The following is a 55,817-nucleotide window of genomic DNA, read 5'->3' as shown; positions in this document are numbered from 1 at the left end:
CGGGTCAGGCGACGATCAGGTAGATCCCGTACGCGACCGCCGCCACGCACAGCGCGAAGCAGAGGTACGCACCGGCGCGGAGCGGCGTGAACGCGCCGCCGGAGCCGCCGGCCCGAGCCGTCGAGGTCTGCGCCGACGCCTGCTTGGAGAGGCCGACGATGCCGAGCGTGAAGAGGCCGACCAGCGCCACGGTGACCACGAGGCTGACACCGAAGACGGAGGCGAGAGCTGCCCAGTCGATGTTCATGGGGATCTGTCCTTACACCGTGGCCGGCCGCGCCGGGTCGGCGGGCGTTCCGGCCGGAGCCGAGATGGTGGTCTTGAGGTCCGTGGCCGTGGTGCCGATGGGCGGCGGGCTGACGGCGGCCATGGCCGTGGTGACGACTCCCGCGGGCTCGTCCTGCGCACCGCCGCCGGTGACGTTGGTGTGGTCGACCGGCTTGCGGCGCGACAGCAGCCAGATGGCACCGGAGCCCGCGACGAGCAGGACGGCGACGACCGCGACGCCCCAGCCGCCCTGCTTGGTCAGGAACTCCGCGCCCGCGCCGACCAGGCCCGCGGCCGGCAGGGTCAGGCCCCAGGCGACGAACATCCGGGTGGCGGTGGACCAGCGGACCACGCCCCCCTGACGGCCGAGGCCCGCGCCCATCACGGCGCCGGAGCAGGACTGGGTGGTGGAGAGCGAGAAACCGAGGTGCGAGGAGGCCAGGATGACCGTGGCCGCACTGGTCTGGGCGGCGAAGCCCTGCGGCGGCTTGAGGTCGGTCAGGCCGCTGCCCATGGTGCGGATGATGCGCCAGCCGCCGAGGTAGGTACCCAGGGCGATGGCGACACCCGCGGAGACGATGACCCAGACCGGCGGGTTGGAACCGGGGGACAGGACGCCACCGGTGACCAGGGCCAGGGTGATGATGCCCATCGTCTTCTGCGCGTCGTTGGTGCCGTGGGCGAGCGAGACGAGACCGGCCGAGGCGATCTGGCCGGCCCGGTAGCCCTTGGCGGTCGACTTCAGCTGCGTCTCGTCGGTGACCTTGCGGCTGAGACGGTACGTCAGCCTGGTGGCCAGCAGGGCGGCGAGACCGGCGACGAGCGGGGCGGCGATCGCGGGCAGCAGCACCTTGGTGACGACGGTGCCGCCGTTGATCGAGGACCAGCCCGCCGACATGACGGCGGCGCCGATGAGGCCGCCGAACAGGGCGTGGGAGGAACTGGAGGGCAGGCCGACCAGCCAGGTCAGCAGATTCCACAGGATGGCGCCGACGAGCGCCGCGAAGATGACCTCGGTTCTGAGGCCGTCCTCGTTGACGATCCCGCCGGAGATCGTCTTGGCGACCTCCACCGACAGGAACGCGCCGATCAGGTTGAGAACGGCGGACATGGCCACCGCTGTCTTGGGCTTCAGGGCGCCGGTCGAGATGGTGGTGGCCATCGCGTTGGCGGTGTCGTGGAAACCGTTCGTGAAATCGAACACGAGAGCTGTCACGATCACAATCGCGAGCAGCAGCGTGATGTGTTCCATTTACCCAGGCAATCGTTCGACGTCAGTGGCTCGTGGACCGTAGGCAACCTGAGTGAACGGAAGATGAACTAGGCGGGGCGCTGTGGTGACCCCAAACGGATTGGGCTCCCTCCGCTTGTGTACGCGAGGGGCGTGGCCACGCCCCTGAGGCGGTGCGAGGACTGCCCTTTGCCGCCGCTTGGCGAAGATTTTGGGCCGCGGATCTGTCACTCGTAAGAGATTCCGGTCACCCGGGTTCGCGGGGGGTCCCCGCCGCCGGGACGCCGCCCTAGGATCCCCGCATGAGCGATACCCGCACGAGCGTGAGCGACCGGTCCCGGGACGCGATCGAACAGGCATGGCGGAGCGTGGTCGACACGGCCCGCCGGTCCGCCGCGGACGGCCTGGTCGTGGGTACGTCGGGCAATGTCTCGGCACGCGTCGGCGGGACCGTTCTGGTCACCCCCAGCGGGGTGCCCTACGACCGGCTCCGGCCAAAGGACGCGGTCGGTGTCGACCTCGAAGGGCGCCAGATCCTCGGCGAGCTGGCCCCGACCAGCGAACTTCCCCTCCATCTGGCGGTGTACCGCAACACTTCCGCCGCCGCCGTCGTGCACACCCACGCGGTGCACGCCACCGCCGTCTCCACCCTGGTCACCGAGGTTCCCCCGGTGCACTACGCGGCCGCCCTGCTGGGCGGTCCCGTCCGGACGGCCGCGTACGCGCGCTACGGAACGCCGGAGCTGGCCGACAACATGCTCACCGCCCTGCGCGACCGCACCGGCTGCCTCCTCCAGAACCACGGCACCGTCACCTACGGCGGCACCCTCGACGAGGCGTACGACCGCACCGCCCAGCTCGAATGGCTGTGCAGGCTCTGGCTCACCGCGAGTTCCGTACCGGGCCACCGCCCGACCCTGCTCTCCCCGGCCCAGCTGCGCGAGGTCACCGACGCCCTGAAGGGGTACGGCCAGCCCGGCCGGCCCGGCTGATCCCCGTGGCCCTCCCGGTGCGGGCCCGGCACCGGACGGCCCCCGTCCGCTGGCACCGCGCACCGCACGCCACGACACTGAAGCCGTGCGCCCGGCAACAGCGACGGCAGCGGCCGTCACCACGATCCTCGGCGCCGGCGCGGCAGCGGTCGCGGCCGGCCGGTACGCCAGCGACGCCGCCCTCAAGGTGCCGTCCGGACGTCCCCTCCCCGCCGACCGCAGAGTCACCGTGCATGCCACGGCGGCCGGGCAGGTCACCCTGACCCGCTCGTTCGCCGCGCTCCGGCCCGGCACGTACGGGCTGGTGGGACCCGGTGTGCACGCCGTCGTCGGGCCGGTGACCGAACAGGCACCGCATGCCCCGGACACCGTCGTCCGCAGACTGGAACGGGTGAGCCACGGGACCCTCAAGGCGGGCACCAAGGTCCGCCTCACCCCCGAGCTGTACAGCGGCGACCCCGGCACCGCCCTCGGTCTCGACCACAAGGAGGTCGAGATCCCCGGCGAACTCGGCATCCTGCCCGCGTGGTTCGTGCCCGGCGCCCGGGACACCTGGGTGATCACCGTGCACGGCCTCGGCACCACCCGGGAACACCCCATGAACCTGATGGGATTCCTGCACGGCCAACGGCTCCCCGTGCTCGACCTCGCCTACCGAGGCGACGCCGGAGCCCCCCGCTCCGCCGACGGCCTCGGCCACCTCGGCGCCTCCGAGTGGCGCGACCTGGACGCCGCCATCCGCTACGCCCTGCGCTACGGCGCCGAGAGCGTCGTCCTGCACGGCTGGTCGACCGGCGCCTCGATGGCACTGCACGCCGCGGTCAACTCCGCGCTCCGGGACCGCATCAGCGGCCTCGTCCTGGACTCCCCGGTCATGGACTGGCAGGTCACCCTGCGCGCCCTCGCCGCGGCCCGCCACGTCCCCTCCGCCCTGCTGCCGCTCGCCGTGCGCGCCGCCCAGGGCCGGACAGGACTGAGCACGGCCCCGCTGCTGGACACCGGCCTGCCGTCCGCCCTGCACGCCCCGACGCTGATCTTCCACGGCCCGGACGACTCCCTGGCCCCCTGGCAGCCGTCCCGCGAGCTCGCCGCCCGGCGTCCCGACCTGGTCAGCCTCCACCCCGTACCGCAGGCTCCGCATGCGGCGATGTGGAACGCCGACCCGGCACGGTACGAAGAGACGCTGCGGCGCTTCCTCACGCCCCTGATGTGAGCCGATACGGGGGGACAGGACCGGGCGGTACCAGGCCGAACACCCCCTCCACGGACCGGTGAACCAGCTTCCGTTTGGGCTTTCGGGCCGTCAGAGGCAAGACTGCTCCCCGTGACGTCCCGTACCCCGCGCGACTCCAGGCTGCGACTTGTCCGCCCGCGACCCCTTGCCACCGCCCGCAAGGCCGTGACCACCCGGCGCACCAGGCCGGCCCCCCGGCCTCCCGAGGGCACCCCGCCCCGGACGGAACTGGCCCGGCAGGCCAGGGCGGTCCTCGCCGATGCCGTACGGATCGCCCACTGGGCCGCCGACGGCCCCAGCCCCGGCACCGCACCCCCGGCCGCCCATGCCCTGGAACGGGCCGCGGCGGCACTGGAACTCTCCCCGGCCCAGGCACGCGCGGGCTGGGACCGCGCCAGGCTGGCCGGCCTCGTGGAACTGCACGGCGACACCGCACGACCCGGCTGGCGGCTGCGCGCCTGGGACCGTGACGACTCCGCCGTGCTCCGCGGCTGGGTGGCGCTGTTCGACGCCTGGTCGCTCGTCCACGCCGCACCCGAGGGCATCGAGGCCACCGCCGTCGCCGAGGCCGTCGAGGCCGTACCCCAGGTGCTCTCCCTCCTCCAGCTCTCCGCGGGCCCGGTCACCGTGCCCGCCCTCCTCGACCTCCTCGGCCAGCGCGTCGCGGAACTCCACGAGGAGCGGTGCGAGGTGCCGTACGGCCCCGAGCAGCAGCCCGCGCCGAGCACCCCGGCCGTCGAGCACACCGACGCGGCAGGGGACGCCGAGCTCAACGCCCTCCTGCTCGACTGGGCCCTGGAGGGCCTGGCCGCGGTCGGCGCCCTCACCCTCGGCGCGGGTCACGCCACCCTCACCCCGCTCGGCAACTGGGCGGTCTGGGTCAAGCTGGAACAGATCTGCGTCGCGGCCCAGAGCCCCGCCGGAAACATCGAGCAGTCCGCCGCCGACATGCTGCTCGGCTGCGCACGCCTCACCCCGGGACCGGCCCGCGACGAATACCGGGCCTGGCTCGCCGCCCGGCCCGTCGGCAGCGCCGTCACGGAACTGCTCGCCGTCGCCCGCGGCGAGGACGCCCTGCTGCGCGGCCTGGCCTTCGAGGCGCTCCGGGTGGTCGGCGCCCCGGCCGAACCCGTGGTGCGCTCCGTGGCCACCGACCAGACGCTGCGGCCCTACGCCCTGCTCTGGCTCGCCGAGTACGAGGGGACCGACCCGGACGACGCCCAGGAGGTCCTGAGCCGCGAGGAAGCCACCTGGCTCTGGGTCGACACCGCCGCCGCCGTCGCCGACCACGGCGAGACCGGACTGCTGGTCCGCCACCTCGACTCCGCCGTCCAGGGCACGGTCCCCGCCCTGCTCGACGAGGTCAGGGCCGTCGGCCACCCGCGTACCGTCCAGGTCCTGGTCGCCCTGGCCGCCGCACACCCGGACCCGGCCCTGGCCAAGGCGGTGCGCCGCGCCGCCTTCCAGGTCCACACGGGCGGCGCGTAGCGGACCGGTGCGTCCCCGGCCGTCCGGCGTCCGTCCACCGGGCGTCCGGGCAGCGGACCCTACGGCGTCCGGTCCACCGAGGCGCCCGGTGGACCGGCGCGGGGGGCTTCGGTGCCCGGGTTCCGGGGATGCGGGCCCGTCACCCCGGGGTCAGCCCGCCGACCCCGGGGCGTACGTCCCGAAGCTCCACACGTTGCCCTCCGCGTCGCGCGCCATGTAGTCCCGTGAGCCGTAGTCCTGGTCCGTGGGCGGCATCAGGATCTCCACGCCGTGCTCCACCGCCCGCGCGTGGTGCTCGTCCACCTCGTCCACGACCACGTACACGCCCACCGGGCCCGAGCCCGCCATCGCCCTGGCGAAGACGCCCTCACGGCCCCTGGAGCCGAGCATCACCCGGCCGTTGCCGCAGGACAGCTCGGCGTGCAGCACGCTGCCGTCCTCGCCCTCGTACACCGCTTCCTCGGTGAAGCCGAGGGCCTGCGTCAGCGTCCTGATCGCGGCCTTCGCGTCGTCGTACAGGATCGTCGGGAAGACCGTCGGTACGCCGTCCGCCGCACCAGCCATCACGCTCACCCTCTTCTGCCGTTCGCCCCGCCGTGTGGTGATCTGCGTCTCAGTCTTCCACCGGCCGCCGACAATGCCCTCCCGGACGCCCTCCACGCACGTCGGCCGGGAGCGCGGGGCCGCGCCGAGTATCGGCCGGTTCGTCCCGGCGCACGCGCGGAAAAGCAGTTGCACACCGCCAGTAGAATGGGCTGTATGGCCATTCTCCTTGTGCATTAGCGGCGTCGAGAGACCTCCGCCCCTCGTCCCTCCGCCGTCCATCACTGCCCTGGAGTTTTTCCGTGATCACCGCTTCCGGCATCGAGCTGCGTGCCGGCGCCCGCATCCTGATCGAGTCCGCTTCCTTCCGGGTCGCCAAGGGCGACCGCATCGGCCTCGTCGGCCGCAACGGTGCGGGCAAGACCACCCTCACCAAGTGCCTCGCGGGCGAGGGCACCCCCGCGGGCGGCACCATCACCCGGTCCGGCGAGGTCGGCTACCTCCCGCAGGACCCGCGCACCGGCGACCTCGACATCCTGGCCCGGGACCGCATCCTCTCCGCCCGCGGCCTCGACGCGATCCTGCGCAGGATGCGCGAGAACGAGGACCGGATGGCGAACGGCCAGGGCGCCACCCGCGAGAAGGCGATGAAGAAGTACGAGCGCCTGGAGACGGAGTTCCTCACCAAGGGCGGATACGCCGCCGAGGCCGAGGCCGCCACCATCGCCGCCGCGCTCAGCCTGCCCGACCGGGTGCTCGGCCAGCCCCTCCACACCCTCTCCGGTGGTCAGCGCCGACGCGTCGAGCTGGCCCGCATCCTCTTCTCGGACGCCGACACCCTGCTCCTCGACGAGCCCACCAACCACCTCGACGCGGACTCGATCGTCTGGCTGCGCGACTACCTCAAGAACTACCGCGGCGGCTTCATCGTGATCTCCCACGATGTCGACCTCGTCGAGACCGTCGTCAACAAGGTCTTCTACCTCGACGCCAACCGTGCGCAGATCGACGTCTACAACATGGGCTGGAAGCTCTACCAGCAGCAGCGCGAGGCCGACGAGAAGCGCCGCAAGCGCGAGCGCCAGAACGCCGAGAAGAAGGCCGCGACCCTCAACGCACAGGCCGACAAGATGCGCGCCAAGGCCACCAAGACGGTCGCCGCCCAGAACATGGCCAAACGCGCCGACCGGCTGCTGTCCGGCCTGGAGGCCGTCCGGGTCTCCGACAAGGTCGCCAAGCTGCGCTTCCCCGACCCCTCGCCGTGCGGCAAGACCCCGCTGATGGCGGAGGGCCTGTCCAAGTCCTACGGCTCGCTCGAAATCTTCACCGACGTCGACCTCGCCATCGACAAGGGCTCCCGCGTCGTCATCCTCGGCCTCAACGGTGCGGGCAAGACCACACTGCTGCGCCTCCTCGGCGGTGCCGAGAAGCCGGACACCGGCGAGATCATCGAGGGCCACGGCCTCAAGCTCGGCTACTACGCCCAGGAACACGAGACCCTGGACCCGGAACGCACCGTCCTGGAGAACATGCGCTCCGCCGCGCCCGACCTCGACCTGGTCGAGGTCCGCAAGACACTCGGCTCGTTCCTCTTCTCCGGCGACGACGTCGACAAGCCCGCCGGAGTGCTCTCCGGCGGCGAGAAGACCCGCCTCGCGCTCGCGACCCTGGTCGTCTCCTCGGCCAACGTCCTGCTCCTCGACGAGCCCACGAACAACCTCGACCCGGCCAGCCGCGAGGAAATCCTCGGCGCGCTGCGCACGTACAAGGGCGCCGTCGTCCTCGTCACCCACGACGAAGGCGCGGTCGAGGCACTCCAGCCGGAGCGGATCATCCTGCTCCCCGACGGCGTCGAGGACCTGTGGGGTGCGGACTACCGGGACCTCGTCGCCCTGGCCTGATCCACCGGGGATAGATCATTCGGCCTACGCGTGATCCATCATCTGAGTGAGTGCGTCTCATACCTCGGCGTGGCGCCCGGTAGATAGCTGCCGGGCGCACCCATTTCGCTCCGTTCACCCCGCACGGCCCTGACCTGGCAGTTCTTTCGGGCGCTCGTCCCGAGAGCCTCCGGATCCCTCCGGAATGTGCGATTCCGGTCGTGTTGGCCGCCTCTCCGGCCGCGAATCCGGTCGTACGTACCTTGCCGAATGGCTGGCCATGAAGCTCATGAGGGGTGATCATGAGAGTCCAGAGCGCACTTCCCATGAGGAGGCACGGGTGGCCGAGACTCTGAAGAAGGGCAGCCGGGTAACCGGCGCCGCGCGCGACAAGCTCGCGGCAGACCTGAAGAAGAAGTACGACTCCGGTGCGAGCATCCGGGCGTTGGCCGAAGAGACCGGCCGCTCCTACGGATTCGTCCACCGGATGCTCAGCGAGTCCGGAGTGACGCTGCGGGGACGTGGCGGAGCTACGCGCGGCAAGAAGGCCGCTGCGGCCTGAGGGCCGACAGCGGTCGGGGCAGCCGTGGGGCAGGCTCCGGGGCTCACCGGAACATGTGGTGGCCACCCGGCCGGTCATGCGGTCGTCCGGGTGGTTACTGTTCAGTCACTTAATTTTTGAGTGCTGACTGCACCCGATCCGGAGGCGCCCCATGACCTCGCTCGACTCTGTGCTCGACAAGGACGGCGTACGGCTCACCGTCGAAGACGCGGTTGCCACGGTGACACTCACCAACCCGGCCAGGCGCAACGCTCAGTCTCCCGCTCTGTGGCGGGCGTTGACAGAGGCCGGACGGGTGCTCCCCGGCAACGTGCGGGTCGTTGTGCTCCGCGGCGAAGGCAAGTCCTTCTCCGCGGGCCTCGACCGGCAGGCGTTCACCCCCGAGGGGTTCGACGGTGAGCCGTCCTTCCTCGACATGGCGCGCGGCCCGGAGGCCGAACTCGACGCGACCATCGCCGAGTACCAGGAGGCGTTCACCTGGTGGCGCCGCAACGACATCGTGTCGATCGCGGTCGTCCAGGGGCATGCCATCGGTGCCGGATTCCAGCTCGCCCTCGCCTGTGATCTGCGGATCGCCGCCGAGGACGTGCAGTTCGCCATGCGCGAGACCAGTCTCGGTCTCGTCCCGGACCTCACGGGCACCCACCCCCTGGTGAACCTCGTGGGGTACGCCCGCGCGCTCGAAATCTGCGCCACCGGACGCTTCGTGTACGCCGAGGAGGCCGAGCGCACCGGCCTCGCCAACCTCGTCGTCCCGGCCGACCAGCTCGACGCGGCCGCCCACGATCTGTCCGCCGCCCTGCTGGCCTCCCCCCGCGACGCCGTCATCGAGACCAAGGCCCTGCTCAGCGGCGCGGCCTCCCGCGGCTACGAGGAGCAGCGCGCCGCCGAGCGCGCCGCTCAGGGCCGCAGGCTGCGCGACCTGGCCGGTCTCACCGACTGACCCGGGGCGATCCGACCGTCCCACCGAATGCCCTGGAGCGATCCGGCCGGGCTCACCGAATGCCCCGGAACGATCCGGCCGGGCTCACCGACCGACCCGGTGCACCGGGTCGGCGGGGTCCCGCAGGGCGGACCGGCCCCGACGACCGCACAGGCCGGTGCGCACCCGTCAGTCCCGCTCCACCACGGCGGTGACCAGTACGGCGACCGGTGGGTGGCCCTCCACGGCCGCCGCCACCGCCGTGCGCACCGCCCGCGCCACATCGAGGGCCCGGTGGTCCCCGGCCGTCGCCACCTCGACCCGCAGATGATCCGCGCCGGTGTGCACGGCACTTCCCAGGACCTGGGTCAGCGCGACGACACCGGGCACCCCGGCGGCGGCGGCCCCCGCCGCCCCGCCGCTGTCCTTCGCGGCCCGTACCTCGTCCTTTGCCGGTGCCGTCACCCGGTCGGGCGTGTCGTCCTCCAGCAGCCCCGTCACCCTCAGGTCCACCTCGGTGACCAGCAGGCCGAGCCGGGCGGAGGCCGCGGTCATCAGCGCGGTGCGCAGCGCCTCGGCGGCATCCGGCAGCGGCCGGTCGGCCGTGGCCGCGAATTCCGCCTCGATCCGCAGCGGCCCGGACGGCAGGGCGCTCGGCGGCGCCGGAACCCCCGCGTCCCCGTCCGCCCCGTCCACACCCAGGACCGTTCCGTCCGCTTCCATGGCCACCCCGATTCTGAGCCTGCCGAGTACCGCGCCGGGTCCGGCCGCCGCGCTCCGCAGCACCGAGGCCGCCGCCCGCTCCGCGATCCAGACGCCGTCGGCCGGACCGCCCAGCGGGAGCAGACGGCCGAGGCCGAGCCGTTGACGTACCGCCGCCGTCCATCCGTCGGCCTGCTGTGGGCCGTGCGCCGTTGTCATTGCTCCACCCTGCCGCATCCACGGCGCGAGACGGGGCAAGCGCACCTAATGTGGGCAGGGAAGTCCATACCTGTCCCGAAGGGAAGAACGGCGATGACTGACACCCCACAGCGGAACCGGCCCGAGAACCTCGGCAAGGACACGGGCGACGACCGGGGCAAGAGCCCGCTCGGCAAGCGTGGCGGGGGAGACCCCGCCACCCGTGGCCGTACCACGATCGCCGACGGCGTGGTCGAGAAGATCGCCGGAATGGCCGCACGTGATGTCGTCGGTGTCCACGCGATGGGCAGCGGCCTCTCCCGGACCTTCGGGGCGGTGCGCGACCGGGTCCCCGGCGGCGGCAAGTCCGTCACCCGCGGGGTCAAGGCCGAGGTCGGCGAATCGCAGACCGCACTGGACCTGGAGATCGTCGTCGACTACGGCGTGTCCATCGCCGATGTCGCCCGCGATGTACGGGAGAACGTTGTCGCGGCGGTCGAGCGCATGACCGGTCTCGAAGTCGTCGAGGTCAACATCGCGGTGAGCGACGTCAAGCTGCCCGATGAGGACGACGACGAGGACGAGCCCGAACCACGCCTCCAGTAGGTCTCCGCCGAAAGGCAGTTGAGGAGTCACGATGAGCATGGCTGTGGTCGGCCTGTTGGCCGGCATGGCGCTGGGATTCGCCGGGTACTTCGGCGGGTTCGGTGCCTTCCTGCTGGTGGCCGCGCTGGGCGCGGTCGGCTTCATCGCCGGCCGTTTCCTGGACGGTGACCTGGAGCCCGGCGACTTCTTCCGGAGTCGCGCGCGCGGCGACCGGCGACGGTGACGGCGGTGACCGGCCGGGTCGCCGCCGCCGGACGCGGACAGACCCGGATCGCCGACCGGGTCGTCGCGAAGATCGCCGCGCAGGCGGCGAAGGAAGCGGTCGACGAGCCGCCCGAGGAGGGCTCGTCGCCGCGCGCCACGGTCACCGTTCACCGGGACTCCGCCCGGGTACGGGTCAGTCTGGAGCTCGGCTACCCCAGCGACCTCGGCCGCCAGTGCGGTGCGGTGCGTCGCCGTGTCATCGAGCGGGTGAAGACCTTGGCGGGGATGGAGGTGCCCGAGGTGACGGTGCAGATCGAGCGACTGCACCCCGCCGGATCGAGCGCCGCGGCACAGGGGAGGATCCGATGACCGAACCTCATGAGCCGACGGGCAGCACCCAGCGGCTGCCCGCGACCGGCCGGCAGAGCGACACGGACGTGCGCGAACCGGACGGGGGCGCGGGGGCGTCCGCCGCCCACGACCCGGTACCCGCACCGGAGAAGGGCGGAGGCAGAGCGGGCCGGTTCTGGTCGGCGCGCCGGATTCCGGCGGCCCTGCTCGCCCTGGTGGTCCTGGGCGGCGCCGGTCTGCTGCTCTACGACATCGCCGCGGTACGGGCGGACCGCCCGGCGATGCAATGGCGGCGCTCGCTCGCCGACGATCTGGCGGAACGGCCGCTGGACAATGTCTGGGTGCTGGTCGGGGCCGGTGTCGCGGCCGCACTCGGCCTCTGGCTGATCCTGCTCGCCCTCACCCCCGGACTGCGCGATCTGCTGCCGATGCGCCGTGACCGTGCCGGTGTACGGGCCGCACTCGACCGGACCGCGGCCGCCCTGGTCCTGCGCGACCGGGCCGTGGAGGTGTCCGGGGTGCAGTCCGTACGGGTCCGGATGGGGCGCGGCAAGGCGGCCGTGCGCGCGGTGTCCCACTTCCGGGAACTCGACGACGTACGGACGGACCTGGACGCCGCGTTGGGGGCGGGAATCAAGGAACTGGGCCTGGCCAGGCAGCCGAGTCTGTCCGTCCAGGTCCGCCGTCCGACGAAGAAGGGGTGAACGGCGTGCTCAGGACCGTCAACCGGGTACTGCTGGGCCTTGCCGGGCTCCTGCTGATCATCGTGGGCGGCGCCGTGCTCGCCGTCGGCCTCGGTGCGTCGCTGCCGTCCTGGTGGCCGTGGGACGGAAAGCACGACGTGCTGCTCAGCGAGGCCGACCGGGACCGCTGGCGCGACGACGGCTGGTGGTGGCCCACCGTCATCGCGGTCCTCGCCGTCCTGGTCGTCCTCGCCCTGTGGTGGCTGCTCGCCCAGCTGCGGCGCGCCCGCCTCTCGGAGGTGCTGGTCGACAGCGGCGACGGCGAGGGCGCGGTGCTGCGGGGCCGGGCGCTGGAGGGCGTGCTCTCCGATGAGGCGGGAGCCCTGGACGGGGTGGCCCGCGCCCAGGTCGCGCTGCTGGGCCGGCGCACCGCGCCCCGGACCAGGGTCCGGCTGCTGATGGAGCCGCACGCGGCCCCGGAACAGACGCTGCGGGTCCTCTCCGACGAGGCGCTGGCCCACGCCAGGGAATCGGCAGGGCTGGCCGAACTGCCCGCCGAGGTACGGCTGAAGGCCGTCAAGCACCGTGCGGAACGGGTGACCTGACGGCCCCTCGCGGGGGCCCTCCGCCCCCGGCACGAACTCCTTCGGGCGGGGGCGGGACCGGTCTCAGAACCCGTGCCGTGAGCCGCCGTCGACCGGCACCATGATGCCCGTGAGATAGGACGCGGCGGGGGAGAGCAGGAAGGCCGCGGTCTTCCCGAACTCCTCCGGCGTCCCGTAGCGGCGCAGCGGGATGCGTGCCTCCTTGGCCGTACGGGCAGCCTCCGCGTCGCCGGACAGCGCGTCCAGTTCGCGTACCCGGTCCGTGTCGATCAGCGCGGGCAGCACCCCGATGACGCGGATGCCGCGCGGGCCGAGTTCGTCGGCCAGGGACTTGGCGAAGCCCGCCAGGCCGGGGCGCAGCCCGTTGGAGATGGTCAGCCCGGCGATCGGCTCATGGACCGAGCCGGAGAGCACGAAGCCGATGACCCCGCCCTCGCCGAGGGCGGCGGCCGTCGTCCGGGCGAGCCGCACGGCGCCCAGGAACACCGACTCGAAGGCCGTCTGCCACTGGTCGTCCGTGTTGTCCGCGAGGAAGCCGGGCGCCGGACCGCCGACGCTGATGAGGATGCCGTCCAGGCGGCCGAACCGTTCCGTCGCCGTGTCCACCAGACGCTGCGCCGCGCTCGGGTCGGCGTTGTCCGCGGCGACCCCCACGGCGTCCGGCCCCAGTTCGGCGGCGGCCTCCGCGGCCCCCTTCTCGTCCCGGCCACTGATGATCACCTTCGCCCCGTCGGCGGCCAGGGCACGCGCCGTGGCGTTGCCCAGCCCACGGGTGGCGCCGGTGACGATGTAGACACGGTCCTTCAGTCCAAGATCCATGGCCCTATCCTGCCGCGTCGTCGGCGGTGAGGGCGACAGCGCTGTTCACCAGTCCGATGTGGCTGAAGGCCTGCGGGAAGTTGCCCAGCTGGCGCCGCGCGACCGGGTCGTACTCCTCGGCCAGCAGCCCCACGTCGTTGCGGAGCTCCAGCAGCCGCTCGAACAGCTCCTCGGCCTCGGCCGCCCGCCCGATCCCGCGCAGCGCGTCGGCCAGCCAGAACGAGCAGACGATGAAGGCCCCTTCGTCGCCCGGCAGCCCGTCGCCGGAGGTGCCGTCGGTGCTGTAGCGGCGTACCAGGCCGTCGCGGCCCAGCTCCTTGCGTACCGCGTCGACGGTGCCGACGACCCGGGGATCGTCCGGCGGCAGGAAACCGGTCCGGACGATCAGGAGGGTCGAGGCGTCCAGCTCGCGCGAACCGTAGGACTGGGTGAAGGTGTTGCGTTCGGGGTCGTACCCCTTGGCGCAGACCTCGGCGTGCACGGCGGACCGCATCGCCCGCCACCGCTCGGCGTCGCCCGGCAGGCCGGGGTTCTCCTCCAGGGTGCGCACCGCGCGGTCGGCGGCGACCCAGGCCATCACCTTGGAGTGCACGAAGTGACGGCGTTCCCCGCGGATCTCCCACAGCCCCTCGTCCGGCTCGCGCCAGGTGGACTCCAGGAAGCCCAGGAGGCTGAGCTGAAGATTCCAGGCGTGCGGCTTGTCGGCGATTCCGGCCTCCCTGGCCAGCCGGAGCGAGTCGATGACCTCGCCGTACACATCGAGCTGCCGCTGCCGGACCGCCGCGTTGCCGGTGCGGACCGGCCGGGAGTTCTCGTACCCGGCCAGCCACGGCAACTCCGTCTCCGGGAGCCTGCGCTCGCCCGCCAGGCCGTACATGATCTGGAGATCGGCCGGGTCCCCGGCGACGGCCCGCAGCAGCCAGTCCCGCCAGTCCGACGCCTCCTCCACATAGCCGGCGGACACCAGGGCGCCGAGGGTCAGCGTGGCGTCCCGCAGCCAGCAGAAGCGGTAGTCCCAGTTCCGTACGCCACCGATCTCCTCCGGCAGCGAGGTGGTCGGGGCCGCCACGATGCCGCCGGTCGGTCCGTAGGTGAGGGCCTTCAGAGTGATCAGCGAGCGGAGCACGGCATCGCGGTACTTGCCCTGGTACGTGCATTTCGCCGACCACTTCGCCCAGTCGGCCAGGGAGTGCTTCAGCGCCTTGTGCGGGTCGATCAGTTTCGGGCGCGGCGAGTGCGAGGGGTGCCAGGTGAGGACGAAGGACACCGACTCGCCCTCGGCGACCGTGAACGAGGAGCAGGTGCTGAACTGCTGCCCCCACGTCTTGACCGGGGGCTCGCTGCGCAGCCAGACGGAGTCGGGACCCGCGACCGCCACCCGGTGGCCGTGCGAGCGGCGCATCCAGGGCACGACCGAACCGAAGTCGAAGCGCAGCCGCAGGACGGAGTGCATGTCGACACTGCCGCTCACCCCTTCGATGATCCGGATGACGTCGGGCGCCTTGTCGCGCTGCGGCATGAAGTCGATGACCCTGACCGTGCCGGTCCGGGTCTCCCAGTACGTCTCCAGCACGAGCGAGTCACCCAGATAGCTGCGCCGGGTGCAGGTGTCCGTGCTGTCCGTGCCCTTGGGGGCGATGCGCCAGTGGCCGTTGTCCTCATCGCCGAGCAGGGCTGCGAAACAGGCGCCGGAGTCGAAGCGGGGCAGGCAGAGCCAGTCGACGGAACCGTTCCTGCCGACCAGGGCCGCGGTCTGGAGATCGCCGATGAGGGCGTAGTCCTCGATACGTGGAGTCACGCTCTGGCGTGTTCCCTGACCTGCGCCCGGCTAAGCAGACCGGTAGGCGCGCGAGGTGGTTTCCGCGGTCTTCTAGGCGGTCGCGGGCTCGGGCTGCTCGGCCGCTTCGTCCTGCGCGGCGGCCTGCTTCGCGGCCTCCAGACGGTCGCGCTTCTCCCGGCGTACGAGAATCACCCAGCCGACCGGGACCCCGGCGGCGAACAGCCACCACTGGACCGCGTACGCCATGTGCGGGCCGATGGAGCTGTCGTCGGGGGAGGCGATCGGCTCGGGCGTGCCGTCGGCCGGCTCGGGCGAGGTCTGCTCGATGTACCCGCCGAGCACCGGCCGGGAGAGCAGCTGGGACTGCTGGGAGCTGTTGATCAGCATCACCTGGCGGTCCGGCAGGCCGGCCAGGTCCTTGATGCCGCTGCTGCCCGTCGTCTCGTCGGCCTTGAGCCGGCCGGCGACGGTCACCTCGCCCCTGGGCGCGGCCGGGACCTTGGGGAACGCCTGCTGGCTCGCGGCGGTGGGGATCCAGCCGCGGTTGACCAGGACGGTGCCGCCGCCCTTGAGGTCCAGCGGGGTCAGGACGTGGAAGCCGATCCGGTCGTCGTCCGAGGTGCGGCGCCGTACGACGACCTCGTGCGCGGTGTCGAACGTCCCCGTGGCGGTGACCGCGCGCCAGTAGTCGGCGCGCGGAACGGTGTGTCCCGGAGAGGTGATCCGGGCGACCGGGACCGGATCCGCCTTGAGGTTCTGCGAGATCAGGGAGTTCTGCGCGACCCGGTGCTGGTGCCGGTGCAGCTGCCAGAAACCCAGCTCGACCATGGTGGGAATCAGGACGAGCGTGAGGAGGGTGAGAATCACCCACTGCCGGGTCAACAGGAAGCGGTACACCCCATGACCGTACAACCGGGGTCATGGGGTGCGGCACTCAGGGGTGGGGCCGGAGCGGCCCCGGAGAGGAACGTTCCGTCATGCTTTGTCCACGATGCCCGCCTTCCCCTCGGCGCGGGCGCAGTGACCGCCGCAGTACCAGTGACCGTCGACCTCCACGCCCTGGCCGATGACCTGGACCCGGCAGTGCTCACAGATGGGCGCCATGCGGTGAATGGCGCACGAGAAGCAGTCGAAGACATGCACCGCGCCCTGCGCGTGCACCTCGAAGGACATCCCGTAATCGTTTCCGCAGACCTCACAACGTGCCATGCGCCACAGGGTGGGACGCGGGGCGACGGCGGGCGAGCGGATGCCGGGCGAGTCGCGCCCGGTTCACTCCGATGACGGTGCGGGCGCGGGCGCCGTCGCACCCGGAGAAGCGGGCGGGGGAACGGACGGGGAGGCGGGCGCGTCGGCGGGGGCGACATCGCGCAGCAGATGGGTGAAGGCGCTCTCCTCCAGCACCGGTGTGCCGAACGACTTCGCCTTCAGCGTCTTGGACGTCGCCGCGTCGGGGTCGTTGGTGACCAGCAGGCTGGTCAGCCGCGACACACTGGTCGCCACATGCAGCCCGGCCTCCACGACGCGGTCCTCCAGCAGCTCACGGTCGATCGAGGTGTCCCCGGAGAACGCCACCCGCATGCCCTGCCTGAGCGGCTTGTCCTTCTCGTACCGCCCCGGATTGGGATACGGGCAGGCCGGCCTCTTGCGCGAGGGCCGCCAGCTGTTCTGCTGGTACGAAGCCTGGTACCCGACGCGCGGGGTGACCGGGGAATCGGACCACTCGGTCAGCGGGCGGCACTCCAGCAACGGCAGCCGCACCCCGCCACGGGCGGCGGCGTGCAGACTCGGCCGGAACGCCTCGGCCAGCACCCGGGCGTCGTCCAGGGCGTGGTGGGCGTGCTGCTGCACGACGCCGAAGTGGGCGGCGAGCGAGGACAGCTTGTGGTTGGGCAGCGGCAGCCGCAGCTCCTTGGCGAGCGCGATCGTGCACAGCCGCTGCTCGACGGGCGCGACGACCGCGGCGCGGGCGTACTCCCGGGCGAGCATCGACCAGTCGAAGGCCGCGTTGTGCGCGACGAGCACCCGGTCCGCGAGCCGTTCGGAGAGCGCGGCCGCGACCTCCGGGAAGAGCGGCGCGCCCTCCAGCACCTCGCTGGTCAGACCGTGGATCCAGACGGGACCCGGGTCCCGCTCCGGATTGACCAGGGTGTACCAGTGGTCCTCGACGTTGCCCTGGGCGTCGAGACGGTAGACAGCGGCGGACACTATCCGGTCGTCTCGGGCGAGTCCGGTCGTCTCCACGTCGACGACCGCGTACCCCTGTGGGTAGGCGGTCGGCCACGGCGCTGCAATCTGGCGGTCGTCGAGCATGGTCACAGAGAATACGGGCCGCGACTGACAGTCCCCTATTCGGCCGTCTCCGCGACCGGTGGCCCCGGGCGGGTCGGACCGGGGCCGGAGCCCGTGAATGAGACCCTCCCCGGGTGACGGACGGACAGGTTCACGACGAACCCCACAACAACGTACGCGGCTCCCGGCTGAACTGGCTCCGGGCCGCGGTCCTCGGCGCCAACGACGGTGTGGTCTCCACCGCGGGACTCGTCGTCGGCGTCGCCGGAGCCACCGGCGACCGCGGCGCGCTCCTCACCGCGGGCCTGGCCGGACTGCTGGCCGGGTCCATGTCCATGGCGGCGGGCGAGTACGTCTCGGTCTCCACCCAGCGCGACTCGGAGAAGGCGGCGCTGGCCACCGAGAAGCAGGAGCTCCAGGAGGCCCCCGAGGCCGAACTCGTCGAGCTCACGGGCCTGTTGCAGGGCAAGGGGCTGAGCGAGGAGGTCGCCCGCGAGGCCGCGGTCCAGCTCACCGAGCGCGACGCGCTGCGCGCCCACGCGGAGGTCGAGCTGGGCATCGACCCGGACGACCTGACGAACCCCTGGCACGCGGCGGGCGCGAGCTTCCTGGCGTTCACCGTGGGCGCTCTGCTGCCCCTGCTGGCGATGGTGCTGCCGCCCTCCTCGCTCCGGCTCCCAGTCACGGTGGCGTCCGTGCTGGTGGCGCTCGCCCTGACCGGCTGGTGGAGCGCCCGCCTCGGCGACGCGGCCCCCGGCCCGGCGGTGCTGCGCAACATGTGCGGGGGAGCGGTGGCCATGGGAGTGACGTACGGGGCGGGGGCGTTGCTGGGGGCGGTGGGGGCCTGAGGGCTGTCCGGGCCGTGCTCAGGGGAGGTGGACGATGCGCTCCTGCGTGAAGAGCTCCGTGCCGAGGACCGGGACGCCGCGGCCGGTTCTGATCGTGAGCCCGTCGAGACTCACGAGCGGGCCGAGGTCGATGGGGGCATGCGAGGGGTCCACATAGAGGTGCAGCTCCGTCAGCGCGGTGAGGTCACGCAGCGGTGCCAGCCCGGACGAGGACAGCGAACAGCCTCTGAGCGTCAGGGTTTCCAGTGAGGACAGCTCGGCGAGTTCCGCCAGATCCAGTGGGTCCTGGAAGTGGATGTCGAGCCGGGTGAGCCGTCGCCCCAGGGCGGCGCGGCCGAGTTCCGGACAGTGCACCCGGCTGTAGAGACCGAGCTCGTCGAGGTCGGGCCACCGGTCCAGGCCGTCCAGGCTCATGCCGTCCGTTTCCTTGCCCAAGGACAAGGACCGCAGGTGAGGGCCGAGAGGAAGTTCGCCGACACCGGCGACCGGGAACCGGTGGTCGAGATGCAGCCGGCGGATCTCGGCGAGCGGCTCCAGCTGGGCCGTCGGCACGTCCGGGTGCAGTCCGACCAGCGAGAGCCAGCTCAGCGGAAGGGCGGCCAAGGGGCTCAGGTCGCGCACCGCGGGGCACAGGCTCAGGCCCAGCTCGGTGAGCGAACGCATCGAGGCGAGCGGGCCGAGGTCGGTGAGCGTCTCGTTGGCGTAGACGAAGAGCCGATGCAGTCCCTGCCGGGAGAGGAGCGGTGACAGGTCTTCGTGGTCGCCCTGGAGCCGCATGTTCCGGGCCTCGGGGACGTACCGCAGGGCGGCCGTCATCTGCTCGTCGGTCGCCACGGGGAGATCGACCTCGTCCCAGGTGCGCGCCGCCAGTACCTCCCGGGCGTAGGTCTCGGTGTCGAAGGCGCTCCAGCCGTCGCCCAGCTCCTGCGCGACCCACTCCCGCGTGTCGTCCCGGTACCGCTTCACCACGCCGTACGCCGCGTCGCCCCCGATCAGGGCCGCCGTCCGCACCACGAACCCCGCCGCGTACTGGTCCTCCACCTCCTCCGGCCCCGGCAGCAGTTCGAGGACCAGCTCGCCGACCTTCGCCAGCTCCTCCGGCTCCCGCGGAGTCCGGGGCGGCAGCAGCTCCGCCGTCCTGCGCTCGACCTCCGCCCGTACCGCCGGGTCCAGCTCCGGCGCGTGCGCCAGGCTCGCCGCCGCCAGCAGCACCAGCCGGTGGCGGTGCCTGCGGACCTGGTCGGACCGCTTCAGCAACTGCCGCAGCAGCCGCCCCCGTTCCTCCACCCGCGCGTGCCCCACCGCCATCTGCACCACGTCGTCCCACTGGTCGTCGTGCGCGTGGCGCACCAGCACCCCGAAGTCCCGCGCCTCGACCGCCGCCTTCGCGCCCAGGTAGTCCTGGAACGTCCGGTGGACGAACCCCACCGCGCCCGGCGCGGGTTCGCGGAGCAGACCGCTGCGGATCAGCAGATGCGCGAACACCTGCTCCGGCGTGCCCCGTACCTGGGACATGGACGCCATCCACTCCGCGAGCATCGTCACGACCTCGTCGTGCTCCGCCTCCGCCAGCCCGTTGCGGATCAGCCAGTACGCCAGCCGCTGGAGCAGTGCCGTCTGCTCCTCCCGGGTCAGGTCCACGCCCTCGACGCCGATGATCTCGCGCTCCGAGTCGCGGCGTACGAGCAGCATGTCCAGCGCCGCGTCGTACAGCTCCTTGCGGGCCCTCGGAAGCTGCATCCGGCGGTCGCGGTTCAGGGCACAGAGCAGGGCGCACATCAGCGGGTTCGTCGCGAGCCGGCCCAGGTCGCGCCGGGTCCCCACGGCATGCCGCAGCGAGCTCTCGTACGTGTCGAGCTCCTCGCGCTCCTCCGGCGACCGGCACTCCGAACGGGCGGCCCGGTGCCAGTGTCCGACGAAGGCGCGGATGTCGTCCCGCTCCATCGCCAGCAGCGTGTGCGCCTCGAAACCGGCTCCGGACAGCCATCCTTCGGGCACCGCCGACGGCCTGGTCGTGACCACGTAGCGGGCCCGCGGATAGGCGGCGATGAGGTCCTTGAGCCAGCGCTCCGTACGGTTGCGCAGCCGCTGCGGAACCTCGTCGACCCCGTCCACCAGGACCAGCGCACGGCCGTCCGTCAGCAGCCGGTCCACCCAGCCGGCCGGGGCCGCTCCGTGCAGCGGGATGCCCGCCGCGCGCAGGAAGTCCTCCGGAGCGGGCAGCGTCTCCTGCGCGGTGAAGGCGCGCAGCCGCAGCACGAACGGCACACAGCGGTTCCACCCGGCGAGTTCGTCGCCGAACGTGCGGCGAGCGGCGTTCAGGGCCAGCCACTGCACCAGCGTGCTCTTGCCCGAACCCGCCGGACCGCGCAGCAGCAGCCGGTCCGTCCGCCCCAGCGCCTGCTCGATCCTGACCGTCACCCGCTCCGGATGTTCCGGGCCGACGCCGCCGGCCCCGCCGAGCGCGGCACCGTAACCGCTCACCGCCAGACTGAGATAGGCCGTCTCCAGCGGCCATTCGCCCGCCGACCGCCCGAGCGTCAGGCCGAACAGTCCCATCCGGCTGTTGGCCGTCGCCACGAAGTCCGCGTAGCGCCGCTCGAAGTCCATCGCCGCCGCGTCGGGGCGCGGGCCGACCCGGGAGCGTACGTCCTCCATCAGCTCCCGCGTCCGTCCGGCCTCGCGGACCTGCTCCACCGCCGCCCGTGCCGCGAAGGAGGGGTGCGCGGTCAGCTGTTCCACGGCATGGGCGCAGCACCGGCCGAGCAGCTCCTCGTACAGTTCGGCCGCACGCGAGGAGAGCCCGGCGGCGGGGGCCGACAGCTCCGCACAGAGTCGGCCGGGATCCAGCTCCAGGGCGAACAGCCGCTCCGCGCCCAGCTCACCCGCCGACGCGAAGGTGTCCTGTACGGAGGCGAGGGCGGCCAGGCGCTCGTGCTCGGGCAGATCGGCGTACGACTCCGCCAGACGCCTGCCGAGAACCTTCGCCAGCCGGTCGGGCTTCGCCGGGCGGGGGAGCGGGCGGACCGGATCGGTGACCAGCCCCGCGCCCGGCCTGGGGGTCAGCAACGCCCTGGCCACCGACCCGAGGACCGTGGTGGCCAGCCGAATCAGGGCAACTTCCGTACCGGACACGTGCGTTCCTCCCCGTTTCGACGCGCGTGCCGGAAATCCTACGACGGGACGATTGGCGGAAGGTGCCAAATACTGCTGACGCCATGTCTCGCATACTTGTCGGTAACAACGTCTAGCCCTGGCAGACCGGCGGCTCTACGGTGCTGGGATGGAGCCGAACCTGCCCGATGTCGTGCTGTGGTCGATACCGGCCTTCGTCCTGCTCACCGTGATCGAGATGGTGAGCTACCGGTTCCATCCGGACGACGAGGCCGCCGGATACGACACCAAGGACGCCGCCACGAGCGTCACCATGGGGCTCGGCAGCATCGGCTTCGACCTGCTGTGGAAGCTGCCCGTCGTCGCGATCTACATGGCCCTGTACGAACTGACCCCGCTGCGCGTGCCCGTCCTGTGGTGGACGATCCCGCTGATGCTGCTGGCCCAGGACTTCTTCTACTACTGGTCCCACCGAGGCCACCACGTCATCCGGATCCTCTGGGCCTGTCATGTGGTCCACCACTCCAGCCGGAAGTTCAACCTCACCACCGCGCTGCGCCAGCCCTGGACCTCCGCGACCGTCTGGCCGTTCTACCTCCCCCTGATCGCCTGCGGGGTGCACCCGGCGGCGCTCGCCTTCTGCCAGTCGGCCAACCTCGTCTACCAGTTCTGGGTGCACACCGAGCGCATCGACAGGCTGCCCCGGCCCTTCGAGTACATCCTCAACACGCCCTCCCACCACCGGGTGCACCACGCGTCGCAGGGCAGCTATCTGGACCGCAACTTCGGCGGCATCCTGATCGTCTGGGACCGGCTCTTCAAGTCATTCACCGCCGAGACGGAGCGACCCGTCTTCGGGCTCACCAAGAACATCGCCACCCACAACCCCCTGCGCGTCGCGACCCATGAGTACGCGGCCATCGCCCGCGACGTACGGGCGGCGGAGAGCTGGGGCGAGCGGGCCGGGCGGATCTTCCGCGGCCCGGGATGGCAGCCCGCGGCCGTCGCCGGCGCCACACCCGCCCCCCTGCCGGCCCCCGGCACTCTCCCCGCCGTCACTCAAGGCACCACGTCCGCCTCCGCCTCCGTGCCCGCCCCGAAGCGCGCCGCCGCCCCCGAGGCCACCCGATGACCGCCGAGGCCCCCGGACGCGGGCAGCGGTTCGCCCGCCCCCTGCTCATCGCCTTCCTCGTCGCCGCGGCCGTCGACCTCGCCGGACTGCTGGCCGACGCGGGGACCGTCCACCTCGTCGCCAAGCCCCTGCTGATGCCGCTGCTCGCCGCGTACGCCGCGGCCCGCGGCGGCCCCGGGCCGCTCATCGCCGCCCTGCTCTTCGGCTGGGGCGGCGACACCCTGCTGCTGCCCGACCACGACCTCGCCTTCCTCGCCGGCATGGGCTCCTTCGCCGCGGGCCACGTCTGCTACCTGTGGCTGTTCGGCCGCGCCCGCGCCCCGCTGCCGATAGCCCTCGGATACGCGGTCGTCCTCGCCGTCTTCCTCGTACTGATCTGGCCCGATCTGCCGGCCGAACTGCGCGTTCCGCTGACCGGCTACAGCCTGCTGCTCACCGCCATGGCCTGGCGGGCGGGCGCGCGGGGCCGCCGGGCCGCGCTCGGCGGCGCGCTCTTCCTGCTCTCCGACGCGCTCATCGCCACCGGCATCGCCCACTGGCCGCAGCTGCCCGTGCCCGACTTCTGGGTCATGCTCACCTACATCGCGGCCCAGCTCCTGCTCACCGTCGGGATCCTGGCATCGGGGGCGAAAGCGACCGATGCCGGACCCGGGGCGTACCGTGAGCGAAGTATCAGCAGATGAGATGAACAAGGACCCCCACGCATGCGCGCCACCGTGATCCACGCCCCCCACGACATCCGGGTGCAGGAGGTGCCGGACCCGACGATCCAGCAGCCCACCGACGTGGTGCTGCGGGTCCTGCGGGCCTGCATCTGCGGCAGCGACCTGTGGGCCTACCGCGGTGAGTCCGCCCGGCAGCCCGGCCAGCGCATCGGCCATGAATTCCTCGGCGTCGTCGAGGAGGCGGGCTCCGGGGTCAACGGCTTCGCCGTCGGCGACCTCGTCGTCGCCCCGTTCGTCTGGTCCGACGGCACCTGCGCCTACTGCGCGCAGGGCCTCACCACCTCCTGCCCGCAGGGCGGCTTCTGGGGCTCCGTGGGCTCCGACGGCGGGCAGGGCGAGGCCGTGCGCGTGCCGTTCGCCGACGGCACCCTGGTCAAGCTCCCGGCCGCCGCCGCGTCCGACGACCGGCTCCTCACCGCCCTGCTCGCCCTCTCCGACGTGCTGGGCACCGGCCACCACGCCGCCGTCGGCGCGGAGGTACGCCCCGGCAGCACCGTCGCGGTCGTCGGTGACGGCGCGGTCGGCCTGTGCGGGGTCATGGCCGCCAAGCGGCTCGGCGCCGAGCGGATCATCGCGCTGGGCCGGCACCCGGCCCGCACCGACATCGCGCGCGCCTTCGGTGCCACCGACGTGGTCGCCGAGCGCGGGGACGCGGCCCTCGCGGCCGTACGGGAGCTGACCCGCGGCGAGGGCGCCCACTGCGTGATCGAGGCAGTCGGAACCGAGCAGTCGATGCGCACCGCCATCGGCATCGTCCGCGACGGCGGCTCCATCGGCTACGTCGGCGTTCCGCACGGCAGCGGCACCGGTCTGGACCTCGGCGTCATGTTCGACCGGAACATCGCGCTGCGCGGGGGTGTCGCCCCCGTACGCGCGTACATCCCGGAGCTGCTGCCCGACGTGCTGGACGGCACGATCGACCCCTCGCCCGTCTTCGACGTGACCGTCGGCCTCGACGAAGTGCCCGGCGGTTACCAGGCGATGGACGAGCGCACGGCCCTGAAGGTCCTCATCAAGCCGTAGCCGTACCCGCCCGTCAACGGGACAGCGGAAGGGGCCGGAAGCACGTGCTTCCGGCCCCTCCCCGTCCCATGCGATGTCAGCGGCGGACCGCGTCCAGCGCGTCCACGATTCCGGCTCCGTAGAAGCCGTTGTTCTGCTTGCCGCCTTCGCAGACCGCGTCGATCTTGCCGTCACCGTTGTAGTCGTACGGCGCGCCGCACGCGGTGGCGTCGGCCTGGTGCGTCAGCAGCCACTTGACCTGGGCCGCCGAGGCGTACGGGTGCGTCGACTTGATCAGCGCCGCGACTCCCGCGACATGCGGGGAGGCCATGGACGTACCGGCCTTGTAGCCGAACTTGCCGCCCGGCAGCGTGGACAGGATCAGTCCGCTGGTGGCGGGCGGGGCGGGGGTCTGGTAGACCGTCGAGTCGCCGCCCGGGGCCGCCACGTCGATGATCCCGCGGCCGTAGTTGGAGTACGAGGACTTCAGGCCCTTGGCGCCGGTCGCGGAGACCGTCACGACGCCCGGCACCCCCGTCGGGATGTCGAGGCACTCACGCGGGTTGATCGTCCGGGTGACCGGCTCCGTGTCGTTCGGGCTGGTCACATCCACGATCTCGTCGGCGGCGAGGTCGTGCTGGGAGTTGCCGGCCGCGGCGACGTTGACCGTGCCCCGGCGCTCCGCGTACTTCGAGGCACGCGCGACGGCCTCGACCAGGGCGCCCTGGTCCGGGTCGTTCTTGCAGTTGAACAGCCACGGGTCGGTGTAGTAGCTGTTGTTGGTCACATCGACGCCGTGCTCGGCGGCCCACACGAAGCCACAGACGACGGCCTCGGTGTAGAAGAACCCGCCCGGGTTCGAGACCTTGATACCGGAGACCTTCACGCCCGGCGCGACACCGGTCACGCCGACGCCGTTCTTCGCCGCGGCTATGGTGCCCGCCACATGCGTGCCGTGGTCGCTCTCGCCCGCCGCCGGACGCCAGGATCCGTCGGTGGTGTCCGGCGCACCGGAGACACAGTTGGCCGAGGCCGCGCGGTCGAAGTTCGGGGCCAGGTCCGGGTGCGTGTCGTCGACACCCGTGTCGATCACGGCGACCGTGACCCGCTTGGAGCCGAGCGACTTCTGGTGGGCCTTGTCCGCCTTGATGGCGGGCAGGTCCCACTGCAGGGGCTCCAGCGGGTCCTGACCGGCGGTCGCGCCCGCGGCGGCGGCCTCGGCCTGCGCCGCGGTGAGCGGCTGCGCGGCGGCGCCGACGTCCTTGGTGGCCTGCGGCACGATCGGGTTGGTACGGGTCGCACCGGCGGAATCGACGCCCCTGACCCGCCTGAGGGTCTTGCCGAAGTCCGGGTTCTGCGAGTGGGCGACTATGACACCTATCTGTTCATAGGCGATCACGACCGTGCCACCGGCCTTGGCTATCGCCTTCTTCACCTGCTTGACGGTGCCGTGACCGCCCTTGGTGTTGACGACGTAGGACAGCTTCGGGCCGTCGGCCGGGGCGGCCGCCGACGGCTCGTCCGCCGGGGCGGCCGTGGCCGTCGCCGCCGGGAGGAAGCCGAGCGTGGCCGTGAGAGCGAGTCCGACGGGCAGCGCGAGTGCGCGGGTCCGTCTGGATGCCAGATGAGCCATGGGTTCTCCACATCATCCGTGCCAGTCGACCGGACACCTGGCGTGTTCGGTCGAGTACATGACGAGTGAAGTTATCGCTGATCATCCCGGCGCATCAATGAGTACGGGCAAGTGAGTTCGAAGAGTGGCCGGCTCGGGTGCGTGCGAACGGGTGAGCCGGAGACACCGAAAGCAGCGGTGAACCGCTTCGTCGTCCCCTCCGTGCCGTTGTCAGAGGAGTCGCATCACTGCCCCTCCCCGACACCGAGGCTCCCCTGTGAAAAGCACCGCCACCCCTGTTACCGCACCCCCGTCGCGAGGAGATTCCGTGGCCACCGATGCACCGCCGCCCCCAGGAAGTACGGACGGCAACCCTGTTCAGCCCACGACCGAGGCGTTCGCCGCGGTGCAGGAGAGCGCGGAGTTCGCCGAACTGCGCCGGGCGCACCGCTCCTTCGCCTTCCCCCTGACCGTCGCCTTCGTCAGCTGGTACCTGCTCTACGTACTGCTCTGCAACTACGCGGGCGGCTTCATGAGCACCCAGGTCGTCGGAAACATCAACATGGCGCTCGTCCTCGGGCTCGCCCAGTTCGCCACCACGTTCCTCATCGCCTGGCTGTACTCGCGCCACGCCGCCCGCAAGCTCGACCCGAAGGCCGCAGCGATCAAGTCCCGTATGGAGGCCGACGCATGAGCGCCGCCGTCGCACATCCCGCTGTCCAGCTCGCCGCCGAAGGGGCCGGCGAACACCGGACGCTGATCATCACCCTGTTCGGCGTCTTCGTCGTCGCGACCCTCTTCATCACCGTGTGGGCGGGCCGCCAGACCAGGAGCGCCGCCGACTTCTACGCGGGCGGCCGCCAGTTCACCGGATTCCAGAACGGCCTCGCGGTCTCCGGCGACTACATGTCCGCCGCGTCCTTCCTCGGCATCGCGGGCGCCATCGCGCTCTTCGGCTACGACGGCTTCCTGTACTCCATCGGCTTCCTCGTCGCCTGGCTCGTCGCCCTGCTCCTGGTCGCCGAACCCCTGCGCAACTCGGGCCGTTACACCATGGGCGACGTCCTCGCGTACCGCATGCGCCAGCGCCCCGTCAGGACCGCCGCCGGTGCCTCCACCATCGTCGTCTCGATCTTCTACCTGCTGGCACAGATGGCCGGCGCCGGGGTGCTCGTCTCGCTGCTGCTCGGCATCACCAGCGACGCCGGGAAGATCGCCATCGTCGCCCTGGTCGGCCTGCTCATGATCGTGTACGTCACCATCGGCGGCATGAAGGGCACCACCTGGGTGCAGATGGTCAAGGCCGTCCTGCTGATCGCGGGCACCCTGCTCATCACCTTCCTGATCCTGCTGAAGTTCAACTTCAACATCTCCGACCTGCTCGGTACCGCCGCCAGCAACAGCGGCAAGGGATCGGCGTTCCTGGAGCCCGGCCTCAAGTACGGTGCCACCGGCACCTCGAAGCTGGACTTCCTCTCGCTCGGGATCGCCCTGGTCCTCGGTACCGCGGGCCTGCCGCACATCCTGATCCGCTTCTACACCGTCCCCACCGCGAAGGCCGCCCGTAAGTCCGTGAACTGGGCGATCGGCATCATCGGCGCCTTCTACCTGATGACGATCGTGCTCGGCTTCGGCGCCGCCGCCCTGCTCAAGCCCGGCGACATCATCGCCTCGAACAAGGCCGGAAACACCGCCGCCCCGCTCGCCGCCCTGGAGATCGGCGGCGGCTCCGGATCCACCGGCGGTGCCATCCTGCTCGCGGTGATCTCCGCCGTCGCCTTCGCGACCATCCTCGCCGTCGTCGCCGGACTCACCCTGGCCTCCTCGTCGTCCTTCGCGCACGACATCTACGCCAACGTGATCCGCAAGGGGAAGGCCACCGAGAAGGAGGAGATCCGCGCCGCCAAGTGGGCCACCGTCGCCATCGGCATCGTCTCCATCGGCCTGGGCGCGATGGCCCGCGACCTGAACGTGGCCGGACTCGTCGCCCTGGCCTTCGCCGTCGCCGCGTCGGCCAACCTCCCCACGATCCTCTACAGCCTGTTCTGGAAGCGCTTCACCACCCAGGGCGCCCTCTGGTCCATCTACGGAGGTCTCGCCTCGTCCGTCCTGCTGGTGCTCTTCTCGCCGGTCGTCTCCTCCAAGGCCAGCTCCATGTTCCCCAGCGTCGACTTCGCCTGGTTCCCGCTGGAGAACCCCGGCCTGATCTCCATCCCGCTGGGCTTCCTGCTCGGCTGGGCCGGCTCGCTCCTCTCCAAGGAAGAGCCCGACAAGGGCAAATACGCCGAGCTGGAGGTCAAGTCCCTCACCGGCGTCGGAGCCCACTGAGAGCGGAAATCCCCCGGAACGCTCGGCGGATCGCGCACCCCCGGCCCCGGCCGCGTCGTAGGGTCCTACGACGCGGCCGCGCCACACCTCGTGGCAATCGGGCCCGCTCGATGTCAGCTCTCTCGCGTAGTCTCGAAAGAGTCAGCAACCGAGACCGCGACCGCGGACGGACACCACCGGGGGAGGGGGCCCACAGTGCTCATCGACACCTACGACCGAGTAGCCACCGACCTGCGCGTCTCTCTGACCGACAAGTGCAACCTCCGCTGCACCTACTGCATGCCGGAAGAGGGCCTGCAGTGGCTGGGCAAGAGCGAGCTGCTGTCCGACGACGAGATCGTCCGCCTCATCCGCATCGCCGTCACCACGCTCGGCATCACCGAAGTCCGCTTCACCGGCGGCGAGCCCCTGCTGCGCCCCGGCCTCGTCTCCATCGTCGAGCAGTGCGCCGCGCTCACCCCGCGCCCGAGCATGTCGCTCACGACCAACGGCATCGGGCTCAAGCGGACCGCCGCCGCCCTCAAGGCCGCCGGTCTGGACCGGGTCAATGTCTCGCTCGACACCCTGCGCCCCGACGTCTTCAAGACGCTCACCCGCCGCGCCCGGCACCAGGACGTGCTGGACGGCCTCGCCGCCGCCGGTGAAGCCGGACTGACCCCGGTCAAGGTCAACTCCGTCCTGATGCCCGGCCTCAACGACGACGAGGCCCCCGACCTGCTCGCCTGGGCCGTCGACCACGGGTACGAGCTCCGCTTCATCGAGCAGATGCCGCTGGACGCCCAGCACGGCTGGAAGCGCGACGGCATGATCACCGCAGGAGACATCCTCGCCTCGCTGCGTACGCGCTTCACCCTCACCGCCGAGGGCGAGGACTCCCGCGGCTCCGCCCCCGCCGAGCGCTGGACCGTGGACGGCGGCCCGCACCGCGTCGGAGTGATCGCCTCCGTGACCCGCCCGTTCTGCCGGGCCTGCGACCGCACCCGGCTCACCGCGGACGGTCAGGTCCGCACCTGCCTCTTCGCCCGGGAGGAGACGGATCTGCGCGGCGCCCTGCGCTCGGACGCTCCGGACGAGGAGATCGCCCGGATCTGGAAGCTCGCGATGTGGGGCAAGAAGGCCGGCTCCGGACTCGACGACCCCTCCTTCCTCCAGCCCGACCGGCCCATGTCGGCGATCGGCGGCTGACCGGTGGCCGGTGCGGGCGACCCGTCCCACCCGGTTGCCGGTGTCAGCGACCGTCGGCCGACGACTCCCACTCCTCCAGCGTCACGACATCCTTGAGGAATCCCCGTACGCCGAGGAACGAGGACAGGTGTTCCCGGTGCTCCTCGCAGGCCAGCCAGGTCTTGCGGCGCTCGGGGGTGTGCAGCTTGGGGTTGTTCCAGGCGAGTACCCACACCGCGGCGGCACGGCAGCCCTTGGCGGAACAGAGCGGTGCGCCGGCGGCGCTCTCGGCGGAAGTCTCGGGGAAGTTCACAGGCTCAACCCTAAACGGCCGCGATCGACCGGAAGTCAGGGCCACGAAAGGCTCTCTGACGCATCCCCTGCCGGAGAAAGGGCGACGCCGAGCAGCCACGGGGGGAGCTGCCCGGCGTCGGTCCGTCGCTCCGACGGGGGATGCGGAGCGCCTACAAAGTATGTCATGGGGACCAGGGTGCGGTGCACCGGAACGTCATGATTGATCTGAGGATTTCTTGAGCTTCGGGGCACCCGGACCGGCCGTCGGCCCCAAGCGCTCAACGGTGCTCGTGCGGCTGCCGGACGTGATCGGCCGGGCCGTCCTGGACGCCGGAATCCGCGGGGCCGGATGCCGGGGCCGCCGCCGGGGCCGCTCCGACGGCGGGCCGCAGCGGTTCCGAGACGAACGTCGACGGCAGTGAAGGCGCGTTCTCCCGGCCCGCGTTGGCGATCACCACCGCCACGTACGGCAGCAGAATCCCCAGCGCGAGCCCCACGATGGCCACATGCCGCTCGACGTTCCACAGGACCGCGGCCAGCACCACCGACACCGTGCGCACGGACATGGAGATCACATAGCGCCGCTGCCTGCCCCGGACGTCGTCGGCCAGGCCCTGACGCGCCCCCGTGATCCGGAAGACCTCCGCACCGTGCTGCTTGCGCATCATGTTCCCACCACCAGATCGCTGTGCCGGACACTCCCAGGACCGGGCCGCGTCCACGGTACGCCCGGCATCGGCCGGTTACGAGACCGGGGCGTGCCGTACGCGCTGCGACCACCCCGCCCCTACGCATCCCCCCGCACCGCTCCCGTATACCTCCCCCCGTTCGGACCCGTCCGAAATGCGCTGTACGGGGGAGGGGGCGAGACTGGGCGGACGCGCGCACCGCGCCGTACTAGGAGGCGATATGGGCTGGTTGTGGGCAATCATCGTGGGTCTGGTGCTCGGTCTGATCGCCAAGGCGATCCTTCCCGGCAAGCAGAACATCCCGCTCTGGCTGACGACCGTCTTCGGCATCATCGGCAGCGTCCTCGGCAACGCCGTGGCGACCTGGATCGGCGTCAACGACACCAAGGGCATCGACTGGACACGCCATGTGCTGCAGCTGATCGGCGCCGTGGCCGTCGTCGGTGTCGGGGACATGCTCTGGGCGTCGGTCCGGGGCAGCAGAAAGAAAGCCTGACCCGCACCGGTCACCGGCGGTGACCGAGCACTGCGGCCGGACACGCGTCCCGCGTGTCCGGCCGCAGTGGTGTGCGTGTCCTACGGGCTCAGCCGCCCGTGACCTCGACAGCCGCCAGGTTCTTCTTGCCCCGGCGCAGCACCAGCCAGCGCCCGTGCAGCAGTTCCTCCCGGGCCGGAGCGGCCTCGCCGTCCGTGACCTTGACGTTGTTCACGTAGGCGCCGCCCTCCTTGACCGTGCGGCGGGCCCCCGACTTGCTCGGCGCCAGGCCGACCTCCACCAGAAGGTCCACCACCGGGCCCAGTTCGGTCACCTGTGCGTGGGGCACCTCGGAGAGCGCCGCACTCAGCGTCGCCTCGTCCAGTTCGCCCAGCTCACCCTGGCCGAAGAGCGCCTTCGACGCCGCGATGACCGCCGCGCACTGCGCACCGCCGTGCACCAGGGTGGTCAGTTCCTCGGCCAGCGCACGCTGTGCCGAACGGGCCTGCGGCCGCTCCTCGGTCAGCTTCTCCAGCTCTTCGAGCTCCTCGCGGCTCCTGAAGCTGAGGATGCGCATGTACCGGGAGATGTCCCGGTCGTCCACGTTCAGCCAGAACTGGTAGAACGCGTACGGCGTCGTCATCTCCGGATCGAGCCAGACGGCGCCGCTCTCGGACTTGCCGAACTTGGTGCCGTCCGCCTTCACCATCAGCGGCGTCGCCAGCGCGTGCACGGTGGCACCCGGCTCCAGCCGGTGGATCAGGTCGATGCCCGCCGTGAGGTTGCCCCACTGGTCGCTGCCGCCCTGCTGGAGAACGCAGCCGTGGCGCCGGTACAGCTCCAGGAAGTCCATCCCCTGGAGCAGCTGGTAGCTGAACTCCGTGTAGCTGATCCCCTCCTGCGACTCCAGCCGACGGGCGACCGAGTCCTTGGTGAGCATCTTGTTGACCCGGAAGTGCTTGCCGATGTCCCGCAGGAACTCGATCGCGGACATTCCCGCGGTCCAGTCCAGGTTGTTCACCATCGTGGCGGCGTTCGGGCCCTCGAAGGCGAGGAAGGGCTCGATCTGCTCCCGCAGCCGCTGCACCCACCGGGCGATGGTCTCCGGGTCGTTCAGCGTGCGCTCGGCGGTGGGACGGGGGTCACCGATCTGACCGGTGGCCCCGCCCACCAGAGCGAGCGGACGGTGCCCCGCCTGCTGGAGCCGGCGCACGGTGAGCACCTGCACCAGATGCCCGACGTGCAGACTCGCCGCGGTGGGGTCGAAGCCGCAATAGAAGGTGACGGGACCGTCCGCGAGAGCCTTGCGCAATGCGTCCTCGTCAGTGGACTGGGCGAACAGCCCGCGCCACTTCAGCTCGTCGACGATGTCCGTCACGGTTCCGGTGCTCCTTCGTGATCAATCGGGATGGAGATCTCCGAGCCAGTCTAGGCGGGTCATACGCCCAGGCTGACCGAGCTCATGTTGAAGTCCGGGATGCGCAGTGCGGGCATCGCGGCCCTGGTGAACCAGTCGCCCCACTCGCGCGGCAGCGTCTTCTCGGTGCGCCCCGCCTCGGACGCCCGGGACAGCAGATCGACCGGCGACTCGTTGAACCGGAAGTTGTTCACCTCGCCGACCACCTCACCGTCCTCCACCAGATAGACCCCGTCCCGCGTCAGCCCGGTCAGCAGCAGCGTCGCCGGGTCGACCTCCCGGATGTACCAGAGGCAGGTCAGCAGCAGGGCCCGCCCGGTCGTCGCGGCCACCATCTCCTCCAGCGACCGCTCACCGCCCCCGTCGAGCAGCAGGTTGTCGATGGGCGGGGCGACCGGCAGCCCGGTCAGGCCCGCCGTGTGCCGGGTGGTCGTCAGCCGCTCCAGCCGGCCCTCCTTCACCCAGTCCGTCGACGCCAGCGGCAGCCCGTTGTCGAAGACGGAGCCGCTGTCCCCGGAGGTGTGCGCGATCACGAACGGCGCCGCCTCCAGCCCCGGCGCGTGCGGATCACTGCGCAGGGTCAGCGGCAGCGGCGACAGCGTCTCGCCGAGCCGGGTCCCGCCACCGGGCGTGGAGAAGACCGTGCGGCCCTCGGTGGCGTCCCGCGCGGTGGACGACCAGAGCTGGTAGATCAGCAGGTCGGCCACGGCGGTCGGCGGCAGCAGCGTCTCGTACCGCCCGGCGGGCAGTTCGATACGGCGCTCGGCCCAGCGCAGGCGCTGCGCCAGTTCCGCGTCCATGGCCGCCGGGTCGACATCCTTGAAGTCCCGGGTCGCCCGGCCCGCCCACGCCGACCGGGTCCGGTCGGGGGACTTGGCGTTCAGCTCCAGCGTGCCGTTCGGCTGGTCGTGGCGCAGCCGCAGCCCCGTCGACGTACCCAGGTACGTCGAGTTCATCTCATGGTTGGCGAACCCGTACAGCTCCCGGCCGCCGGACCGGGCGCGGGCGAACGCGTCGCCGAGCGCCGGGGCGAAGTCGGCGAAGACGTCCGAACCCGTCTCGGCCGGTGCGTCCGTGAAGTCGGGGGAGGAGGGCACCCCGGAGACCAGCGGCTGCGCGTCCTCGGCCGGACCGGCCCCGCGGGCGGCCGCCTCGGCGGCGCGTACGAGCGGTTCCAGGTCGTCCGCGGTGACGGCGGACCGGGACACCACACCGGAGGCCGTGCCCTCGGCACCGTCGACCGTGGCGATGACGGTGAGGGAGCGCCCCCGGGTCACGCCGTTCGTGGTCAGCGCGTTGCCGGCCCAGCGCAGGTTGGCGGAGGAACTCTCGTCCGCGATGACGACACACCCGTCGGCGGTGGACAGGGCCAGGGCCTGCTCGACGATCTCGTACGGCTTGCTGACGCGGCTCATCGTCCGGCCTCCTGCGTCGTGTTGAGGATGTTCACGCCCCGGAAGAGGGCGGAGGGGCAGCCGTGCGAGACCGCCGCGACCTGCCCCGGCTGGGCCTTGCCGCAGTTGAACGCGCCGCCCAGCACGTAGGTCTGCGGGCCGCCGACCTTCTCCATCGAGCCCCAGAAGTCCGTGGTCGTCGCCTGGTAGGCGACATCGCGCAGCTGACCGGCGAGCCTGCCGTTCTCGATCCGGAAGAAGCGCTGCCCGGTGAACTGGAAATTGTATCGCTGCATGTCGATCGACCAGGAGCGGTCGCCGACCACGTAGATCCCGCGCTCCACCCCGCCGATCAGGTCCTCGGTGGACAGTCCGCCGGGATCCGGCGCCAGCGACACATTGGCCATGCGCTGTACGGGGACATGGCCCGGCGAGTCCGCGTACGCGCACCCGTTGGACCGGCCCAGACCCGTCAGCTTCGCGATCCGCCGGTCCAGCTGGTAGCCCACCAGCGTGCCGTCCTTGACCAGGTCCCAGGACTGGGCCTCGACGCCCTCGTCGTCGTACCCGATGGTCGCGAGCCCGTGCTCGGCCGTGCGGTCGCCCGTCACATTCATCACGGGGGAGCCGTACGCCAGCTTGCCCAGCTGGTCGAACGTGGCGAACGAGGTCCCGGCGTACGCCGCCTCGTACCCCAGCGCGCGGTCCAGCTCGGTGGCGTGGCCGATCGACTCGTGGATCGTCAGCCACAGGTTCGACGGGTCGACGACCAGGTCGTACGTCCCCGATTCGACGCTCGGCGCGCGCATCTTCTCGGCCAGCAGCCCGGGGATCCGCTCCAGCTCCGCGGCCCAGTCCCAGCCGGTGCCGGTGAGGTACTCCCAGCCCCGGCCCACCGGCGGCGCGATCGTCCGCATGGAGTCGAACTCACCCGTCGTCCCGTCCACCGCGACGGCGGTGAACTGGGGGTGCAGCCGCACCCGCTGCTGGGTGGTGACGGTGCCCGCGGTGTCCGCGTAGAACTTGTTCTCGTGGACGGTCATCAGGGACGCGTCGACGTGCGCGACGCCGTCGGCGCCGAGGAGCCCGGCGCTCCACTCCGCGAGCAGCCCCGCCTTCTCCTCGTCCGGTACGGAGAAGGGGTCGATGTCGTACGCGGAGACCCAGGTCCGCTCACCGTGCACCGGCTCGTCCGCCAGCTCCACGCGCTCGTCCGAACCCGCCGCCGCGATCACCTTCGCCGACAGCTTCGCCATGGCGACGGCCTGCGAGGCCACCTTCGCCGCCGCGTCCATGGTGAGGTCGACACCCGAGGCGAAACCCCACGCCCCGCCGTGCACGACCCGCACCGCGTACCCGAGATCGGTACTGTCCGACGCCCCGGCGGGCCGGGCGTCCCGCAGCCGCCAGGACGCGCTGCGCACCCGTTCGAACCGGAAGTCGGCATGCACGGAGCCCAGCGCGCGGGCGCGCGCCAGCGCCGCGTCGGCGAGGGCGCGCAGCGGCAGGGCGAGGAACGACTGATCTACCTCATGGGGCACAGGGGATTCCCTTCTCGATACACCACGGCAGTGAACCACGCCGGAGGGTGACCGCACCGGGGGATATCGAGCCGTACCCCGGGTATCCCCGGGTACCACCGGGCCCGGTGGTACCCGGGGCCGGACTGTAGGAACCCCACAGCACCTCGGGGACCGCGCTGTCGGAGGCCGATTCCTCGATCGGTGCGCGGTACCGATAGGTTTTCGATGTACCAGACCGCCAAGGAAAGGGTGATCCGTTGAGCCGCTCGGTTCTCGTCACCGGAGGAAACCGGGGCATCGGCCTCGCCATCGCCCGCGCTTTCGCCGACAACGGCGACAAGGTCGCGATCACCTACCGCTCCGGCGAGCCGCCCCAGGTCCTCACCGAGGCGGGCTGCCTCGCGGTCCGCTGCGACATCACGGACGCCGAGCAGGTGGAGCAGGCCTACAAGGAGATCGAGGAGAAGCACGGTCCCGTCGAGGTACTGGTCGCCAACGCCGGTATCACCAAGGACCAGTTGCTCATGCGGATGTCCGAGGAGGACTTCACGTCCGTACTCGACACCAACCTCACGGGCACCTTCCGGGTCGTCAAGCGCGCCAACCGCGGCATGCTGCGCGCCAAGAAGGGCCGCGTCGTCCTGATCTCCTCCGTCGTCGGTCTCCTCGGCTCGGCCGGACAGGCCAACTACGCCGCGTCCAAGGCCGGTCTGGTCGGTTTCGCCCGTTCGCTGGCCCGTGAGCTCGGTTCGCGGAACATCACTTTCAACGTCGTCGCGCCCGGTTTTGTCGACACCGACATGACCCAGGCGCTCACCGAGGAGCAGCGCAAGGGCATCGTGTCCCAGGTGCCGCTCGGCCGCTACGCGCAGCCCGGGGAGATCGCCGCCGCGGTGCGCTTCCTCGCCTCCGACGACGCGTCGTACATCACTGGAGCCGTCATCCCCGTTGACGGCGGATTGGGCATGGGTCACTGATCACCATGAGCGGAATTCTCGACGGCAAGCGCATCCTGATCACCGGGGTGCTGATGGAGTCGTCCATCGCGTTCCACACCGCGAAGGTGGCCCAGGAGCAGGGTGCCGAAGTCATCCTGACGGCCTTCCCCCGGCCCACGCTGACCGAGCGCATCGCCCGGAAGCTGCCCCGGCCGGCCAAGGTCATCGAGCTGGACGTGACCAACACCGAGCACCTGGACCGCCTCGCCGGTCTCGTCCGCGACGAGCTCGGTTCGCTGGACGGCGTCGTCCACTCCATCGGCTTCGCGCCGCAGGACGCGCTGGGCGGCAACTTCCTCAACACCCCGTTCGAGTCGGTCGCCACCGCGATGCACGTCTCGGCGTTCTCGCTGAAGTCGCTGGCCATGGCCTGCAAGCCGCTGATGAGCGAGGGCGGTTCGATCGTCGGCCTCACCTTCGACGCCCAGTACGCCTGGCCGCAGTACGACTGGATGGGCCCGGCCAAGGCGGCGCTGGAGGCCACCTCCCGCTACCTCGCCCGTGACCTGGGCAAGGACGGCCTGCGCTGCAACCTGATCTCGGCCGGACCGATCGGCTCCATGGCCGCCAAGTCCATCCCCGGCTTCTCGGAGCTCGCCGACGTCTGGAACCACCGCTCCCCGCTGGCGTGGAACATGGCCGACCCGGAGCCGGCCGGCCGCGGTGTCGTGGCGCTGCTCTCGGACTTCTTCCCGAAGACGACGGGCGAGATCATCCACGTCGACGGCGGCGTGCACATGATGGGCGCCTGACCGCTCCCGGCAACGCTTCCCGCGCGTTCCTTCCCGCGTACGGCCTCGGCCGCGTATCCCTGCCCGGTGTTCCGGGGGCGATACGCGGCCGAGGCCGTTCTGCCGGGCGCTCAAGTCGAAAAGATGGGCGATCCACCGCAGACTGTGGAGGAACCGGACTTATTGTCAGGCTGCGGGAGGGAGATCGCTGTGCGCCCCACGCGTCGCCGAACCCGGGTCCTGCTCGCCGCCTCCGTGATCGCCGTCGGCCTGGCCGTCCCCGTCGGGGTCCAGGCCGCGAACGGCGCCTCCGCCGGACCGGCTCCGGCCGCCCCCGAACCCGAACCCGCGGGCTCGGAGTGCCGTACGACGGTCGAGGGCTCCCGGGTCGTCGCCTACTGCCACAACCCGTACCCCTCCACCGACCTGGTGCAGCTGCACACCGAGTGCGGCCGCTGGTGGGACATCGACGCGGACGGCGCGGCGGTCGCGGTGGAGCCGGGCCGGACCGTACGGCTCGACGACCGCTGCTGGAAAGAGGTCGCCACGGCCTGGGTCAGCCACCGTCCGGGCCCGGCCTGAGCCCGGGGCCGAGGGCCCCGGGCCGGACAGCCCCTAGACCCGGTCCGCCAGGCAGGTCAGCGCATGCCCCGCGGCCTCGGACGCCGCCGTCTCGGCGTCCCCGGCCCGGATCGCCTCGACCAGCCGCGCATGGTCCATATGGTTCTCCGGCCGCAGCTCGGGGCCCACATCGCCGCGCAGATAGTCGCGCAGCAGATCGCCGAGGTCGGCGTACAGCTCGGTCAGTACGTCGTTGTGCGAGGCCGCGACCACCGCCAGGTGCAGGGTCGCGTCCGCCGCGACGAACGCCTCGGCATCACCCGCGGCCCAGGTCTCCTCGCGCCGCGCCATCAGCGCGTCCAGCTGCTTCAGATCCCGCTCGGTGCGCCGCACGGCTGCCAGCCGGGCCGCCGAGGACTCCAGCGTCGAACGCAGCTCGGCGATGTGGCGCGGGTCGGCGCTCGCGAACCGGCGGTGCATCACCCCGGCCAGCTCGCTGGTGGCGATGACATAGGTGCCGGAGCCCTGCCGGATGTCCAGCAACCCGTTGTGCGCCAGCGCGCGCACCGCCTCGCGGACGGTGTTACGGGCCACTCCGAGCTGCTCGACCAGCTCGGGTTCGGTGGGAATCCGCGCGCCCACGGGCCACTCGCCCGAGGTGATCTGATTCCTCAGCTGGGCAATCACCTGGTCGGCGAGTGCCGAACGCCGCGGAGACGTCAGCGCCATGCTGCTCCTTGCTCGTGATCGTGAAGCCTGAACCGTGAAGCCTGATCGATGAAGCCTGAACCGTGAAGCCCGAACCCGTGAACCGAACCGTGAAGCCGAACCGTGCGGTCCCGCGATTCTGGCAGGCGAACGGGGGGGGGCGCCGATCGATTGGACAATCAATCATCCCATGATTCTATGATGTCCTCATGCCGGACGACGAGACCCAGACCCTGAACCACGCCACCGAGGCCCGCGACCCCGCCGTTCCACCGGCCCCGCAGACCCTCAAGGCCGCCGACGGGCCCGCCCCGTGGCTGCTGCGTCTGGTCACCGTCGGTCTCGTCCTGGCCGCGCTCAACCTCCGCCCCGCCATCACCAGCCTCGGCGCCCTCCTGGAAGAGGTCCGCGACGGGCTGCACATGAGCGGCAGCGTCGCCGGTGTGCTCACCTCCGTACCGCCGCTCTGCTTCGCGGTCTTCGGTGTGATGGCCCCGCGTCTGGCCCGTCGCTTCGGCGCGGGCGCCGTCGTCTGCGCGGGCATGGTCGCGATCGCCACCGGCCTGGCCATCCGCCCCTTCATCGGCGGCACGGCGGGCTTCCTCGCCGCCAGCGCCCTCGCCCTCATGGGCATCGCCGTCAGCAACATCCTGATGCCGGTGATCGTCAAGCGCTGGTTCCCCGACCGTGTCGGCAGCATGACCGGCCTCTACTCCATGGCCCTGGCCCTCGGCACCGCGCTCGCGGCGGCGGTCACCGTGCCCATGACCGACGCGCTGGGCGGCCACTGGCAGACCGGGCTGGCGATCTGGGCCGTGCTCGCCGCCGCCGCGGTCCTGCCGTGGATCCCGCTCGTACGGGACCGGCACAGCGCTCCCGGGCAGACCTCCCGGCAGCAGGCGGCGACACCCGCCCTCAGGATCACCCGCAGCCGGACCGCCTGGGGCCTCGCCTGCTTCTTCGGCCTCCAGGCCACCGCCGCGTACATCACCATGGGCTGGATGCCGCAGATCTTCCGGGACGCCGGAGTCTCGGCCGGTACCGCGGGCGTCCTGCTCGCGGTCACCATGGCCATGGGCGTACCGCTCGCCTTCGTCATCCCCCGGGTCGCCGGCCGGATGCGGCACCAGGGCCCGATCGTCGTCGTCCTCGGCTTCTGCGGCCTCATCGGCTACGCCGGGCTCTACCTCGCCCCCGCGGCCGGAGCCTGGGCCTGGGCGCTGCTGCTCGGCATCGCGAACTGCGCCTTCCCGCTCGCCCTCACCATGATCGGCATGCGGTCCCGGACCGGCGCGGGTGTGGTCAGGCTGTCCGCCTTCGCCCAGTCCACCGGCTATCTGATCTCGATCCCCGGCCCGCTGCTCGTCGGCGTCCTGTACCAGCACAGCGGCGGCTGGGGCCTGCCGATCGCCCTGATGGCGGGTCTGATGATCCCGCAGATGGTAGCCGGAGTGCTGGCCGGCCGGGACCGGACGATCGAGGACGAATGCTGAGATGCGAGACTGGCCCCATGCCAGTGCTCGATCCGAATCCCCAGAACGGTCAGAAGAAACTCCTTCTCGTCTTCGGGGCGATGCTCCTCGTGACGGTGATCATCGGGGTCATCGCCTCGATCGCCTCCCCCTGACGAACCCCGGGGGGTGGGGACAGCCCCCCATCCCCTAGGGGGCCAGGGTCAGGGTGAAGTGGGTGGGTCACCGGATGGGCCCGGCACCGTGCGATCCGTAGGTTCGGGGTATCAGAACCGATGCCCCACGGAGGCGGACATGTCGGCCCGTACGCACACCAGCTCCCACCGCCAGGCCGCGGGGAGTGCCGACATCCGGCTGCCTTGGTGGGGCATCGCTCTGCCCGCCGTGGCGTTCGCCGCGCTCCTGATGCTGATCGTGAACCCCGGCCAGGCCCAGGCCGCCTCCGGAGACCCCGCGATCGGGCAGCTGATCGAGCGCGTCATCGCCCTGCTGTCCCGCTGACAGGCTGTCCCGTGTCCCGCCGTGACAGGCAGTCCCGCCGAAGGATCCACGCCGGGGGCCGCGGTGCCGAACCGCTTCGGCCCGCGCGTCAACACCCTGCGCCGGAGGGCGCATTTCGTGCGAAGCTGAGGTGTATGAGCGTCGATACACCTCGCAGGATCGTCCTTCTCCGGCATGCCAAGGCTGAATGGTCGCAAGCGTCCGACCATGAGCGGCCGCTCGCCGAGCGCGGCCGCAAGGACGCGCCCGTGGCGGGCCGAAAGCTCGCCGATTCCGGCATCGACTTCGATCTGGCCCTGTGCTCGACCGCCACCAGGACACGCGAAACCTGGAAGCTGGCGGTCCACGAGTTCGCACAGCGCCCCAGGACCGTGTACGAGGAGAGGCTGTACGACGCGTCCCTCGGCGAACTGGTCGCCCTGTTCAACGAGACCCCCGACGAGGTGCGCAACCTCTTGGTCATCGGGCACAACCCGGGCATGCACGGCGCCGCCGACGCTCTCTCGGGCTCCGCCGAGGCGGACACCCTGGCCAGGATGACCAGGGACGGCTTCCCGACCGCCGCCTATGCCGTGGTCGAGTTCTCCGGCTCCTGGAAGAGCGTGGAGCTCGGGTCCGGCAAGCTCACCGAGTACTGGACGCCCAACGACTGAGTACGGGCAACGGCCGGGTCCCGCAGCGGCGGCCCCCAGCAGAAGAGGAGGGCCCCCGTCACGCGCCGTGCGCGTGACGGGGGCCCTTACGCTCTTAGGCGTCCGCTCCCGGTCAGTCGACCAGGCCGTCCGCCGCCTCGACCTCCTCGCGCGTGATGCCGAGCAGATACAGCACGGTGTCGAGGAACGGCACGTTCACCGCGGTGTGCGCGGCCCTGCGCACCACCGGCTTCGCGTTGAAGGCGACGCCGAGGCCGGCCGTGTTCAGCATGTCCAGGTCATTGGCACCGTCACCGATCGCCACGGTCTGGGCCAGCGGCACCCCGGCCTGCTCGGCGAAGCTGCGCAGCAGCCGGGCCTTGCCCGCCCGGTCCACGATGTCACCCACGACCCGGCCGGTGAGCTTCCCGTCGACGACCTCCAGTGTGTTGGCGGAGGCGAAGTCGAGATTGAGACGTTCCTTGAGGTCGTCCGTGACCTGGGTGAACCCGCCGGAGACCACCCCCACTTGGTACCCGAGCCGCTTCAGCGTACGGATCAGGGTGCGGGCGCCGGGCGTCAGCCGCACCTCGGCCCGCACCTTGTCCACCACCGACGCGTCCAGGCCCGCCAGCAGCGCCACCCGGGCGTGCAGCGACTGCTCGAAGTCCAGCTCGCCGCGCATCGCCTGCTCGGTCACCTCGGCGACCTCGGCCTCGCAGCCCGCGTGCGCCGCGAAGAGTTCGATGACCTCGTCCTGGATCAGCGTGGAGTCCACGTCCATGACGACCAGCCGCTGAGCCCGGCGGCTCAGCCCGGCCGACACGACGGCGACGTCCACGCCGATCTCCGCGGCCTCGGTGGCCAGCGCGGTCCGCAGCGCCTCGGTCCCCGTACCGGACACCGCGAACTCGACGGCCGTGACCGGGTACTTCGCCAGCCGGAAGATCCGGTCGATGTTGCCGCCGGTCGACGTGATCCTGGCCGCTATGGCGGCGGTCGACTCCGCGGTGAGCGGGTGGCCCAGCACGGTCACATGGGAACGGCCGTCACCGCGGGGCCGGTTGTCACCGATGCCCGAGATGATCTCGGCCTGCAGCTTCAGCGAGTCGGCCCAGCTGTGGACGGTCGCCCGCAGGTCGCCCGCGCTCGTACCGCCCGCGGTCGGGGCGGTGACCAGGGCGCACAGGACGATACGGCCACGGGTGACGACCTGCTCGATGTCCACGACGTCGACGGAGTACGCGGCGAGGGTGTCGAAGAGCCCGGCGGTGATGCCGGGGCGGTCCTTCCCGAAGATCTTGACGAGAAGAGTGGGTGCGTCGCTGCCCTGAGGGGACTCGGGCGGCTCAGGAGACAGGGGAGGCTGAGGGGGCTGAGATGCGCTCATGGTGTGCCCACCGTATCGGTCCTGCGGCCCGGCCCCCAGGCCCGTCCCGCGTACCGGACGAAAGGGCGCGGGCTTACGGCGATCGCGGACAAAATGCCCGGCAGGGGGTGTGCGGCATGACCGGGCGCCGGGGCCGCGCGGATATTCCGGGGCCGTCACCATCGGCCGGGATGTGCGGCATCGGACCGTCTGCTCATGATTCGTACGCATTCATGGCCATTCCTGAACTCCGGGCCCCTTTTTCCCGGGGCCGGGATGCGTCCGCGCAGGTCTCCGCCCTGTCTTCACCCGCCCGACTTTCGGAACGGGGACTGCTCCTGGAATAGTTCCCCACGATGTTCAGCATCCCTAGACTCCCTGCAACGGGGGTAACTCGGGGGACAACTAGTGGGGCGCGGAGTGCCGGAACTCGTACTGGAATTGAATGGAAGGACCTGGACGCTCGATCCATCCAGGTCGTACACCCTTGGACGCGATCCGCAGGGAGACCTGACGATCGACGACGCCAGGGTGTCGTGGCGGCATGCCACGATCAGCTGGAGGGGCGGTAGTTGGTTCATCGAGGACCACGGCAGCACCAACGGCACCTATGCGCAGGGGCAGCGGATCCACCAGCTGGAGATCGGTCCCGGCTCCGCGGTGCACCTGGGCAACGCCACCGACGGACCTCGGCTGAGCCTCACCGGTGCGGCGGCCGCCGCGGGCGCCGGCCTCCACAGCGGCCAGGCGGCGGGAGCCCAGCAGGCCCCCGTGCAGCCCCACCAGGCTCCGTACCAGGCCCCGCAGCAGGGCGGCGCGGGCTGGCCGGGTCAGCAGGGCCCCGCCCCGCACCAGCCACAGCAGCAGGCGTGGCAGCAGGCCCAGCCGCAACAGGCTCAGGCCCAGCCGCAGGTCCCGCACCAGCAGGCCCCGGCACAGGGACACGGTGGCGCCGCGGGGGCGCCGCCGGTCTACGGGGACCGCAGCCCGACCACGTTCCACCAGCTGGACCTCGGCCGGGTGATGCGGATCGGCCGTGCGCTGGAGAACGAGCTGGTCGTCTCCGACCTCCAGGTCTCGCGCCTCCACGCCGAGTTCCGCGCGACGCCCGACGGCCGCTTCGAGATCCGTGACCTCGGATCCCACAACGGTACGTACGTCAACGGTCAGCCGCTCCACAAGTCCGGCTCCGCGCTCCTCGGCCCGAACGACATCGTCGGTGTCGGTCACTCGACGTTCCGCCTGGTCGGCGACCGGCTGGAAGAGTTCGTCGACACCGGTGAGGTCTCCTTCTCCGCCCGCCACCTCACGGTGACGGTCGACGGCGGGAAGCAGATCCTCAAGGACGTCTCCTTCGGCGTCCCGGAGAAGTCGCTCATCGCGGTCATCGGCCCGTCCGGGTCCGGCAAGTCCACCCTGCTCAAGGCGCTCACCGGCTACCGGCCCGCCAACCAGGGTGACGTCCTCTACGACAACCGGAACCTCTACAAGCAGTTCGCCGAGCTGCGGCAGCGCATCGGTCTGGTCCCGCAGGACGACATCCTGCACAAGGAACTCACCGTCACCAAGGCGCTCAAGTACGCCGCCAAGCTCCGCTTCCCCGCGGACACCACCGAGGCCGAGCGCCAGGCCCGGATCCTCGAAGTGCTTGCCGAGCTGAAGCTCGACATCCACAAGGACAAGAAGATCACCTCGCTCTCCGGCGGCCAGCGCAAGCGCGTCTCGGTGGCCCTGGAGCTGCTGACGAAGCCCTCGCTGATCTTCCTGGACGAGCCGACCTCCGGCCTCGACCCGGGCATGGACCGCGATGTCATGCAGCTGCTGCGCGGCCTCGCGGACGACGGGCGCACCGTCCTGGTCGTGACGCACTCCGTGGCCGAGCTGGCGATCTGCGACAAGCTCCTGGTGATGGCCCCGGGCGGTTCCGTCGCCTACTTCGGCCCGCCGGAGGAGGCACTCAACTTCTTCGGCTACACCACCTGGGCCGATGTCTTCTCCGCGTTCGAGAACTACCGCGACTACGACTGGGCGGGACGCTGGCGCGGCTCGCAGCACTACCAGATGTACGCCGCGGACATCGACGCCGTCGCCGCACAGTCCGTACACATGCCGCCGCCGCAGCAGCTGCGCCCGCCGAAGCCGCAGGGCTGGACGACGCAGCTGTGGACGCTGATCCGCCGCTACGTCTCGGTGATCGCGTCCGACAAGGGCTTCATGGGCCTGATGGTGATCCTGCCCGCGGTGCTCGGCGTGGTCAGCGTCGTCATTCCGGCGGAGTTCGGCCTGGCGGCGCCCACACCGCCGTCCCGGTTCAACGGCAAGGCCGGGACGATCATGCTGATCCTCGCGGTCGGCATGTGCTTCTCCGGTGCCGCCAACTCCGTACGAGAACTGATCAAGGAACGCGTCATCTACGAACGGGAACGGGCCACCGGCCTGTCCCGCTCCGCCTATCTGATGTCCAAGGTGATCGTCCTCGGCGTGATCACGGCCCTCCAGGGCGTCATCATCTGCGGCATCGGCTTCGCCACCCGCGATCTGCCGGAAGAGGGCCTGATCATGCCCCCGGCCGTCGAGATCTGCCTGTCCATCATCGCGCTGGGCTTCACCTCGATGATGTTCGGCCTGGTGATCTCCTCGCTGGTGAAGACCTCCGAGAAGACCATGCCGCTGCTGGTCATGTTCGCGATCATCCAGGTCGTCTTCACCGGCGTGCTCTTCCAGGTGTACGGGTCGCCCGGCCTGGAGCAGTTCGCCTGGCTGATGCCGTCCCGCTGGGCCATGGCCGCGGCCGGTACGACGCTCGACCTGGCGCACCTGATGCCGCCGTGGGACCCGGAGAACCCGACCGACCTCGACCCGCTGTGGGAGCACACGGCGGGCCAGTGGGGGATGAACATCGCGGTGCTGGTGGTACTCGGCCTCATCTGCGGCTTCGCGGTCGCGCGCCTGCTGCGCCGCCACGAGCCCGAGGTCATGCGCAAGTAACCCGCTCGCACGTACGCGGCGCACGGCGCGGCACGCGACGCACGACGCCGGAGGGCGGCACCCCGCACGGGGTGCCGCCCTCCGGCATGAGACGTGGGACGCGAGCGCGCCGTCCGGGCGCTGCGCGGGTGGCTCAGTACGCGCTGTTGACGTTGTCGATCGAGCCGTACTTGTCGGCGGCGTAGTTGGCCGCGGCGGTGAGGTTGGCGACCGGGTCGTACTGGCTGTGCGGCGTACCGGAGACGTGGTAGGCGTCGAAGGTCGGCTTGATGATCTGGAGCAGGCCGATCGAGGGGACGCCGTTCTGGGCGTTGATGTCCCAGCCGTTGATGGCGTTCGGGTTGCCGGTGGACTCCCGCATGATGTTGCGGTGCAGTCCGTCGTACGAGCCGGGGATGCCCTTGGCCTTCATGATGGAGAGGGCTTCCTTGATCCATCCGTCCAGGTTGTTGGCGAAGACGGGGGTACGTGCGGCCGAGCGGCTCGCGGCCTGGGCGGTGCGCTTCTTCGCGTCGGCCTTGGCCTTCGCGGCGGACTTCGCCTTCGCCTCGGCGGCTGCCTTGGCCTTGACCTCGGCGGCGGCCTTGACCTTCGCCTGCGCGTCGGCCGCTGCCTTCGCCTTCACCGCCGCGGCCTTGGCCTTCACGGCGTCGGCGGCCTTCACCAGCTGCTCGGCGGTGGAGTGCTGCTCGATGATGCTGGCCTGCACGGTCTTGGCCTGCGGGACGCTGCCGGCCGACGTGAAGGCCACCGGAGCGGCGGACAGGGCCGCGGGGGTGCTCTCGGCCTCGGCGTTGGACGGGACGAGGGAGAACACGAGGGCGGCGGCGCCGAGTGCGGAAACACCGGCGACGGAGAGCTTCTGGGTCTTGTTCAGACGACGGCGACGGCCGGGAATGCTGGACGCGGACATACAGACATACCTCTTCGAATAGCAGGTGTCCTCACGGAGGACGAGACGGGAAGCGGCGACGCATCTCCGTCGGGGACGGCTGCAATTCTTAGCGCCAGCAAAATGCTGTGGCAAAGGTGTGACGTACGAAGCCTGGTAGTGGAGCGGGGGAGCGCTCGTACGTGCTGGCCCCCGCTCATGCCCACCCAATTGCCCCTTGTGTACCCACTAGCAGTCTTCGTAAGTGACGTGGGTCCTATGTGCGGGCTCACATCGACCGCGTAACGGTTTCACCACCCGTTGCACAGGCAATGCGGAGTGTAAGGTTCCTCATCCGGAAGGAGGAGGCGGACACCCTCGGACTCATGCCGGAGGCGCAGCTGCCCCCCTGCCCCGCCACACCTGGGGCGTAGCGCCGCCGCACGCCCCCGGACCACTCCGGCCGTCTCCGGCAGCCCCCGGACGTGGCGGCCCGATCCCGGCCCGCCCCCGGTCACGGGGCCTTGCGGACTAGGACCGAGGGCTGAGGGGCGGCGGGACAAAGTCCTGGTCCCGCACGCTCCCCGACGCCGTCCACAGCCCGATACGGCCGTCGGACCCCGCCGGTACGGTGAGGCCATGAGTCACCGCCCACCGTCCGCCCTCGCCGCGGTGAGTGCCGCGCTGCTCGCCATGAGCCGGCATCTCGAAATGCGTGACGTCCTCAAGACGATCGTCACCTCCGCCCGTGAGCTGCTCGACGCCGAGTACGCGGCCCTGGGCGTCCCCGACGACCACGGCGGCTTCGCCCAGTTCGTCGTGGACGGAATCTCCGATGAGCAGTGGAAGGCCATCGGCCCGCTGCCCCGGCAGCACGGCATCCTCGCCGCGATGCTCCAGGAGGCGAAGCCGGAGCGGCTCGCCGATGTCCGTGAGGACCCCCGGTTCGGCGGCTGGCCCGACGCCCACCCCGACATGTCCGACTTCCTCGGCCTGCCCATCCGGGACGGCGACGAGATCATCGGCGCGCTCTACCTCGCCAACAAGAAGTGCCCCAAGCCCGAGGGCAGCTGCGGATTCACCGACGAGGACGAGGAACTGCTGTCGATCCTCGCCCAGCACGCGGCGATCGCCCTGACCAACGCCCGCCTGTACGAACGCAGCCGCGAGCTGACCATCGCCGAGGAACGCTCCCGCCTCGCCCACGAACTGCACGACGCGGTCAGCCAGAAGCTGTTCTCGCTCCGGCTCACCGCACAGGCGGCCGCCGCTCTCGTCGACCGCGACCCGGCCCGCGCCAAGGGCGAGCTCCAGCAGGTGGCCGCGCTCGCCGCGGAGGCCGTGGACGAACTGCGCGCCGCCGTCGTCGAGCTGCGCCCGGCCGCGCTCGACGAGGACGGCCTGGTCGCCACCCTCCGTACGCAGATCCAGGTCCTGGACCGGGCCCACAGCGCCGCGGTCACCTTCGAGAGCGCGGGCGTACGGGCCCTGCCCGCCGCTCACGAGGAAGCGCTGCTACGGGTGTCCCAGGAAGCCCTGCACAACGCCCTGCGCCACTCCGGCGCCGGGCGTGTGACCGTCACGCTGGCCCGGCACGGCCCGGACACGCTGCTGCGGATCACCGACGACGGCAGCGGGTTCGACGTCACGGCGGTCCGTCGCGCGGGCCGTCATCTGGGCCTCGTCTCGATGCGCCACCGGGCCGGCAGCGTCGGCGGGAAGCTCACCGTTGAATCGGAGCCCGGCAAGGGCACCACGATCGAGATGGAGGTGCCCGGTGGCTGACAAGATCATCAGGGTGCTGCTGGTCGACGACCACCAGGTGGTACGCCGCGGCCTGCGTACGTTTCTGGAGATCCAGGACGACATAGAGGTCGTCGGCGAGGCCGCCGACGGCGCCGAGGGCGTGGCCAGGACGGAGGAGCTACGGCCCGACGTCGTGCTGATGGACATCAAGATGCCCGGAACCGACGGCATCGAGGCCCTGCGCAAGCTCCGCGAGCTGGACAACCCCGCCAAGGTCCTCATCGTCACCAGCTTCACCGAGCAGCGCACGGTGGTCCCCGCCCTGCGCGCGGGCGCCTCCGGTTACGTGTACAAGGACGTCGACCCGGACGCCCTGGCCGGCGCCATCCGCTCCGTCCACGCGGGCCACGTCCTGCTCCAGCCGGAGGTCGCCGGGGCGCTCCTGGCCCAGGACGACGCGGGCAACGGCACGGGCCGGGGGAGCACCCTCACCGAACGGGAACGGGAAGTGCTGGGCCTCATCGCCGACGGCCGTTCCAACCGCGAGATCGCGCGTGCCCTGGTCCTCTCCGAGAAGACCGTCAAGACGCATGTGTCGAACATCCTGATGAAGCTGGATCTGGCGGACAGGACCCAGGCGGCTCTCTGGGCCGTACGCCACGGCGCCGCAGGCTGAGCGGCCCACGGGGCCGCAGGCTGAGCGGAACGGTCCGGTGCCGAGCGGGTCCGAGCGGAACGTTCCAGTCCGGGATGAGATTCATACTGTCGGGTGTATGTCACCCGAACGGCGCATCCCGGCGGGGTCCGCGGCGTTCTTCAGGGTGTGCTGCGGCGGTCGGCCGCGGCGTTTCCAGGAGGATCCTGAAGTGAAGAACCTGAAGAAGGCCGCCGCCGTCACCATGGTCGCCGGTGGACTCATCGCCGCCGGTGCCGGTGCCGCCTCGGCCACCGGACACAGCGGCGCGGACGCCCACGGCACCGCCGCCCACTCCCCGGGCGTCGCCAGTGGCAACGTCGCCCAGGTCCCGGTGCACATCCCGGTGAACGTGGTCGGCAACACCGTCGACGTGATCGGCCTGCTCAACCCGGCCTTCGGCAACTTCGGCCTGAACCACTGACCGACCCGGTCCCGGAAGCCGGGCGGCCCCTCCGAGGGGCCGCCCGGCTTCCGGGACCGTCCGTCGATCGCGGACCGAGCCCACGACGCCCCGGGGGAGCGGCACAGTCCCGCGCGCACCCCCGCGAGGGCTGCCCCGCCCCGCTACCCCCGCCCCCGCTCCACGTCCTCCACATACGCGTTGTACGCCGCCACCTGTGCCCGCCGCGCCACCCGCTCCACCGGCCTGAGCGCCTCGCCCCGGGCCGAGATCTCGGACGCGCTCACGGCGCCCCCGTGCCCGTTCTCGTACGCCACCGAGACGAGCAGGCCGACCCGCTGAGCCAGCTCCAGCACCCGCACCGCCCGCGGCGGATATCCGGGCGCCAGCACCTCGCGCCCCCGCTCCGCCCGTGCCCGGTACGCGTCCACGGCCGCCTCCGCCACCGGCCCCGACCCGGCCACGTCCAGCCGCGACAGCACCGCCGTCGCATCCCGCAACGCCTCCGCCAGCTCCCGCTCCGCCTCACTCAGCGACGGCACATCGGCCGGCGGTGCCTCCCGCACCGGCAGAACACGCCACACCACCTCGACGTGCCGGTCCCCGACGGGCCCCGCTCCACTCACCTCCGGGATCAGCCCGTACGGCACACCGGACGTGACCACCGCCTCCTCGGCCTCCAGGGCCCGCGCGTTGAACTCCGGCGGCCCGCTCAGCCCCAGCGGATGCCCCGGCACCGGCAGGGCGACCCGGAATCCGGTCGCCCCCAGCCTCCGCAGCCGCCCGAGCGCCAGCGTGAGCCCGACCGGCCCCGCCTCACCCGGCAATCCCTCGACGCGATGCACCGCGTCCTCCCCGACGATCGCGAGGGCGGCGTCGTCCGGCGATACAAGTCCGGCCAGAAGCGCGTTTCCCCAGGCGGCCAACAGCCCTGAGCGTGGTTCCGAAAGCATGGGAACAGCCTAGGGAACGGACCTCGCGCCCGGAGCACTCTTGCGGTGGCGTAGGTTTTCCCTGGGAGCTGTGCCTACAGGCACGCGACGATCTCGAGACTGCATGGGGAGACAACGCGCTCATGAGCGATGTACTGGAGCTGGTGGACGTATCCGTGGTCCGCGACGGACGCGCTCTGGTGGACGACGTCTCCTGGTCGGTCAAGGAGGGGGAGCGCTGGGTCATCCTCGGCCCGAACGGCGCCGGCAAGACCACCCTCCTCAACATCGCCTCCAGCTACCTCTTCCCGAGCACCGGCACCGCCCGGGTCCTCGGCGAGCAGCTGGGCGGCGTCGGCACCGACGTCTTCGAGCTGCGCCCCCGCATCGGTATCGCGGGCGTGGCCATGGCCGAGAAGCTGCCCCGGCGCCAGACCGTGCTGCAGACGGTGCTCACCGCCGCGTACGGCATGACTGCCACCTGGCACGAGAACTACGAGGCCGTCGACGAGGAGCGCGCCCGCGCCTTCCTCGACCGGCTCGGCATGACGGACTACCTGGAGCGCAAGTTCGGCACGCTCTCCGAGGGCGAGCGCAAGCGCACCCTGATCGCCCGCGCCATGATGACCGACCCCGAGCTGCTGCTCCTCGACGAGCCCGCCGCCGGGCTCGACCTCGGCGGCCGCGAGGACCTGGTCCGCCGCCTCGGCCGGCTCGCCCGCGACCCGTACGCCCCCTCCATGATCATGGTCACCCACCATGTCGAGGAGATCCCGCCCGGTTTCACCCATGTTCTGATGATCCGCCAGGGCAAGGTGCTCGCGCTCGGCCCCATGGAGACCGAGCTCAGCTCCCGCAACCTCTCCCTCTGCTTCGGTCTGCCGCTCGTCGTCGAGCACACCGGCGACCGGTACACGGCGCGCGGTCTGCCGCTCGGCTGAGCCCGGGGCGCCGCCCCGCCCGCAGTGCGCCGTCCGGCCGCTCACCGGCACCGCCACGGCGCTCCGCACGCCCATCTGCCGTACCCCGGTCCCACGTTGGCCGTCCGGCGCCCTGTCGGTGCGGGACTCACGGTCCTACGATGACCATGTGGACATCGACGCGTGGGTGTGGTGGCTGATCGGCGCGGTGGGACTGGGCATCCCGCTCGTCCTGACCGCGATGCCCGAATTCGGGATGTTCGCCGTCGGAGCGGTGGCCGCCGCGGTCGTAGCGGCCCTCGGCGGTGGCATCGTCGCCCAAGTACTGGTCTTCGTCGTGGTCTCGGTGGCGCTCATCGCCGTCGTGCGCCCGATCGCCGCCAGACATCGCGCGGGCCAGAGCCAGTACGCCACCGGCATCGACGCGCTGAAAGGCCGTCAGGCCGTCGTGCTGGAACGGGTCGACGCCGCCGGCGGCCGTATCAAGCTCGGGGGGGAGATCTGGTCGGCCCGCACCCTGGACAGCGACCAGAGCTTCGAACCCGGCCAGCAGGTCGATGTCGTGGACATCGACGGAGCAACGGCCGTGGTGATGTGACCGAACCGTGCACGGGGCGGGCCACGGTCTGCCAGACTCGAAGTCGATCATGTCGATCATCATGAGAACCGTACGGTCGTGAGACCCCGGCACTCACGAGAGTTCGACCCCGATCATCGCGATCCGTCGGCAACCGAAGGGCACGAGACACACGATGCAACCGATCATCATCGTCCTGATCATTCTGGTGGTGCTCGTCTTCATCGCCCTGATCAAGACGATCCAGGTCATCCCGCAGGCCAGCGCGGCCATCGTGGAGCGGTTCGGCCGCTACACCCGCACCCTGAACGCGGGCCTGAACATCGTCGTCCCGTTCATCGACTCCATCCGGAACCGCATCGACCTGCGTGAACAGGTCGTGCCCTTCCCGCCGCAGCCGGTGATCACCCAGGACAACCTGGTCGTCAACATCGACACCGTCATCTACTACCAGGTGACCGACGCCCGAGCGGCGACCTACGAAGTCGCGAGCTACATCCAGGCGATCGAGCAGCTCACCGTCACCACCCTGCGCAACATCATCGGTGGCATGGACCTGGAGCGGACCCTGACCTCCCGCGAGGAGATCAACGCGGCCCTGCGAGGAGTCCTCGACGAGGCCACCGGCAAGTGGGGCATCCGCGTCAACCGCGTCGAGCTCAAGGCGATCGAGCCGCCCACCTCCATCCAGGACTCGATGGAGAAGCAGATGCGCGCCGACCGGGACAAGCGCGCCGCGATCCTCACGGCCGAAGGCATCAGGCAGTCCCAGATCCTCACCGCGGAGGGCGAGAAGCAGTCCGCGATCCTGCGCGCCGAGGGTGAGTCGAAGGCAGCCGCGCTGCGTGCCGAGGGTGAGGCACAGGCCATCCGTACGGTCTTCGAGTCCATCCACGCCGGAGACCCGGACCAGAAGCTCCTCTCGTACCAGTACCTCCAGATGCTCCCGAAGATCGCCGAGGGCGACGCCAACAAGCTCTGGATCGTGCCCAGCGAGATCGGCGACGCACTCAAGGGCCTCAGCGGAGCCTTCGGCAACCTCGGCGGCGGAGTCCCCGGCTTCGACACCACCAAGCAGCGCCGCGAGGAGCCCCCGGTCGACTGACCCCGGAGCCGTAGCCCCGCCACGGGCCGGCCCGTCAGCCCTGGCGGTGCGTGACGACAGCCACCACGGCTCGCGACACACTGACCCACCGGGGATTACGGGACACCCCCGGCCCCGGTCGAACCCGCCGTCATGCATGATCAGTGAGGCCCCTCGACCTTCATGGCGGGGAGGCATCACTGACCATCGAAGGAGATGGCCTTGTCCATCTGGGAAATACTCGCGATCTTCGCAGCCGGTGTCGGCGCGGGCACGATCAACACGATCGTCGGCTCGGGCACATTGATCACCTTCCCCGTACTGCTCGCCACCGGCCTGCCGCCGGTCACCGCCACCGTCTCCAACGCCCTCGGCCTGATCCCCGGTTCCATCAGCGGAGCCATCGGCTACCGCAAGGAACTCGCCGGACAGCGCCGCCGCGTCCTCAAGCTGAGCATCGGCGCCGTGATCGGCGGCCTCACCGGGGCGACCCTCCTGCTGGCCCTGCCCTCCACGGCGTTCGAGACGATCGTGCCGATCCTGGTGGCGCTGGCCCTCGTCCTCGTCATCCTGCAGCCCCGCATCAGCAAAGCGGTCCAGAGCCGACGCGAGCGCACCGGCACACCCGCCCGTGCCGACGGCGGCCCGCTCCTGTTCACCGGCCTGATGCTCGCCAGCGTGTACGGCGGCTACTTCACCGCCGCCCAGGGGATCATCTACCTCTCCCTGATGGGGATGCTGCTCGACGACACCATGCAGCGGCTCAACGCGGTCAAGAACGTCCTGGCCGCCGTCGTCAACAGCATCGCCGCACTGTTCTTCCTCTTCGTCGCGGACTTCGACTGGACGGCCGTCCTGCTGATCGCGGTCGGCTCGGCGATCGGCGGGCAGATAGGGGCCAAGGTCGGCCGCCGCCTCAGCCCCACCGTGCTGCGCTGCCTGATCGTCGTGGTCGGCACCACCGCCATCGTCCAGCTGCTGCTCCGCTGACACACGGAAGCCCGCCTCCCCACGGAGGCGGGCTTCCGGTACGGCAAAGGGCGTACGCCGACTACGCCGCCGACCGGTCCAGCCACTCCGGCAGCGCCGAGCGGTCACCGGCCCCCATCGCCAGCAGCATCGCATCGGCCGGAGAGGGCACGAACGGCTGCCGCAGCAGCGGCATCCCCGCCTGCTCGGGCGTGCGGGCCGCTTTGCGGTGGTTGTCCTCGGCACACGAGGCCACCGTGTTCAGCCAGGTGTCCTGACCGCCCTGGGCACGCGGCACCACATGGTCGACGGTGCTGGCCCGCCGTCCGCAGTACGCGCACCGGTGCTGGTCGCGTATGAGCACGCCCCTCCTGGACCACGGGGCCTGTCTTCGGAACGGCACCCGTACATAGCGGCAGAGCCTGATCACCCGGGGCACCGGAATATCCACGGCGGCACCACGCATACGGAGTCGGGGATGCGACTGCTCGACGACGGCCTTGTCCGTCAGGATCAGTACCACCGCACGGTTGAGAGTCACCGTCGACAGCGGCTCGAAGCTCGCATTGAGCACCAGCGTGTCACGCATCCTGCCCACCTCCCGTGTGCCGCCCGCCCCCTGGCAGGCCCGGATCAACTCTGGCTGGGCGGGCCGCGATGGACAACGCAATAAAAAATGCCCTGCTCTGATCTCTCCAAGACCAGAGCAGGGCAAACAACAGAAGAACTAATCGCCGGCGGGACCCGTGTACTCCCCGACCAGCTGAGCACGGCCGAGCGTGTGGAACCGCAGATTGAATCCGGCCACCGCGGGGGACACCTCGCTGTCGATCCCCAGCCTCTCGCTGTCCACCGCGTACACGGTGAACACATAGCGGTGGTTCTCCCCGGCCGGGGGCGCGGCACCGCCGAAGTCCTTCGACCCGTAGTCGTTGCGGACCTGTACGGCGCCCTGGGGCAGACCCTCGAACGTTCCGCTGCCCGCACCGGCCGGCAGCTCCGTGACGGATGCGGGGATGTCGAAGACCACCCAGTGCCAGAACCCGCTGCCCGTCGGGGCGTCCGGGTCGAAACACGTCACGGCGAAGCTCCGGGTCCCCTCCGGGTGGCCCTCCCACCGCAGCTGCGGCGAAGTGTTCCCCGCCGCGAGCACCTGCGCGTCCGCCAGCACCGCCCCCGGCGCGAGATCCTCGCTCACCACGGTGAACGAGGGGACCTCGGGATGGAAGTCGTGCGGCAACGGCGCCCTCTTCGGCTCGGTCACGTCAGCACCTCTCCTGATCGGCTCTTCTGCTGTCAGCAGGTCTCCCCACCGACACTAGAGCCAGTTGCGCTGCCCGCCGACCTGGGCCAGCCACGCGTTGAGGTACGCCGCCCAGTCGGTCTGCTGGAAGTCGGTCAGCGAGACCTTGAACGCCCGGTACGAGTCGCTGCCCTCGCTGAAGAGCCCCGGCTTCTTGTCCATCTCCAGGATGACGTCCATCTCGCGGTCGTCCGCGACGAAGGTGAGCTCGACCTGGTTCAGCCCGCGGTACTGCTGCGGCGGGAAGAACTCGATCTCCTGGTAGAACGGCAGCCGCTGACGTGTGCCGCGGATGTGACCACGCTCCATGTCGGCACTGCGGAAGCCGAAGCCCAGCTGCCCGAAAGCGTCCAGGATGGCCTGCTGTGCGGGCAGCGGGTGCACATTGATCGGGTCCAGGTCGCCGGAGTCCAGCGCGCGGGCGATCTCCAGCTCGGTCGTCACGCCGATGTTCATCCCGTGCAGCTGCCGGCCGCCGAACATCGTGACCGGCGTCTCCCACGGAATCTCCAGGCCGAACGGCACCACATGCACGGCACCGGCCTTCACCTCGAAGGCACCACCGAGACGAAGCTTGGTGAACTCGATGTCCTGCTTGGTCTCCTGGTCATTGCCCTCGACCTCGACCCGCGCCTGCAGACCGACGGAGAGCCCCTCGATCTGCTGGTCCACGGATCCGCCCTGGACCCGCACCTCACCCTGGACGACCCCACCGGGGACGACGTTGACCTCGGTGAGCTCGGTCTCCACCGAAGCGCCACCGGCACCCATGCTCGCGAGCAGCCGCTTGAAGCCCATGTTTACTCCTTCTTGGTCCTGACCCCTACATACGCGCCACGACCGTAGCCGGTTCCCGTACGGGCGCAGCCAGTACCCTCGGAAGCCATGAACGAGGGCATGGACCGTGCGCCGCTGACCCGGGAGCGTTTCGACCGATCCGTACGCGATGTCGCACCCGGACTCGCCGGCCCGCAACGGCGTGAGGTTCGGTCCGCCGGGCACAGCTACGGCTGCTTCACCTACGGCATGGCAAGTCGATCAGCATGAACGTCGAGGATCTCGCCCACCCCGCCGAGGAAGTCGCCCCCGAACTGCTCGGTGCCGTCCTCACCCACGAGACACCCGAGGGAACCGTGAGTATCACCATCACGGAGACCGAGGCGTACTCCGGTGCGGCCGACCCCGCCTCCCACGCCTACCGGGGCAGGACACCCCGAAACGCCGCCATGTTCGGGCCCGCGGGACACCTGTACGTCTACCGGTCCCACGGTCTCCACTGGTG

Annotated in this window: 58 protein-coding genes (1 of these 58 only partly in view); 35 read left to right on the top strand and 23 right to left on the bottom strand. The window is 71.0% G+C overall.

The annotated features are described in order from the left end of the window. Positions 1-4 precede the first annotated feature (4 nt). Together OG251_RS08680 and OG251_RS08675 are read right to left on the bottom strand one after the other, a co-directional pair. Positions 5-247: a hypothetical protein gene (locus OG251_RS08680; RefSeq protein ID WP_326676609.1), complete on the bottom strand. Its 243-nt coding sequence runs from the start codon at positions 245-247 to the stop codon at positions 5-7. Between the two features lie 12 nt (positions 248-259). Next, positions 260-1,519, bottom strand: a complete 1,260-nt coding sequence (locus tag OG251_RS08675) for an inorganic phosphate transporter (protein ID WP_326676608.1) — start codon at positions 1,517-1,519, stop codon at positions 260-262. 281 nt (positions 1,520-1,800) lie between these two features. On the opposite strand from OG251_RS08675, the gene OG251_RS08670 reads away from it, so the two are divergent. The 3 genes from OG251_RS08670 (at position 1,801) to OG251_RS08660 (ending at position 5,212) form a co-directional block, all read left to right on the top strand. Continuing rightward, a complete protein-coding gene (locus OG251_RS08670; protein ID WP_385895021.1) occupies positions 1,801-2,490 on the top strand; it encodes a class II aldolase/adducin family protein in 690 nt (229 codons plus the stop codon). 85 nt (positions 2,491-2,575) lie between these two features. Further along, positions 2,576-3,703 carry an alpha/beta hydrolase gene (locus OG251_RS08665; protein ID WP_326676607.1) on the top strand — a complete coding sequence of 376 codons (1,128 nt, stop codon included), beginning with the start codon at positions 2,576-2,578 and terminating at the stop codon, positions 3,701-3,703. Positions 3,704-3,889: 186 nt separating this feature from the next. Further along, positions 3,890-5,212 carry a hypothetical protein gene (locus OG251_RS08660; RefSeq protein ID WP_326681190.1) on the top strand — a complete coding sequence of 441 codons (1,323 nt, stop codon included), beginning with the start codon at positions 3,890-3,892 and terminating at the stop codon, positions 5,210-5,212. A 150-nt stretch (positions 5,213-5,362) separates the two neighbouring features. Here the strand turns inward: OG251_RS08660 and OG251_RS08655 are convergent, their stop codons facing one another. Further along, the gene (locus OG251_RS08655; protein ID WP_326676606.1) at positions 5,363-5,776 is read right to left on the bottom strand and encodes a VOC family protein; all 414 of its coding nucleotides are present in this window, start codon (positions 5,774-5,776) and stop codon (positions 5,363-5,365) included. Between the two features lie 281 nt (positions 5,777-6,057). On the opposite strand from OG251_RS08655, the gene OG251_RS08650 reads away from it, so the two are divergent. From OG251_RS08650 to OG251_RS08640, 3 genes are all read left to right on the top strand, one after another. Next, positions 6,058-7,656, top strand: a complete 1,599-nt coding sequence (locus OG251_RS08650) for an ABC-F family ATP-binding cassette domain-containing protein (RefSeq protein ID WP_326676605.1) — start codon at positions 6,058-6,060, stop codon at positions 7,654-7,656. Between the two features lie 319 nt (positions 7,657-7,975). Beyond that, positions 7,976-8,197, top strand: coding sequence for a helix-turn-helix domain-containing protein (locus OG251_RS08645; RefSeq protein ID WP_007263382.1), 222 nt, complete (start codon positions 7,976-7,978; stop codon positions 8,195-8,197). A gap of 151 nt (positions 8,198-8,348) precedes the next feature. Further along, positions 8,349-9,140: an enoyl-CoA hydratase/isomerase family protein gene (locus OG251_RS08640; RefSeq protein WP_326676604.1), complete on the top strand. Its 792-nt coding sequence runs from the start codon at positions 8,349-8,351 to the stop codon at positions 9,138-9,140. A gap of 168 nt (positions 9,141-9,308) precedes the next feature. Here the strand turns inward: OG251_RS08640 and OG251_RS08635 are convergent, their stop codons facing one another. Further along, positions 9,309-10,040: a hypothetical protein gene (locus tag OG251_RS08635; RefSeq protein WP_326676603.1), complete on the bottom strand. Its 732-nt coding sequence runs from the start codon at positions 10,038-10,040 to the stop codon at positions 9,309-9,311. Between the two features lie 93 nt (positions 10,041-10,133). Between OG251_RS08635 and OG251_RS08630 the strand changes: the two genes are divergently transcribed. Genes OG251_RS08630 through amaP form a run of 5 tightly spaced genes read left to right on the top strand, consistent with a single transcriptional unit; the run spans position 10,134 to position 12,468 of the window. Further along, a complete protein-coding gene (locus OG251_RS08630; RefSeq protein WP_326676602.1) occupies positions 10,134-10,625 on the top strand; it encodes an Asp23/Gls24 family envelope stress response protein in 492 nt (163 codons plus the stop codon). A 31-nt stretch (positions 10,626-10,656) separates the two neighbouring features. Further along, entirely contained in the window at positions 10,657-10,848 is a 192-nt protein-coding gene (locus OG251_RS08625) for a hypothetical protein (RefSeq protein WP_326676601.1), read from the top strand. Next, positions 10,845-11,198 carry a hypothetical protein gene (locus tag OG251_RS08620; RefSeq protein WP_326676600.1) on the top strand — a complete coding sequence of 118 codons (354 nt, stop codon included), beginning with the start codon at positions 10,845-10,847 and terminating at the stop codon, positions 11,196-11,198. The genes OG251_RS08625 and OG251_RS08620 overlap by 4 nt, the downstream gene beginning before the upstream one ends. Beyond that, complete coding sequence (locus OG251_RS08615) at positions 11,195-11,884, top strand: DUF6286 domain-containing protein (protein WP_326676599.1); 690 nt, start codon at positions 11,195-11,197, stop codon at positions 11,882-11,884. The genes OG251_RS08620 and OG251_RS08615 overlap by 4 nt, the downstream gene beginning before the upstream one ends. 5 nt (positions 11,885-11,889) lie before the next feature. Beyond that, positions 11,890-12,468 (top strand): alkaline shock response membrane anchor protein AmaP, encoded by a 579-nt coding sequence (amaP, locus tag OG251_RS08610; protein ID WP_399593389.1) that lies wholly within the window; start codon positions 11,890-11,892, stop codon positions 12,466-12,468. 63 nt (positions 12,469-12,531) lie between these two features. Here amaP and OG251_RS08605 read toward each other — a convergent pair whose 3' ends face one another. The 5 genes from OG251_RS08605 to OG251_RS08585 all read right to left on the bottom strand — a co-directional run bounded on the left by OG251_RS08605 (position 12,532) and on the right by OG251_RS08585 (position 17,386). Further along, entirely contained in the window at positions 12,532-13,287 is a 756-nt protein-coding gene (locus OG251_RS08605) for an SDR family oxidoreductase (RefSeq protein ID WP_326676597.1), read from the bottom strand. Between the two features lie 4 nt (positions 13,288-13,291). Beyond that, positions 13,292-15,085 (bottom strand): glycoside hydrolase family 15 protein, encoded by a 1,794-nt coding sequence (locus tag OG251_RS08600; protein WP_326676596.1) that lies wholly within the window; start codon positions 15,083-15,085, stop codon positions 13,292-13,294. Positions 15,086-15,157: 72 nt separating this feature from the next. Next, a complete protein-coding gene (locus OG251_RS08595) occupies positions 15,158-15,964 on the bottom strand; it encodes an SURF1 family cytochrome oxidase biogenesis protein (protein WP_326676595.1) in 807 nt (268 codons plus the stop codon). 78 nt (positions 15,965-16,042) lie between these two features. Then, on the bottom strand, positions 16,043-16,276 hold the full coding sequence (locus OG251_RS08590) for a hypothetical protein (RefSeq protein WP_073720198.1): 234 nt from the start codon (positions 16,274-16,276) through the stop codon (positions 16,043-16,045). A gap of 63 nt (positions 16,277-16,339) precedes the next feature. Next, positions 16,340-17,386, bottom strand: coding sequence for a DEDDh family exonuclease (locus OG251_RS08585; protein ID WP_326676594.1), 1,047 nt, complete (start codon positions 17,384-17,386; stop codon positions 16,340-16,342). Between the two features lie 107 nt (positions 17,387-17,493). On the opposite strand from OG251_RS08585, the gene OG251_RS08580 reads away from it, so the two are divergent. Then, complete coding sequence (locus OG251_RS08580) at positions 17,494-18,207, top strand: VIT1/CCC1 transporter family protein (RefSeq protein WP_326676593.1); 714 nt, start codon at positions 17,494-17,496, stop codon at positions 18,205-18,207. Between the two features lie 18 nt (positions 18,208-18,225). On the opposite strand, the gene OG251_RS08575 is transcribed toward OG251_RS08580, so the two are convergent. Next, positions 18,226-21,342 carry an NACHT domain-containing protein gene (locus tag OG251_RS08575; protein ID WP_326676592.1) on the bottom strand — a complete coding sequence of 1,039 codons (3,117 nt, stop codon included), beginning with the start codon at positions 21,340-21,342 and terminating at the stop codon, positions 18,226-18,228. 148 nt (positions 21,343-21,490) lie between these two features. Between OG251_RS08575 and OG251_RS08570 the strand changes: the two genes are divergently transcribed. From OG251_RS08570 to OG251_RS08560, 3 genes are read left to right on the top strand one after another with little or no spacing between them, the layout of a single operon-like run. Continuing rightward, positions 21,491-22,453 carry a sterol desaturase family protein gene (locus OG251_RS08570; protein WP_326676591.1) on the top strand — a complete coding sequence of 321 codons (963 nt, stop codon included), beginning with the start codon at positions 21,491-21,493 and terminating at the stop codon, positions 22,451-22,453. Next, a complete protein-coding gene (locus OG251_RS08565; protein ID WP_326676590.1) occupies positions 22,450-23,136 on the top strand; it encodes a lysoplasmalogenase in 687 nt (228 codons plus the stop codon). Before OG251_RS08570 ends, OG251_RS08565 begins: the two co-directional genes overlap by 4 nt. Positions 23,137-23,157: 21 nt before the next feature. Then, on the top strand, positions 23,158-24,201 hold the full coding sequence (locus tag OG251_RS08560; RefSeq protein WP_326676589.1) for a zinc-dependent alcohol dehydrogenase family protein: 1,044 nt from the start codon (positions 23,158-23,160) through the stop codon (positions 24,199-24,201). A 76-nt stretch (positions 24,202-24,277) separates the two neighbouring features. Here OG251_RS08560 and OG251_RS08555 read toward each other — a convergent pair whose 3' ends face one another. Beyond that, the gene (locus OG251_RS08555; RefSeq protein WP_326676588.1) at positions 24,278-25,813 is read right to left on the bottom strand and encodes a S8 family peptidase; all 1,536 of its coding nucleotides are present in this window, start codon (positions 25,811-25,813) and stop codon (positions 24,278-24,280) included. A 307-nt stretch (positions 25,814-26,120) separates the two neighbouring features. Here OG251_RS08555 and OG251_RS08550 point away from each other — a divergent pair, with 307 nt between their 5' ends. From OG251_RS08550 to moaA, 3 genes are all read left to right on the top strand, one after another. Further along, entirely contained in the window at positions 26,121-26,486 is a 366-nt protein-coding gene (locus OG251_RS08550) for a DUF485 domain-containing protein (protein ID WP_326676587.1), read from the top strand. Beyond that, entirely contained in the window at positions 26,483-28,120 is a 1,638-nt protein-coding gene (locus tag OG251_RS08545) for a solute symporter family protein (RefSeq protein ID WP_326676586.1), read from the top strand. Before OG251_RS08550 ends, OG251_RS08545 begins: the two co-directional genes overlap by 4 nt. 195 nt (positions 28,121-28,315) lie before the next feature. Continuing rightward, entirely contained in the window at positions 28,316-29,305 is a 990-nt protein-coding gene (gene moaA, locus OG251_RS08540; RefSeq protein ID WP_326676585.1) for a GTP 3',8-cyclase MoaA, read from the top strand. Between the two features lie 43 nt (positions 29,306-29,348). Here the strand turns inward: moaA and OG251_RS08535 are convergent, their stop codons facing one another. Further along, on the bottom strand, positions 29,349-29,597 hold the full coding sequence (locus tag OG251_RS08535; RefSeq protein ID WP_326676584.1) for a hypothetical protein: 249 nt from the start codon (positions 29,595-29,597) through the stop codon (positions 29,349-29,351). Between the two features lie 259 nt (positions 29,598-29,856). Continuing rightward, positions 29,857-30,246 (bottom strand): DUF3099 domain-containing protein, encoded by a 390-nt coding sequence (locus tag OG251_RS08530; RefSeq protein WP_326676583.1) that lies wholly within the window; start codon positions 30,244-30,246, stop codon positions 29,857-29,859. 241 nt (positions 30,247-30,487) lie between these two features. Between OG251_RS08530 and OG251_RS08525 the strand changes: the two genes are divergently transcribed. Beyond that, positions 30,488-30,763, top strand: coding sequence for a GlsB/YeaQ/YmgE family stress response membrane protein (locus tag OG251_RS08525; protein ID WP_326676582.1), 276 nt, complete (start codon positions 30,488-30,490; stop codon positions 30,761-30,763). An 88-nt stretch (positions 30,764-30,851) separates the two neighbouring features. Here OG251_RS08525 and tyrS read toward each other — a convergent pair whose 3' ends face one another. From tyrS to OG251_RS08510, 3 genes are read right to left on the bottom strand one after another with little or no spacing between them, the layout of a single operon-like run. Then, a complete protein-coding gene (gene tyrS / locus OG251_RS08520) occupies positions 30,852-32,120 on the bottom strand; it encodes a tyrosine--tRNA ligase (protein WP_326676581.1) in 1,269 nt (422 codons plus the stop codon). Between the two features lie 59 nt (positions 32,121-32,179). Next, complete coding sequence (locus OG251_RS08515) at positions 32,180-33,574, bottom strand: metallopeptidase TldD-related protein (protein ID WP_326676580.1); 1,395 nt, start codon at positions 33,572-33,574, stop codon at positions 32,180-32,182. Further along, positions 33,571-35,094: a TldD/PmbA family protein gene (locus OG251_RS08510; RefSeq protein WP_073720183.1), complete on the bottom strand. Its 1,524-nt coding sequence runs from the start codon at positions 35,092-35,094 to the stop codon at positions 33,571-33,573. The genes OG251_RS08515 and OG251_RS08510 overlap by 4 nt, the downstream gene beginning before the upstream one ends. A gap of 239 nt (positions 35,095-35,333) precedes the next feature. Between OG251_RS08510 and fabG the strand changes: the two genes are divergently transcribed. The 3 genes from fabG to OG251_RS08495 all read left to right on the top strand — a co-directional run bounded on the left by fabG (position 35,334) and on the right by OG251_RS08495 (position 37,387). After that, positions 35,334-36,053, top strand: a complete 720-nt coding sequence (fabG, locus tag OG251_RS08505) for a 3-oxoacyl-[acyl-carrier-protein] reductase (protein WP_073720182.1) — start codon at positions 35,334-35,336, stop codon at positions 36,051-36,053. Between the two features lie 5 nt (positions 36,054-36,058). Further along, the gene (fabI, locus tag OG251_RS08500; protein ID WP_326676579.1) at positions 36,059-36,826 is read left to right on the top strand and encodes an enoyl-ACP reductase FabI; all 768 of its coding nucleotides are present in this window, start codon (positions 36,059-36,061) and stop codon (positions 36,824-36,826) included. Between the two features lie 189 nt (positions 36,827-37,015). Next, entirely contained in the window at positions 37,016-37,387 is a 372-nt protein-coding gene (locus OG251_RS08495) for a hypothetical protein (protein ID WP_326676578.1), read from the top strand. A gap of 33 nt (positions 37,388-37,420) precedes the next feature. Here OG251_RS08495 and OG251_RS08490 read toward each other — a convergent pair whose 3' ends face one another. Then, positions 37,421-38,095, bottom strand: coding sequence for a FadR/GntR family transcriptional regulator (locus OG251_RS08490; RefSeq protein WP_326676577.1), 675 nt, complete (start codon positions 38,093-38,095; stop codon positions 37,421-37,423). 188 nt (positions 38,096-38,283) lie between these two features. Between OG251_RS08490 and OG251_RS08485 the strand changes: the two genes are divergently transcribed. From OG251_RS08485 to OG251_RS08470, 4 genes are all read left to right on the top strand, one after another. Beyond that, positions 38,284-39,567 (top strand): CynX/NimT family MFS transporter, encoded by a 1,284-nt coding sequence (locus OG251_RS08485; protein WP_326676576.1) that lies wholly within the window; start codon positions 38,284-38,286, stop codon positions 39,565-39,567. Between the two features lie 17 nt (positions 39,568-39,584). Further along, on the top strand, positions 39,585-39,701 hold the full coding sequence (locus tag OG251_RS08480; RefSeq protein WP_266808408.1) for an SGM_5486 family transporter-associated protein: 117 nt from the start codon (positions 39,585-39,587) through the stop codon (positions 39,699-39,701). A 139-nt stretch (positions 39,702-39,840) separates the two neighbouring features. Then, the gene (locus OG251_RS08475) at positions 39,841-40,047 is read left to right on the top strand and encodes a hypothetical protein (protein WP_073720177.1); all 207 of its coding nucleotides are present in this window, start codon (positions 39,841-39,843) and stop codon (positions 40,045-40,047) included. A 134-nt stretch (positions 40,048-40,181) separates the two neighbouring features. Next, positions 40,182-40,700: a SixA phosphatase family protein gene (locus OG251_RS08470; RefSeq protein WP_326676575.1), complete on the top strand. Its 519-nt coding sequence runs from the start codon at positions 40,182-40,184 to the stop codon at positions 40,698-40,700. A gap of 112 nt (positions 40,701-40,812) precedes the next feature. On the opposite strand, the gene serB is transcribed toward OG251_RS08470, so the two are convergent. Continuing rightward, the gene (serB, locus tag OG251_RS08465) at positions 40,813-42,069 is read right to left on the bottom strand and encodes a phosphoserine phosphatase SerB (RefSeq protein WP_073720175.1); all 1,257 of its coding nucleotides are present in this window, start codon (positions 42,067-42,069) and stop codon (positions 40,813-40,815) included. 387 nt (positions 42,070-42,456) lie between these two features. Here serB and OG251_RS08460 point away from each other — a divergent pair, with 387 nt between their 5' ends. Next, a complete protein-coding gene (locus OG251_RS08460) occupies positions 42,457-45,036 on the top strand; it encodes an ABC transporter ATP-binding protein/permease (protein WP_326676574.1) in 2,580 nt (859 codons plus the stop codon). A 133-nt stretch (positions 45,037-45,169) separates the two neighbouring features. On the opposite strand, the gene OG251_RS08455 is transcribed toward OG251_RS08460, so the two are convergent. Beyond that, positions 45,170-45,949: a transglycosylase SLT domain-containing protein gene (locus OG251_RS08455; RefSeq protein ID WP_326676573.1), complete on the bottom strand. Its 780-nt coding sequence runs from the start codon at positions 45,947-45,949 to the stop codon at positions 45,170-45,172. Between the two features lie 597 nt (positions 45,950-46,546). On the opposite strand from OG251_RS08455, the gene OG251_RS08450 reads away from it, so the two are divergent. The 3 genes from OG251_RS08450 (at position 46,547) to OG251_RS08440 (ending at position 48,771) form a co-directional block, all read left to right on the top strand. Further along, the gene (locus OG251_RS08450; protein ID WP_326676572.1) at positions 46,547-47,692 is read left to right on the top strand and encodes a GAF domain-containing sensor histidine kinase; all 1,146 of its coding nucleotides are present in this window, start codon (positions 46,547-46,549) and stop codon (positions 47,690-47,692) included. After that, positions 47,685-48,329, top strand: a complete 645-nt coding sequence (locus OG251_RS08445) for a response regulator (RefSeq protein WP_073720171.1) — start codon at positions 47,685-47,687, stop codon at positions 48,327-48,329. Before OG251_RS08450 ends, OG251_RS08445 begins: the two co-directional genes overlap by 8 nt. Positions 48,330-48,519: 190 nt before the next feature. After that, entirely contained in the window at positions 48,520-48,771 is a 252-nt protein-coding gene (locus OG251_RS08440) for a chaplin (protein ID WP_326676571.1), read from the top strand. A gap of 143 nt (positions 48,772-48,914) precedes the next feature. Here OG251_RS08440 and OG251_RS08435 read toward each other — a convergent pair whose 3' ends face one another. Continuing rightward, positions 48,915-49,703, bottom strand: a complete 789-nt coding sequence (locus tag OG251_RS08435) for a hypothetical protein (protein ID WP_073720169.1) — start codon at positions 49,701-49,703, stop codon at positions 48,915-48,917. A 122-nt stretch (positions 49,704-49,825) separates the two neighbouring features. On the opposite strand from OG251_RS08435, the gene OG251_RS08430 reads away from it, so the two are divergent. The 4 genes from OG251_RS08430 to OG251_RS08415 all read left to right on the top strand — a co-directional run bounded on the left by OG251_RS08430 (position 49,826) and on the right by OG251_RS08415 (position 53,253). After that, the gene (locus OG251_RS08430; RefSeq protein ID WP_326676570.1) at positions 49,826-50,623 is read left to right on the top strand and encodes an ABC transporter ATP-binding protein; all 798 of its coding nucleotides are present in this window, start codon (positions 49,826-49,828) and stop codon (positions 50,621-50,623) included. 148 nt (positions 50,624-50,771) lie between these two features. Further along, positions 50,772-51,200, top strand: coding sequence for an NfeD family protein (locus OG251_RS08425; protein WP_073720167.1), 429 nt, complete (start codon positions 50,772-50,774; stop codon positions 51,198-51,200). Between the two features lie 154 nt (positions 51,201-51,354). Continuing rightward, positions 51,355-52,284, top strand: a complete 930-nt coding sequence (locus OG251_RS08420; protein WP_266808430.1) for an SPFH domain-containing protein — start codon at positions 51,355-51,357, stop codon at positions 52,282-52,284. A 195-nt stretch (positions 52,285-52,479) separates the two neighbouring features. Further along, positions 52,480-53,253 (top strand): sulfite exporter TauE/SafE family protein, encoded by a 774-nt coding sequence (locus OG251_RS08415; protein WP_326676569.1) that lies wholly within the window; start codon positions 52,480-52,482, stop codon positions 53,251-53,253. Positions 53,254-53,314: 61 nt separating this feature from the next. Here OG251_RS08415 and OG251_RS08410 read toward each other — a convergent pair whose 3' ends face one another. The 3 genes from OG251_RS08410 to OG251_RS08400 all read right to left on the bottom strand — a co-directional run bounded on the left by OG251_RS08410 (position 53,315) and on the right by OG251_RS08400 (position 55,333). Then, positions 53,315-53,821 (bottom strand): HNH endonuclease, encoded by a 507-nt coding sequence (locus tag OG251_RS08410; RefSeq protein ID WP_326676568.1) that lies wholly within the window; start codon positions 53,819-53,821, stop codon positions 53,315-53,317. 138 nt (positions 53,822-53,959) lie between these two features. Beyond that, entirely contained in the window at positions 53,960-54,496 is a 537-nt protein-coding gene (locus OG251_RS08405; RefSeq protein WP_326676567.1) for a YbhB/YbcL family Raf kinase inhibitor-like protein, read from the bottom strand. 54 nt (positions 54,497-54,550) lie between these two features. Continuing rightward, positions 54,551-55,333: a sporulation protein gene (locus OG251_RS08400; RefSeq protein WP_326676566.1), complete on the bottom strand. Its 783-nt coding sequence runs from the start codon at positions 55,331-55,333 to the stop codon at positions 54,551-54,553. Positions 55,334-55,578: 245 nt separating this feature from the next. On the opposite strand from OG251_RS08400, the gene OG251_RS08395 reads away from it, so the two are divergent. Beyond that, a protein-coding gene (locus OG251_RS08395; RefSeq protein ID WP_326676565.1) for a DNA-3-methyladenine glycosylase crosses the window boundary here: on the top strand, positions 55,579-55,817 show its start. It continues 373 nt past the right edge of the window; the window shows 239 of its 612 coding nt (coding positions 1-239); it begins with the start codon at positions 55,579-55,581; its stop codon lies off the right edge, out of view.

Origin of the sequence: Streptomyces sp. NBC_01237 (assembly GCF_035917275.1) — a bacterium.
Taxonomy (GTDB): Bacteria; Actinomycetota; Actinomycetes; order Streptomycetales; family Streptomycetaceae; genus Streptomyces.
This window is presented reverse-complemented; position numbering and strand designations above follow the sequence as displayed.

Bases quoted from the DNA above. Each gene is read 5' to 3' on its own strand.
- OG251_RS08605 (WP_326676597.1), bottom strand. From the start codon at position 13,287: ATGGATCTTGGACTGAAGGACCGTGTCTACATCGTCACCGGCGCCACC.
- OG251_RS08525 (WP_326676582.1), top strand. From the start codon at position 30,488: ATGGGCTGGTTGTGGGCAATCATCGTGGGTCTGGTGCTCGGTCTGATC.
- OG251_RS08545 (WP_326676586.1), top strand. From the start codon at position 26,483: ATGAGCGCCGCCGTCGCACATCCCGCTGTCCAGCTCGCCGCCGAAGGG.
- OG251_RS08530 (WP_326676583.1), bottom strand. From the start codon at position 30,246: ATGATGCGCAAGCAGCACGGTGCGGAGGTCTTCCGGATCACGGGGGCG.
- OG251_RS08485 (WP_326676576.1), top strand. From the start codon at position 38,284: ATGCCGGACGACGAGACCCAGACCCTGAACCACGCCACCGAGGCCCGC.
- OG251_RS08635 (WP_326676603.1), bottom strand. From the start codon at position 10,040: ATGACAACGGCGCACGGCCCACAGCAGGCCGACGGATGGACGGCGGCG.
- OG251_RS08675 (WP_326676608.1), bottom strand. From the start codon at position 1,519: ATGGAACACATCACGCTGCTGCTCGCGATTGTGATCGTGACAGCTCTC.
- OG251_RS08435 (WP_073720169.1), bottom strand. From the start codon at position 49,703: ATGCTTTCGGAACCACGCTCAGGGCTGTTGGCCGCCTGGGGAAACGCG.
- OG251_RS08470 (WP_326676575.1), top strand. From the start codon at position 40,182: ATGAGCGTCGATACACCTCGCAGGATCGTCCTTCTCCGGCATGCCAAG.
- OG251_RS08490 (WP_326676577.1), bottom strand. From the start codon at position 38,095: ATGGCGCTGACGTCTCCGCGGCGTTCGGCACTCGCCGACCAGGTGATT.
- OG251_RS08615 (WP_326676599.1), top strand. From the start codon at position 11,195: ATGACCGAACCTCATGAGCCGACGGGCAGCACCCAGCGGCTGCCCGCG.
- OG251_RS08420 (WP_266808430.1), top strand. From the start codon at position 51,355: ATGCAACCGATCATCATCGTCCTGATCATTCTGGTGGTGCTCGTCTTC.
- fabI (WP_326676579.1), top strand. From the start codon at position 36,059: ATGAGCGGAATTCTCGACGGCAAGCGCATCCTGATCACCGGGGTGCTG.
- OG251_RS08480 (WP_266808408.1), top strand. From the start codon at position 39,585: ATGCCAGTGCTCGATCCGAATCCCCAGAACGGTCAGAAGAAACTCCTT.
- OG251_RS08565 (WP_326676590.1), top strand. From the start codon at position 22,450: ATGACCGCCGAGGCCCCCGGACGCGGGCAGCGGTTCGCCCGCCCCCTG.
- OG251_RS08400 (WP_326676566.1), bottom strand. From the start codon at position 55,333: ATGGGCTTCAAGCGGCTGCTCGCGAGCATGGGTGCCGGTGGCGCTTCG.
- OG251_RS08670 (WP_385895021.1), top strand. From the start codon at position 1,801: ATGAGCGATACCCGCACGAGCGTGAGCGACCGGTCCCGGGACGCGATC.
- serB (WP_073720175.1), bottom strand. From the start codon at position 42,069: ATGAGCGCATCTCAGCCCCCTCAGCCTCCCCTGTCTCCTGAGCCGCCC.
- OG251_RS08570 (WP_326676591.1), top strand. From the start codon at position 21,491: ATGGAGCCGAACCTGCCCGATGTCGTGCTGTGGTCGATACCGGCCTTC.
- OG251_RS08560 (WP_326676589.1), top strand. From the start codon at position 23,158: ATGCGCGCCACCGTGATCCACGCCCCCCACGACATCCGGGTGCAGGAG.
- OG251_RS08655 (WP_326676606.1), bottom strand. From the start codon at position 5,776: ATGGCTGGTGCGGCGGACGGCGTACCGACGGTCTTCCCGACGATCCTG.
- OG251_RS08630 (WP_326676602.1), top strand. From the start codon at position 10,134: ATGACTGACACCCCACAGCGGAACCGGCCCGAGAACCTCGGCAAGGAC.
- OG251_RS08590 (WP_073720198.1), bottom strand. From the start codon at position 16,276: ATGGCACGTTGTGAGGTCTGCGGAAACGATTACGGGATGTCCTTCGAG.
- OG251_RS08475 (WP_073720177.1), top strand. From the start codon at position 39,841: ATGTCGGCCCGTACGCACACCAGCTCCCACCGCCAGGCCGCGGGGAGT.
- OG251_RS08450 (WP_326676572.1), top strand. From the start codon at position 46,547: ATGAGTCACCGCCCACCGTCCGCCCTCGCCGCGGTGAGTGCCGCGCTG.
- OG251_RS08455 (WP_326676573.1), bottom strand. From the start codon at position 45,949: ATGTCCGCGTCCAGCATTCCCGGCCGTCGCCGTCGTCTGAACAAGACC.
- OG251_RS08515 (WP_326676580.1), bottom strand. From the start codon at position 33,574: ATGAGCCGCGTCAGCAAGCCGTACGAGATCGTCGAGCAGGCCCTGGCC.
- OG251_RS08430 (WP_326676570.1), top strand. From the start codon at position 49,826: ATGAGCGATGTACTGGAGCTGGTGGACGTATCCGTGGTCCGCGACGGA.
- OG251_RS08415 (WP_326676569.1), top strand. From the start codon at position 52,480: ATGGCCTTGTCCATCTGGGAAATACTCGCGATCTTCGCAGCCGGTGTC.
- OG251_RS08555 (WP_326676588.1), bottom strand. From the start codon at position 25,813: ATGGCTCATCTGGCATCCAGACGGACCCGCGCACTCGCGCTGCCCGTC.
- OG251_RS08625 (WP_326676601.1), top strand. From the start codon at position 10,657: ATGAGCATGGCTGTGGTCGGCCTGTTGGCCGGCATGGCGCTGGGATTC.
- OG251_RS08410 (WP_326676568.1), bottom strand. From the start codon at position 53,821: ATGCGTGACACGCTGGTGCTCAATGCGAGCTTCGAGCCGCTGTCGACG.
- OG251_RS08640 (WP_326676604.1), top strand. From the start codon at position 8,349: ATGACCTCGCTCGACTCTGTGCTCGACAAGGACGGCGTACGGCTCACC.
- OG251_RS08680 (WP_326676609.1), bottom strand. From the start codon at position 247: ATGAACATCGACTGGGCAGCTCTCGCCTCCGTCTTCGGTGTCAGCCTC.